The sequence below is a fragment of the Carboxylicivirga agarovorans genome, assembly GCF_050589845.1.
GTDB classification, from domain to species: Bacteria; Bacteroidota; Bacteroidia; order Bacteroidales; family Marinilabiliaceae; genus Carboxylicivirga; species Carboxylicivirga agarovorans.
This window is the reverse complement of the sequence record NZ_JBNGPA010000022.1, coordinates 1-57,671: the sequence shown is the minus strand read 5'-3', so window position 1 is coordinate 57,671 and position 57,671 is coordinate 1. Positions and strand designations below refer to the sequence as shown.

Annotated in this window: 38 protein-coding genes (1 of these 38 running past the window's edge); 23 read left to right on the top strand and 15 right to left on the bottom strand. The window is 41.8% G+C overall.

Translation table 11 applies throughout. The features are described 5' to 3' along the window. A protein-coding gene (locus ACRD69_RS18020; RefSeq protein ID WP_430816523.1) for a sulfatase-like hydrolase/transferase crosses the window boundary here: on the bottom strand, positions 1-1,797 show its 5' end (the start). It extends 1,974 nt beyond the left edge of the window; the window shows 1,797 of its 3,771 coding nt (coding positions 1-1,797); its start codon is at positions 1,795-1,797; its stop codon lies off the left edge, out of view. A 204-nt stretch (positions 1,798-2,001) separates the two neighbouring features. Here ACRD69_RS18020 and ACRD69_RS18015 point away from each other — a divergent pair, with 204 nt between their 5' ends. From ACRD69_RS18015 to ACRD69_RS17950, 14 genes are all read left to right on the top strand, one after another. Further along, the gene (locus ACRD69_RS18015; RefSeq protein WP_430816522.1) at positions 2,002-3,486 is read left to right on the top strand and encodes a T9SS type A sorting domain-containing protein; all 1,485 of its coding nucleotides are present in this window, start codon (positions 2,002-2,004) and stop codon (positions 3,484-3,486) included. Between the two features lie 64 nt (positions 3,487-3,550). Then, a complete protein-coding gene (locus ACRD69_RS18010; protein ID WP_430816521.1) occupies positions 3,551-5,044 on the top strand; it encodes a sulfatase in 1,494 nt (497 codons plus the stop codon). After that, positions 5,044-6,348 (top strand): T9SS type A sorting domain-containing protein, encoded by a 1,305-nt coding sequence (locus ACRD69_RS18005; RefSeq protein ID WP_430816520.1) that lies wholly within the window; start codon positions 5,044-5,046, stop codon positions 6,346-6,348. The genes ACRD69_RS18010 and ACRD69_RS18005 overlap by 1 nt, the downstream gene beginning before the upstream one ends. 4 nt (positions 6,349-6,352) lie before the next feature. Beyond that, positions 6,353-7,393, top strand: a complete 1,041-nt coding sequence (locus ACRD69_RS18000) for a carboxylesterase family protein (RefSeq protein WP_430816519.1) — start codon at positions 6,353-6,355, stop codon at positions 7,391-7,393. A gap of 16 nt (positions 7,394-7,409) precedes the next feature. Then, positions 7,410-8,939: a sulfatase gene (locus tag ACRD69_RS17995; protein ID WP_430816518.1), complete on the top strand. Its 1,530-nt coding sequence runs from the start codon at positions 7,410-7,412 to the stop codon at positions 8,937-8,939. Next, complete coding sequence (locus ACRD69_RS17990; protein WP_430816517.1) at positions 8,936-10,033, top strand: SGNH/GDSL hydrolase family protein; 1,098 nt, start codon at positions 8,936-8,938, stop codon at positions 10,031-10,033. Before ACRD69_RS17995 ends, ACRD69_RS17990 begins: the two co-directional genes overlap by 4 nt. A 141-nt stretch (positions 10,034-10,174) precedes the next feature. Continuing rightward, positions 10,175-11,302 carry an endo-1,4-beta-xylanase gene (locus ACRD69_RS17985; protein WP_430816516.1) on the top strand — a complete coding sequence of 376 codons (1,128 nt, stop codon included), beginning with the start codon at positions 10,175-10,177 and terminating at the stop codon, positions 11,300-11,302. A gap of 25 nt (positions 11,303-11,327) precedes the next feature. After that, on the top strand, positions 11,328-13,130 hold the full coding sequence (locus ACRD69_RS17980; protein ID WP_430816515.1) for an alpha-L-fucosidase: 1,803 nt from the start codon (positions 11,328-11,330) through the stop codon (positions 13,128-13,130). Between the two features lie 2 nt (positions 13,131-13,132). Further along, the gene (locus tag ACRD69_RS17975) at positions 13,133-14,548 is read left to right on the top strand and encodes a sulfatase-like hydrolase/transferase (RefSeq protein WP_430816514.1); all 1,416 of its coding nucleotides are present in this window, start codon (positions 13,133-13,135) and stop codon (positions 14,546-14,548) included. A gap of 23 nt (positions 14,549-14,571) precedes the next feature. After that, the gene (locus ACRD69_RS17970) at positions 14,572-15,654 is read left to right on the top strand and encodes an SGNH/GDSL hydrolase family protein (RefSeq protein WP_430816513.1); all 1,083 of its coding nucleotides are present in this window, start codon (positions 14,572-14,574) and stop codon (positions 15,652-15,654) included. Between the two features lie 37 nt (positions 15,655-15,691). Next, positions 15,692-16,525: a sialate O-acetylesterase gene (locus ACRD69_RS17965; RefSeq protein WP_430816512.1), complete on the top strand. Its 834-nt coding sequence runs from the start codon at positions 15,692-15,694 to the stop codon at positions 16,523-16,525. Positions 16,526-16,541: 16 nt separating this feature from the next. Then, complete coding sequence (locus ACRD69_RS17960; protein ID WP_430816511.1) at positions 16,542-18,584, top strand: hypothetical protein; 2,043 nt, start codon at positions 16,542-16,544, stop codon at positions 18,582-18,584. 8 nt (positions 18,585-18,592) lie between these two features. Beyond that, positions 18,593-20,044, top strand: a complete 1,452-nt coding sequence (locus ACRD69_RS17955; protein ID WP_430816510.1) for a sulfatase — start codon at positions 18,593-18,595, stop codon at positions 20,042-20,044. Between the two features lie 57 nt (positions 20,045-20,101). Then, positions 20,102-21,553, top strand: coding sequence for a sulfatase (locus ACRD69_RS17950; protein ID WP_430816509.1), 1,452 nt, complete (start codon positions 20,102-20,104; stop codon positions 21,551-21,553). Between the two features lie 23 nt (positions 21,554-21,576). Here ACRD69_RS17950 and ACRD69_RS17945 read toward each other — a convergent pair whose 3' ends face one another. Both ACRD69_RS17945 and ACRD69_RS17940 read right to left on the bottom strand, forming a co-directional pair. Then, entirely contained in the window at positions 21,577-22,938 is a 1,362-nt protein-coding gene (locus ACRD69_RS17945; protein WP_430816508.1) for a sensor histidine kinase, read from the bottom strand. Positions 22,939-23,094: 156 nt separating this feature from the next. Further along, positions 23,095-27,045, bottom strand: a complete 3,951-nt coding sequence (locus tag ACRD69_RS17940; RefSeq protein WP_430816507.1) for a hybrid sensor histidine kinase/response regulator transcription factor — start codon at positions 27,043-27,045, stop codon at positions 23,095-23,097. A 438-nt stretch (positions 27,046-27,483) separates the two neighbouring features. Here ACRD69_RS17940 and ACRD69_RS17935 point away from each other — a divergent pair, with 438 nt between their 5' ends. The 9 genes from ACRD69_RS17935 to ACRD69_RS17895 are packed head-to-tail and all read left to right on the top strand — an operon-like array spanning position 27,484 to position 44,595. Continuing rightward, on the top strand, positions 27,484-30,612 hold the full coding sequence (locus ACRD69_RS17935) for a SusC/RagA family TonB-linked outer membrane protein (RefSeq protein WP_430816506.1): 3,129 nt from the start codon (positions 27,484-27,486) through the stop codon (positions 30,610-30,612). A 48-nt stretch (positions 30,613-30,660) separates the two neighbouring features. After that, entirely contained in the window at positions 30,661-32,283 is a 1,623-nt protein-coding gene (locus ACRD69_RS17930) for a RagB/SusD family nutrient uptake outer membrane protein (protein ID WP_430816505.1), read from the top strand. A 29-nt stretch (positions 32,284-32,312) separates the two neighbouring features. Further along, positions 32,313-34,730 carry a glycoside hydrolase family 3 N-terminal domain-containing protein gene (locus ACRD69_RS17925; protein WP_430816504.1) on the top strand — a complete coding sequence of 806 codons (2,418 nt, stop codon included), beginning with the start codon at positions 32,313-32,315 and terminating at the stop codon, positions 34,728-34,730. A gap of 6 nt (positions 34,731-34,736) precedes the next feature. Next, positions 34,737-36,434 (top strand): glycoside hydrolase family 9 protein, encoded by a 1,698-nt coding sequence (locus tag ACRD69_RS17920; RefSeq protein WP_430816503.1) that lies wholly within the window; start codon positions 34,737-34,739, stop codon positions 36,432-36,434. Between the two features lie 4 nt (positions 36,435-36,438). After that, positions 36,439-38,040: a sulfatase family protein gene (locus ACRD69_RS17915; RefSeq protein ID WP_430816502.1), complete on the top strand. Its 1,602-nt coding sequence runs from the start codon at positions 36,439-36,441 to the stop codon at positions 38,038-38,040. A 28-nt stretch (positions 38,041-38,068) separates the two neighbouring features. Further along, positions 38,069-39,547 carry a sulfatase gene (locus ACRD69_RS17910; RefSeq protein WP_430816501.1) on the top strand — a complete coding sequence of 493 codons (1,479 nt, stop codon included), beginning with the start codon at positions 38,069-38,071 and terminating at the stop codon, positions 39,545-39,547. 29 nt (positions 39,548-39,576) lie between these two features. Then, positions 39,577-41,571: a sulfatase gene (locus tag ACRD69_RS17905; RefSeq protein ID WP_430816500.1), complete on the top strand. Its 1,995-nt coding sequence runs from the start codon at positions 39,577-39,579 to the stop codon at positions 41,569-41,571. A 20-nt stretch (positions 41,572-41,591) separates the two neighbouring features. Continuing rightward, on the top strand, positions 41,592-43,100 hold the full coding sequence (locus ACRD69_RS17900; RefSeq protein ID WP_430816499.1) for a sulfatase family protein: 1,509 nt from the start codon (positions 41,592-41,594) through the stop codon (positions 43,098-43,100). A gap of 46 nt (positions 43,101-43,146) precedes the next feature. Further along, entirely contained in the window at positions 43,147-44,595 is a 1,449-nt protein-coding gene (locus tag ACRD69_RS17895; protein WP_430816498.1) for a sulfatase, read from the top strand. A 207-nt stretch (positions 44,596-44,802) separates the two neighbouring features. Here the strand turns inward: ACRD69_RS17895 and ACRD69_RS17890 are convergent, their stop codons facing one another. The 12 genes from ACRD69_RS17890 to ACRD69_RS17835 form a co-directional block, all read right to left on the bottom strand. Further along, complete coding sequence (locus tag ACRD69_RS17890) at positions 44,803-45,576, bottom strand: hypothetical protein (protein WP_430816497.1); 774 nt, start codon at positions 45,574-45,576, stop codon at positions 44,803-44,805. Between the two features lie 61 nt (positions 45,577-45,637). Beyond that, positions 45,638-46,000, bottom strand: a complete 363-nt coding sequence (locus ACRD69_RS17885) for an RDD family protein (protein ID WP_430816496.1) — start codon at positions 45,998-46,000, stop codon at positions 45,638-45,640. A gap of 64 nt (positions 46,001-46,064) precedes the next feature. Beyond that, positions 46,065-47,897: a rhomboid family intramembrane serine protease gene (locus ACRD69_RS17880; RefSeq protein WP_430816495.1), complete on the bottom strand. Its 1,833-nt coding sequence runs from the start codon at positions 47,895-47,897 to the stop codon at positions 46,065-46,067. Positions 47,898-47,953: 56 nt separating this feature from the next. Next, positions 47,954-48,631, bottom strand: coding sequence for a hypothetical protein (locus ACRD69_RS17875; protein WP_430816494.1), 678 nt, complete (start codon positions 48,629-48,631; stop codon positions 47,954-47,956). A gap of 31 nt (positions 48,632-48,662) precedes the next feature. Next, positions 48,663-49,415 (bottom strand): alpha/beta fold hydrolase, encoded by a 753-nt coding sequence (locus ACRD69_RS17870; protein WP_430816493.1) that lies wholly within the window; start codon positions 49,413-49,415, stop codon positions 48,663-48,665. Between the two features lie 36 nt (positions 49,416-49,451). Further along, positions 49,452-50,345: an alpha/beta fold hydrolase gene (locus tag ACRD69_RS17865; RefSeq protein ID WP_430816492.1), complete on the bottom strand. Its 894-nt coding sequence runs from the start codon at positions 50,343-50,345 to the stop codon at positions 49,452-49,454. Positions 50,346-50,357: 12 nt separating this feature from the next. Continuing rightward, positions 50,358-50,969: a MarC family protein gene (locus ACRD69_RS17860; protein ID WP_430816491.1), complete on the bottom strand. Its 612-nt coding sequence runs from the start codon at positions 50,967-50,969 to the stop codon at positions 50,358-50,360. A gap of 180 nt (positions 50,970-51,149) precedes the next feature. Further along, positions 51,150-51,596 carry a hypothetical protein gene (locus ACRD69_RS17855; protein ID WP_430816490.1) on the bottom strand — a complete coding sequence of 149 codons (447 nt, stop codon included), beginning with the start codon at positions 51,594-51,596 and terminating at the stop codon, positions 51,150-51,152. A 520-nt stretch (positions 51,597-52,116) separates the two neighbouring features. Then, complete coding sequence (locus tag ACRD69_RS17850) at positions 52,117-54,519, bottom strand: mechanosensitive ion channel family protein (protein WP_430816489.1); 2,403 nt, start codon at positions 54,517-54,519, stop codon at positions 52,117-52,119. A gap of 212 nt (positions 54,520-54,731) precedes the next feature. Then, a complete protein-coding gene (locus ACRD69_RS17845; protein ID WP_430816488.1) occupies positions 54,732-55,283 on the bottom strand; it encodes a hypothetical protein in 552 nt (183 codons plus the stop codon). A 329-nt stretch (positions 55,284-55,612) separates the two neighbouring features. Then, positions 55,613-56,074: a hypothetical protein gene (locus tag ACRD69_RS17840; protein WP_430816487.1), complete on the bottom strand. Its 462-nt coding sequence runs from the start codon at positions 56,072-56,074 to the stop codon at positions 55,613-55,615. A 197-nt stretch (positions 56,075-56,271) separates the two neighbouring features. Further along, on the bottom strand, positions 56,272-57,671 hold a 1,400-nt coding region (locus tag ACRD69_RS17835), incomplete at its 5' end, for a T9SS type A sorting domain-containing protein (protein ID WP_430816486.1).

Here is a 57,671-nt window from a genome sequence, read left to right as displayed (position 1 = left end):
CGACAAATTACGGATACCGGTGCCATCAGGTGTTAAACCACTCATTATACTGGCGCGTGAAGGACCACAAACAGCCCATTGGCAATAGGCCTTTGTAAAGACCACACCTTGCTGAGCCAGTCTGTCAATATTGGGTGTCTTGATCTGTGTTTGACCATAGCAATTCAATAAGGGTTTTAAATCGTCCACAGCAATCATTAATACATTGTGCTTCGGTTTTATTTCTTTTGCTTTTAAAACGAGAAAATTAACACTGTGTTTCTTCGCTTCAAACACTTTGCCTGAACTATAATTGGCTTTATAAGGATCGATGCTGGCATAATTATCCGGGCCACCACCAGTTGTAGTTCCTGTCTGACCGTTAATATAGAATTTCTTATTGCCCTCATTAAAGTTGTCGGCATAAAACTCATGCCAGTAAATGTCGGCATCATCTGTATTCAGTGAGCTAAGGTCAATGTTTACATTTTTCGCCTCTGCATTACTGTTGATGATGACCAGTCCAACCTCGCCACTGCTAAAGGTGGAGGCATAAACCTGAACAGCAGAATTATCTGATACAGAGGTGATCATCTGATCGCCAAAGTGACTGTTGAAAAACTGATAGGGAATATAACTCTGACGAGGTGTAAAATCCGCCTGATCAGGATCTTCCTTCGCCAGAAAACCTTTACTTTCCTGTGCCGATTCACTCCACTTCCATTCCGATACCCACAGGTCAACCATGCCATAACCATTTTTAATGGCTTCGGCCAGTACGCGTGTTACAAATATGCCATTGACCATGGTGCAGTTAACAGGCCCCCTTGAGTTAAACTCGGTCATTGCCACCGGGAAATGGTCACGTGCTTTACCGGTATATTTCTCAACACAATCGTATAAAGTGGTATGCACGCTTTCTACCTGTGGTACACTGGCCAGTATGTTTTCGGCAGTGGCATCTTTAACAGTGGTAAAGTAATTATGAACCACCAGGAAATCGGCATGATTCTGTACCTGTGGCAACAGGCCGCTATTCCAGTCATCGTCCTCACGGGTTACCACAGCACCCACCTTTATGGTCGGGTCAACGGCTTTCATCGCTTCGGCAAACACACAAAAGTCTTCTCCGTATTCCTGGCCGGTTGTCACATCGCCATTAATATCAAATCCCTCTTCCCACTTGCCGTAGCATTCGTTACCAATTTCCCAGTATTTGATATTGGCATTCAAGTCTATATTCAGCTTGCGCACAAACCCCGCTGCGTAATCCGCCGCCTGTTGCACGCGGGCCTGCCTGGTTCCTTCAGCAGTTATACCGTATCTGGCATAAAAATAATTTACCACCACGGTTGCTTCACTATTGGCATTGTTTTTAAACTCCACAAACAACTCGGGCGTCATGGTAGTGCTTTTGGTTCCGTCTATAGGGGTAAATTCGACCCGTGTATCGCTGGGGGTATTTCCATCGTAAAAATAAATATTGGAACCACTACCTGCCGGGTAACGCATGGAGCCGATGCCGGCATTGGTATATAAATGTGTTCGCTCCAGCTGATCACTGCCGTTTCGAAAGGTGGTATTCACACCAAAATGAGTGGGCAGTACTTTATTAATAACAGAGTTGATATCAAAGGATACTGTGGCATCACTGCTGTTTGAAGTAAGTAGTTCCTTGGGTGTAAATACTGATGGCAGGCTATAGGTTTTTTCCTGCCAGGTTTCTTCAAAAAAATGAGCCTGTTCCTGTGCTTGTAAAGTGTAGGACAAACAACAATACAGAAGGCATCCCAACAAGACTGGTAATGGTTTTTGCATAGCTTGAATTTTCACAGATTGTTTCAGTATGTAAAGCTATAGTGGCTTAATAATAAGTGTGTAGTGAGAATCGTTCAGACAGGGTCAATACATCGTTCAATACCTGCAGTGGAATCATTTTCACACCCTTCCGGAACGATTTTTCAACCCTTCTGTAAGGAGCCTTCGCATACCTTAGATGCAGCAAATTTAAATTCATATGTTATGAGAAAACTTTTTACTCTTTTAATGATTTCAACGACCATGTTGTCATATGGTCAAAACCAATTGAATAATCCCGGGTTTGAAAATGCAACATGGAATAATGAGTGGCAGGCTAATGATGCCACAATAAGCCAGGAGACTGCTCCTGCAAACGTTCGTTCAGGTGCGTCGGCCTGTTATGTTCAACCGAATGCCAATAATAAAGGTATTAAGTCAATACAGTTCAGTGTTGATGCAAGTGCATATATTGGCAGTGCATGGATAAAAGCTGCTCAAGGTGCTCCATTCAGAATTCAGATGGTAGTGAGGGATGCAAGCAATAATGCTGAGTACATTACTAATAGCTTTAATGACGTTGCAACGGGAGACTGGCAGAATATTAGTATGGCCTGTGCAGTGCCAGAAGGAGGTTCGATCCAGATGGCCGTTCAGGCCAGAGGAGCTGATAATTTTTATGTGGACGACTTGGAGATACTAAAGATCTCAAGCATTGAAAATGGTGGTTTTGAAATGGGTATAGATAAGTATTGGTCAGATGTTGTACTGAAGAACGGTGCCGTAGCAAATATTTCAGAAGAATCGTCAACGGTTCAGGAAGGTAGCAAGGCCATGAAAGTTGAGATAACAGGTGTAGGTACTTCTGATTCATGGGGCGATGTGCAAAGTGTTTGTTCTTCATTGATAGCTTTTGATGGAGCACCTAAGGTAATCTCATATTATGCTAAGGTTGATTTAGTCAATCCCGAAGATAATGCTAACGGAGGTTTTGGCTTTGGATACAAAAGTGCTTTTGGTAAACATGAGGCCGGTGAAAATAATTATGGAGGATCATTTAACTTAAGTAGTGAATACCGACAGTATAAATGGGTCCTTGGCGCAACAGATTATGCCAAGTACTTATATGCAGGGCCGAGTTTACGATGTGGCCCGGCTTTAGGGGCATATTACTTCGATAATATCACCATTGAGGCATATCCGGGAGCACCAACCATTACTTCAACAGCAGTCACTGATGTAAAGGTAGGAGAGGCATACAGCTATACAGCAGTAAGTAGTAATCCGGGAATTGGAAAGTGGGTCTTAACAAAGCCTGAGACGGGAGCGGAGTGGCTTTCAATTGATCAATATACCGGAGAACTAATGGGTACACCTGATGCAGCAGGTTCTATAGAGGTAACAGTTACTTTAAATGATGGTTTCGTTGAGGTACCTCAAACATTCACTATAAATGTTTCTGCAGCAACCGCCATTGGTGAGCTTACTTCTGAAGTGAATATCTACCCTAATCCAATGGAATCCAAACTGCAGATCGCAACTGATGCCTATGTTACCAAGGTTGAAATATACAGTTTAACAGGTCAGCGGGTTTTAGGTGATTACACCGGCAGCAAGCAAGTTAATGTTGCAAGCCTGAGCAAAGGTGTTTACATTGTATCGGTAGAGGCCGACGGACAAATTATTCGTAAGAAAATGACAAAACAGTAGATAGCGTTTTGATTTTGTTAAAAGGCCTTTGAATTATCAGAGGTCTTTTATTTTAAATTTAGGAATGATAATTACAATGAGAGGGAAAGCGATCATATTACTTCTGACGGCTTTGGTGCTGGTAACCGGCATACAGGCACAGTCTGATAAAGCTGATAAACAACCGAATATTCTAATTTTTTATGTGGACGACCTGGGCTGGATGGACCTGGGATGTCAGGGTTCACAATTTTATGAAACACCTGCTATTGACCAGCTGGCCAGCGAAGGCATACGTTTTACCAATGCCTACACAGCCCATCCGCGTTGCGTGCCTGCCCGCTATGGGGTAATGACAGGCAAGTACCCCGCCAGGGGACATGTGCCGGGAGGTCAGGGGATGGTACCGGAAGACCTGACAATTGCAGAAGCACTGAAAGAAGGGGGTTACACGACTTTTTTTACCGGTAAATGGCATTTGTTGTTTAAAGATAAAGAGGGCAATATGCCCGAAAAGCAGGGCTTTGATGTGAACGTTGCCGGTGGTGCAGCAGGAGCTCCTCCGACATACTGGTATCCTTATCGTAAGGGAGAATCAACACCATCAGGCAGAAAAGGCTTTAAGAAAACAGAGATCCATGGCCTGGAAGATGGTAAGGAAGGGGAGTATATAACCGATAGAATAACCGATGAAACGGTGGCATTCATGCAAAACCATGTGAAGAAGAAACCGGATGAACCTTTCTTTGTTTTTTTATCGCACTATGGTGTGCACACACCCTTTGAAGCGAAACCTGAATTAGTACAGAAATATCGAAAGAAATTAAAGTCAGAGATGACTTACGACTTGCCGGAGTATGAAAAGACCATCACAGGTGATACCAAGCTGCGTCAGGATTTTCCGGTATATGCCGCTATGATCGAGAGTATTGACCAAAGTATGGCCAAACTGAATGCTACCCTTTCAGAATTGGGCATTGCCGATAATACCATTATTATTTTTACAGCCGATAACGGCGGCTTGTCTACTCGTGGTAATAAGCGCCAGTTAGCGACCTCAAACTACCCGTTACGCTATGGTAAAGGCTGGTTGTATGAAGGAGGTATTCGTGAAGCTTTTATTGTGAAGTGGCCCGGGCAGACAGCTGCGGGACAGGTGTCTGATGCCCTGGTGACCGGTACTGATATTTTTCCGACAGTGCTGAAAATGGCAGGCTTGAAACAACGTCCGCAAGACCATATGGATGGGCTTGATGTAACTTCAGCGATCAAAGGAGAAAGGTTTGATCGTGAAACTCCAATGTTCTGGCACTCTCCTATGGGAAGACCTACCAGTACAGGCGACAGGAACAGTTCTGCTGTGCGTTTGGGAGATTATAAACTCATTGACTGGTATGATGAAGGAACCATTGAACTTTACAACCTGAAAGAAGACATTGGTGAAACAAATAACCTGGCAGATCAAATGCCTGAAAAGGCCGGTGAACTGCATCAGCTGATCATTGAATGGCGAAAATCCATTGAGGCTAAAATACTGGATCCGTCAAAGAATAAATGGATGAAAAAAGCAAAGCACTGATGAAAGCGGATATTCAAAAAAAATATCTGATGGTCATTATTGCTCAGCTGTTTATTGCTTCGCATGCTTTGACGCAGGAGCAGGTGTTTTACAGAAGCGAATATGAGCAGGCAGGTGATCAGATAGGAGATGTCGATTTGCCCGGTGAAGGTACGTATGATTATGTCATTTTGGAAGGCAACGATGCCGGTCACTATTCAATTGATGCATCGGGCAAAATATGGGTCAATGCCATAATAGCCGATGTGCCGAATGAAGTGACTGCTCATGATCTGACGATTCAATGCCATACTGATCAGATTAGTATACGCATTATGGATGCTTATGATCATATGCTTGAGCAATATTCGGGATATACCATTCTTGAAGCCCATAAAGAAAATTATATCCTGCCAGGTAATCCGTACAGTGGTTATAACAATCTATGGGGAAGAGGCACAGCACAGGAAGGTGTTGATTTTCGAATGGCGACGTTGTGTGATCCGGACATGCCGGACGAAACCATTTTTGTATGGGATACGCCTTCATCAGCAAAGGATTATGGCGGTGCTTCAGTATGGTGTTACATAAGTGTTCTCTGGGGCAATCGCAAAGGTTACAGAGATGATTTAACTGGTTTTCCGTTTCAGATCTCATCCATTCATTCCATGTTTATTGATTTTGATTTTGAGAAACTCTATGGAACGGAAGGATATAAAATTGCACTGAATCACTTTTTAACCAATGAAAGTTATTTGGATAACTTCAGCAGTAACGATGGTGACTTTTTCCTTGTCTTTGATCAAAAGGGAACATGGATTCCGCCTTACCCTGTCAGTTTAAGTGATACAGTTATAAATAATAAGGATTTTGCCCGCTTATATAAGGAGGAAGATGGCTATGAGTGGCGTCGCGTGATCATAAAGGATAACCAGCGCCTGCTAAACGGCACTATTGATATGAAGGGTATTTATGATTCGTTTATTACGAGGGGCTACCTGAATGCATCACAATATATTCCAAATATACAGGTGGGACTTGAAGTTACCGATGGTTTTGGTGCACTCAGGTTAAATAGCTGGGCCATTCGCCTGAACGAATCACCCCTTAATGTAGAGGAAAAACAGTTCGCAACGATCAGGGTTGTACCTAATCCCTCTATGGGCTTTTTTCGTTCGAGCTCGGATGCTCCCTGGCAGATATACAGTATGAACGGTCGGCTGTTATGCAAAGGGCATACAACGGATATTGACCTGTCAGACTACCCGGACGGGCTATATATTTTAAAGCAAAGCGATGAAATGATTAAACTTATTAAGCGATAATGCCATGTCAGGATTACAAGGAAAGACAACATTACTAGTGGCTGGAGCATTCATTATAAGTATATTGGGTTTTACTAAAGGAGTTCGGCAAACTATAGTTAACGAACATCCTGTTGGTGTTGATTCAAAGAGTTCGGCTGGAATGACACCTGTTGTACAATCCAGGCAGACTTATGAAGTGCTTCCCGAGGAGGATATTGTATATGCTCAAGGACTGAGTCATGAAGCTGTTAATAGCCCAAACGCAAAAGCTTTGCCTTTGTTATTGGACGTATATGTGCCAGATAATGAGTTGGAAAACAGGCCTGTATTCCTGTTTATTCATGGGGGAGGTTTTTCTGGTGGTACAAAACAGCAAGCCAGGATTGTTGAATGGGCTAACTACTATACTGCCAGAGGCTGGGTGTTTGTTTCGGCTGATTACCGACTAAAAAAGCATAAAGGTACGGTTCCTCAAAAGTGGATCGATGCATCAGCCATGTTGCCCAGGGAAAAAAGTAAACAGTTTATAGCCATGTACCCGGCACATCGCGATGCCAAGGCTGCACTGCGATGGGTGGTAGCCAATGCAGAAAGGTACAGGATCAATACCAACTATATAACTGTCGGTGGAGGTTCTGCCGGTGCTGTCACTGCCATCACCCTTGGTGTTTCTAATCCTGCAGATTACAGGGATGAACTAAGTACAAAGCAAGACCCAACATTGAGCAGTACAAACCTGGGGGAGGAATATCAGATAAGGACTATTATCGACCTGTGGGGTTCAAAGGCTGGTATAGATGTGTTAGGGAAAATGGACAGGCAACAGCGATTTGATCGTAACGACCCGTCTTTATTTATTGCACATGGCACCGAAGACCCAACTGTTCCCTATAGCAAAGCCGAAGAATTAAAAGCATGTTATGAAGAAACCGGTGTACCTTTCGTTTATTATCCTTTGGAGGGTAAAAAACATGGAGCCTGGGGTGCCCGGGTAAATGGAAAGGAACTGGCTGAACTGGCTTTTGATTTTATAGTGGAGCAACAAAACCTAATTGTTGAATGACTTAATGAAAGAAGAAATGATGCTAAGAACAAAAATAATCATACTCTTAACAGTATTACTAATGCCCGTGACGTGGCATTGCAAGGGGCAAACAGGTAAAACCAATATCCTGTTTATCGCGGTTGATGATCTAAAGCCTTTACTGGGGTGTTATGGCGATGAAAGTACGATCACGCCCAATATTGATGCCCTGGCAAAGGAGGGAGTGCTTTTTGAAAACGCCTATTGCCAGCAGGCTGTTTGTGCACCGTCGCGCGTGAGTGTATTTAGTGGTTTGCGCCCCGACCAGACAAAGGTATGGGATCTGAAGACCAATATGCGCGATGTAAATCCTGATGTGGTGACCTTACCGCAATACTTTAAAAAGCATGGTTACCAAACGGCCGGTGTGGGTAAATTAATGCATGGGGCTAAACACAATGACCCTGCATCGTGGTCCATTCCATACAAGGAAGATAAACACCTGGGCTATGCCGAAGGCTATAAATATCCGGCCAATGGTAAATACCAGGCGAAAGACATTCATAAGGCTTACCGTGAAAGTCGCCAACAGAAACTGGGCTGGAAAGAAACCAATCAATACCTGAAAGCTAAAGGTCTTGCACCTTCATGCGAGTGTCTTGATATTCCTGATGCAGCCTATGAAGATGGGGCTGTTGCAGTGAAAGGAATGGAACTGCTGAAAGAGATGAGTGCTTCAGACAAACCTTTCTTTCTGGCACTTGGTTTTCACAAGCCACATTTGCCATTTGCTGCTCCAAAGAAGTATTGGGATATGTATGAACGTTCTGAAATTAAACAGGCTGCCTTTATGCTACCGGCTGAAGGAGCACCCAAATATGCTTATCACAGCTGGGGCGAACTGCGCAACTATTCTGATATACCGCAGGAAGGGCAGGTACCGGCAGACAAGCAAAAGGAGCTGATTCATGGCTATAAGGCTTGTGTAAGCTATGTGGATGCGCAGATTGGAAAGGTAATGAAGCGGCTGGATGAACTGGGCCTGCGTGAAAATACAGTTGTTGTTTTGTGGGGAGATCATGGCTGGCACCTGGGTGATCATGGTATCTGGTGCAAGCATTCCAATTTTGAACAGGCTGTTAAAGCGCCATTGATTATCTCTGCACCTGGCATGAAAAAAGACAAGGTAGCAACAACCATGGCCGAGTTTGTAGATATGTACCCGACCTTATGCGAACTGAGTGACCTGCCGATTGGTGAGCAACTCGATGGACAGAGCCTGGTACCTGCATTAAAGGACCCAAAGAAGGAGGTAAAGGGTTATGCTATCAGTCAGTACCCAAGAGGCAATAATATAATGGGCTACACCATACGTGATAAACAGTACCGATGTACTATCTGGCTAAAAGGGGCTTATAGAAGCGAGCAGGTATATGCAAAGCCGCTTGTGGTGGCTTCAGAGTTATATGACTATGTCAATGATCCGCTTGAAAAAGTGTCATTGGCTGATAATAAGGAATATGATTCCATCAGGCAGGAGATGGAAAAACAATTGTTGGATATTTTAAATAAGCAGAAGAGATGAAGTGGATCATACTAGCAACAATATTAGTGGTCTTGAATACCACGGTGGCCTGTAAAAGTGCCGATGCACAGTCTGCAATGAAGCCTGTCAATGTTACTGACAAGCTGATAGAAGTAAAAGGGGCTAATTATGTGTTCAGGGATGACGGATTACTGGCTTTCTCGAGGTTTTCAGAAGAAACACTCGATGCACCTATGAATGAGGCCATGTTCAATGCCGACAAGGCCAGGACGAATAGTGGTATACGGCTTAAATTTAAAACCGGCAGCTCTTTAGTAAGGCTGACTTTTAAACCTATGCCTGGTCAAAACCGAGGCTGTGAATTTGCGGTTTATCAAAACGAGGAGCAGACAGATGTTTTTAACTTCAAGGGAGATAGGTCAAAAACCAAGATGGTATTGGAGTTTAAGAATGCACAAGCTTCAGAAACGCTTTTTGAAGTGACAATGCCCAGCTTTGCCAACGTGGCGCTGGTAGATATGGAGTTGGAAGAAGATGCACCCTTAATGCCTGTGGATGAAAAAGATCAGCCTGTATACCTGGCTATCGGGAATAGTATCACCCACGGTGTAGGGCAAGGTTCTGCCACTTATCTGACTTATCCTTACCTCTTGTCAAAGGAGATGGGCCTGGATTACTATAACCTGGCAGTGGGAGGTGCAAAAATATCGCCTGCAATAGCACGTATGACGGCAGAAATGCCACAAGCTGATATTATCACCATACTGATTGGTTACAATGACTTGATGTTCAATGATAAATCGGTGGATGAATACTCCAGCGCTTATTTATCTTATTTAAAGTCGATACGACATAATCAGCCAAAAGCTACTATTTATTGCATTACCTTAACACATACACGTGCTGTTGCCAATGAGCGAACCGGCATTAAACCGGATGAATTTCGCACAGCTTTAAAGCATTTGGTCTATCAGCTACAATCTGAGGGAGATAACCGTTTACACTTAATTGAGGGAGATAAAATCACTTCCGAAGACAATTTACGTGCGGATGTTTTAAGCGATCAGGTGCATTTTGGTATTAAAGGAGCCGCTCTTTTTGCTGAAGAACTTGCAAAGATAGTTTCGCCCTGAGTCTTCCTCCGGGCAAACGGTTAATTCGGTTTGTTGAGGATGAGTTTTATTCGCTAAGCGCTAAAATGCACTTAACGACTTTTTTGTAAGGTTTGGAGTTACTCTAAACCATGACTATTATTACCCTTAATATCCATTTTTATGAATAAGTCTACCTTGCGACAAGCAAGCACTTTATGCCTGTTGCTCTTTTGTTGCCTGTCATTTTACGGACAAGAGTCCATCCGGTCAATTGTTGAGACCAAATATCCTGATAATAAGCTCTACGTTGGTGCAACAAGCATGTATGATAAGATTGGCAGCAAAGAAGCCCGTATTCTTGCTCATGAGTTTTCCTATACCACTCCGGCAAACGATTTTAAGCAAGGCTATATTCACCCTGACCTGAAAACATGGCGCTGGGAAAAGGCTGATGCCTGGATTAAGTTTGCCCAAACACATAATCAGCTGATCCGTATTCATGGCCCCATCAGTCCGCAGTGCTCGCGATGGGCTAAGAATGATGATCGCACCCATGTTGAATTACTGACAAATATGAGTGAGTATATGACCGAATTATGTCGCCGCTATAATGATGAAGATGTGGTGGTATGGATGGATGTGGTGAACGAAACAGTAAGCCGTGACGGAACATGGAAAACTGCGCGTCCGGGCAATAATACATGGGAGTTACCATGGGAAGCCATTGGTTATGTAAAAGCTGATGAAAAAAAATACCCGCATCTTGATGGGAAAGTACCTGTTTACATCATTCGGGCATTTGAAATAGCGACCAAAGAAGCCTCCAATAAAAAACTGGTGATCAACCAGCATGGAAGTATGAGTCCGCTCATATGGAATAAGATAAAAGATTTAGTGCAGTACCTCCGTGATCATGAGTACAGGGTTGACGGTATTGGTTGGCAGGCTCACATCAGTTATGGTCGTGATGTCGAATGGGAGTCACCCGAGGTAAGTATACAGGCCTTAAAAGATCTGATCAGCTGGTCACATAACAACAAACTGGAGTTTCATGTAACAGAGTGTAACATCCATGTGCCGGTCAATGATCCGGGAACAGAGCAGGAGCACATAGCTACTTACATGAATATCTTTAATACGGTATTGGAAATGCGTCACAGTGGAGTAGTGACCTTTAACCTCTGGAATATTAAAGATGTACCTCACTACAAGAACAAGAAAAAACTGGTGATTGCCCCATGGGATGCCACTTTAAAGCCTAAGTCAATCTATTATGAAATGAAAAAGGCCTTGTTGGACTCCAAATAATCACATCAAATAAAACATACATTACATGATGAGGGTAAAGTATAGCATACTAATGTTTTTTTGTTTTTTGATCTCTGCGCATATGCTGTCTCAGCATAAATTGCACACAGATGGGATAGAACCGTATTATCATCCCGTTGAGCTGGAGAATTACCTGAAAACGATAGATAAAGGCTACCTGCCATATATGTTTGCATCAGATGAAGATATGCAATGGTGGAAAGAAGCTAAGTTCGGGATCTTTGTGCACTGGGCACCTTCTGTTGTAACAGAAGTAGCCTTAAGTTGGGGCAGACATGGCAGGCGTCCGCACCATCCAAGCGATGGCACTGTCAGCAAGGGCGTAGCAGAACAGGCATACAATGATACCTATAAAACCTTTGACCCGGTGCACTTTGATGCTGAAGAATGGGTAGTAACCTGGAAGAAAGCCGGGGCACGGTATTTTGTTTTTACAGCAAAGCATCACTACGGTTTTTGCATGTGGGATACTAAAACCACTGATTTTAATATTATGAATACGCCCTACGGCAAGGATGTGATGAAAGACATTGCAGAAGCGTGTGAAAAACATGATATGCGCCTGATGTGGTATTATTCACAACCCGACTGGACACATCCGCTGTACAGAGAAGAACTGCCACATACAGAATACAATGAGCAAATTCTATATCCTCAAATGGCGGAGCTCATGTCTTATCCTGGCATTGACGGTATTTGGTTTGACGGACTTGGACTGCCTCCTGCCCGATGGGATTCTCCTAAACTTCTGAAAATGATCCGTGAGGTCAATCCTGAAGCAATCGTCAATCACCGTCATGGAACACCACAGTGGCACATGGGGGATTTTGACGGCCCGGAGAGAGGTGTTGGCCGCTTTCAGGTTAACCGCCCTTGGGAAACCTGTGATGTGATGGCAGGTGCCTGGGCCTATAATGGTGAGTCGGTTCCGGCTCCTTTATCTGAGCTAATAAGAACGATAACGAAGACTGCCGGTAATGGTGGTAACTTGTTATTGGGAACCGGCCCTCGTCCGGATGGGACAATAGTTGATATGCATGCTGAAAGACTTGAAGAAATTGGTGCCTACCTGGATAAATATGGTGAAAGTATATATGCTACCCAGGGAGGTCCCTACATTTCAGGCCCATGGGGCTCAGCTACCTGTCGAAACGATAAGGTATACCTGCACCTGAGTGGCCGAAATAATGGTGGTAAACTCTTGCTGCCTCAGCTACCGGCAAAAGTTATTAAATATCAAAGCCTCACTTCTCATAAGATCATATCCATGGATAATGGAGCTGATGGTTTATCGATCGTTTACGAAAAGTCAGATAAAGACCTGTTTCCGATCATTGAGCTGACACTTAATACAGATGCCCAAAAGATACATCCTCTTACAACAACAGGGATATTGTTATTGAATAAGGCAGCTGTCACAGCCTCATCAGATCGTTCCGATGATTTTAGCTCACAAAACCTGTTACCCGGGGCAGGAGAGGATTTCTCGGAAGGAATCCGTATCAAAAAGTCATGGCGACCACAGCCTGGAGATGAAAAGCCGGAGTTGATCTACTCATGGGATGAGGTGCAGACAATAGCTCAGATATCGATCAAAGAAGGACGTCGCTTAAAGCAGTCCGATGTAGAAGAGTTCCGAGTTCAAGCCTGGTATAAGGGAGGCTGGCAAACGGTTTACAGGGGAAGTTCCATTGGTTCATTCTGCGGAATTGTCTTTAATGAGGCTGTTGCGACGAAGAAGCTTCGAATAGTATTTGAGAAGCAAAAGAACCTTGAAATCAATAAAGTATTAATATATACAAAGTAGATATGTATAGATTGATTTGTGCTTTACTGGTCATGTCATCAGTGCTCAAGGCGCAACAGACTCAACCCAATGTGCTGTTTATCCTGGCCGATGACCTGGGTATTAATGCTTTAAATTGCTATGGGAATCAACTGGTGGAATCACCTAATATCGATCAACTATTCGAATCAGGAATGCATTTTACCAATGGTTATGCCAATGATCCGACCTGTGCGCCTTCACGGGCTGCTATCATGACAGGTCAATTGGCACCAAGAACCTCAATTTACAGGGTGATCGATCGTTATAAGACAGCTAAAAATGCCCGGGAAATGCGTCGTTACATGAAGTATTTGCCACCGGTCAGCGCTCATTTGTATTCGGGTAACAGTGGCTTATGTCCCGACAAGCTGAACATGGCCAGGGTATTTAATACCAATGGCTATGCAACAGCTGCGTTTGGTAAATGGCATTTAGGTACAGGCACCTCGGCCATGCACAATATCGGTTTTGATGAAGCGATCGAAACAAAGAATCATTTTAACTTCAAAAGTATACCCAGTCAGAATGATTATGACAGCCTGGTTTATAATGCTGACTATTGCACTAAAAAGGGCATTGATTTTATGACGCGATCGGTTCAGAATAATCAAGCCTTTTTCCTGTATATGCCTTACTACCTGGTGCACGCGCCTTTTGATCCGAAACCGCAATATGTAAGACACTTTCAAAATAAACTAAGAGGTACTGAATACGAGCAGGAGAGAGTAATCGATGTTCTGGCTATGATACGCTCATTGGATGATAGTGTTGGTGAGCTGATGCAGGCTTTAACAGAGCTGGGCGTTGATGATAATACGATTATCATCTTTACTTCAGATAATGGCCATTACCGTGTAAAGGATAATAACATCTTTGCTTTGCCTTACAAGGGAAACAAAGGAGATGTGTGGGAAGGAGGAATACGCGTACCTTATATTTTTAAATGGCCTGAGCATATTAATGGAAGTACGAGTTCTGACAGCCCGATCGTACATGTTGATTTGTTGCCGACATTGGCTGATATGCTTGATCTGAAAATGGATAAGAGCCATGTGATGGATGGTATCAGCCTTAAAAAGGTGTTGCTGGATAAAGGCACTGTCAGTCGTGATATCCCTTTGGTTTGGTTTTATACCAATTACAGTGGGTTCAACTCAAAAACAAAGCAGTTCCAATCAAAATGGGTTAATGTTATTCAACACCAACATTATAAGCTAATTGAGGATGTTGAGACAGCGGCTTTTGAGTTATATGATCTTCAACGGGATCCGGTGGAGCAATCAAACATCATAAGTGAGAAGCCAGAACTGGCTCAAAAACTGATGGATAAACTGGAGATGGCCAAAAAGAGATGCGGATTGCCGATGCCGCTTAAGAATCCTGAATTTGTCAGATAGTTGGACTTTATAAATATACAGATATGACACGTTTACTAATAGTAACTATCCTGTTTTTTTTATCGATAGAAACAGATGCGCAGAAGCGATCAGTTTCTGTTGAGTTTGATAATAAAGACTTGAAATACTCGGGGCGTATTGATTATTCCTCAGGAAACAGTGCCGATTTACTATGGTCGGGATCATCCATCAGGTTTAATTTCAAGGGTGAATCAGTATCTGCTTTATTACATGATCATAAAGACCAGAACTATTATAACCTGATAGTGGATGAAGACAGTGTAATTGTTTTTAACCCGGGAGCAGAGAAGAAGTTCTACACACTTGTATCGGGCTTAGGTAAAGGACAACATACCCTCGAGATATTCAAAAGGACCGAATGGGGACGGGGCAAGACATCATTCTATCAATTTAACATTGAGGGAGACGGGGAACTGCTTAGGCGGCCAGATGAGAAGAAGCGTAAAATTGAGTTTTATGGTAATTCCATAACGGCAGGATACGGGAATGAAGACCTGGAAGCAGATAGGCCTGACAGCATCTTCACTAATAATTATATGAGCTATGCAGCCATAACGGCCCGTCACTTTGATGCTGAGTATTCCTGCATTGCCAAAGGAGGTATTGGTATCATGCTCAGCTGGTTCGATTTTACGATGCCGCAATTATATGATCGCTTTCACCCCCGTGACAATATTAATGTCTGGAATTTCGATAAATATACACCACAGGTGGTGGTCATCAATCTGTTTCAGAATGATTCGTGGCTGGTACATAAGCCACATAGGAAGGAGTTTAAGAAAGCCTTTGGAGACGCTAAGCCTGATGAGCGTTTCATCATCGAGTCGTATAAAGCATTTGTGTCTGATATCAGGTTGAAATACCCCGGTGCGTCAATTATATGTGCACTGGGAAGCATGGATGCGACCAAAGAAGGCTCCCCATGGCCGGGCTATATTGAGGCTGCTGTTGATGAGTTATCTGATGATAAGATACACACGCTCTTCTTTCCATATAAAAATACACCCGGACACCCCAAGGTAGATGAGCACAAAATAATGGCCAGACAGCTAATTACTTTTATAGAAGAAAACATTAAGTGGTAAGCGCTTGATAATAAATAATAAGACTATGGTTTTAAACATGAAAATAATCCGAATCGCAATACTATTAAAAGTATTGTTTCTATCAACTTACATAAGTGCACAAGATGCTGATTTTCATATTTATCTCTGTTTTGGGCAATCCAATATGGAAGGACAGGGTATGATCCAGGAACAGGATAAACATGTTGACAGCAGGTTTATGGTGATGTCATCGATGGATTGTAAGGATATGGATCGTAATAAAGGGAACTGGTATACAGCAATACCACCGTTGAGCCAGTGTAATGCCGGTCTGTCTCCAGCCGATTATTTTGGCAGAACCATGGTGGCTAATTTGCCGGACAGCATAAGCGTAGGTGTTATCAATGTGGCTGTTGGTGGCTGTGATATACGTTTGTTTGATAAGGATCAATTTCATCTTTATGATTCCAAAGACGGGAAACCATGGTTTGAAAAGAAAGTGGCAAGTTATGGAGGGAACCCCTATCAATGCCTGATAGAACTGGCTAAAAAGGCACAACAAACCGGTGTTATTAAAGGTATATTGCTGCATCAGGGCGAAACCAATACTGGTGATAGTGAATGGCCAGGCTATGTGAAAAAAATATATGAGGATATGCTGGCCGACCTGTGTTTACAAGCCGAGGATGTGCCCTTACTGGCAGGTGAGATGGTATCTGAACCAGATAACTGTTGTTCGGCGATGAATCCTGTTATTCATACTTTACCAGAGGTGATACCTACTGCACATATTATTTCATCGAAAGATTGTCCTGCAAAAGATCGGGCTCACTTTAACGCGGAAGGGTATCGAATGATTGGTAAACGCTATGCAGAGATGATGTTATCCTTATTAGCTGATATCAGGTAACAGAAAGCGCACAGCCATGAAACAAATTATTGCTTTGGGTTTATTGCTAAGCATTTCACTTATCGCTGATGCTACAATTGCAGATATATCGTTCATAACGCAAAGCTGGACCTATAGTTCGGGTGTCAGTCAATCAGGTAATCAGATAGAGATAAACGGCTCTGCATCATCCTATGAAAAAGCCAGCTTAACGCTTAATATACCTGCTGATACAAAAACATTTTACCTGGTAGCCGATGTCTTTTTCAATGCGATTGTATGCGGAGATGTAAGCTATAAATCCCCCAAGTTTAAACTATACAAAAGTGATGGAAGTAAGTTACAGGTACTTAATTTCTTCAATCCCCTGCAAGACATGTGGGTAACCAGCGGTATAAAAGTGGAGAAGAATTCGGAAACACAAATTACCATCGAATTTGGTATACAAAGTGCTACCGGAAACATGCTGGTAAAGAACCCCCGGCTGTTGAGCACAGCCCCGACAACACCGGCTCTCGAGTTTCCCTTCGCTATTCCAGCCGATAAGACTTGTTACCTGGACATCAACAGTGCCGAAAAACGTCCCTTTAATAATGATAAGCTAAGTTCCAATACCCATTTTACATGGTCAGATTACGGATGGGCCGATGATGAAGTACACCAGGTAATCCGCACCCATTTTCCAATGACCAATATGCGTTTCCCGGGTGGGACAGTGGGTAATTTTTATGATTGGCGACGTGATGGGTACTACGAAAACCAATACTCATATGATAAGGGATACAGTATGGATCATCGGTTTGGTTACCAGGCATATGAAGATTTTTCACTAGAGCAGGGAGCCAGTTCAACCTTAATGTTCAATGTTATTTCAGAAACGGTGGATGTGGCTAAACAGCGTTTGCTTGACAGGATAAACGGTGGTCTCAATATAGCGTGGATTGAAATGGGCAATGAGAATTACTTCATCGGTACCCAGGGGATTGGTCAGGTCGATTCGGAAGAAAATTACATTTCGCATACCCGGGCTTTGGCAAGCGGGCTGAAAGAGGTGAAGAGTGATGTTAATGTTGCTGTTAATATACGCCATGACGGTTGGGAGGCAGGTGACTGGAATTACAATTTAGCGAATCAGGATTATTATGATGCAACAGTTATGCACGGCTATATTCAAACCAATACCTTTTTACTGAACCCTTCATCAGCCTTCACCATGTTGAGTGCCTATAAAACGACCATGGAAAGACTGACAGCCTATAAAGAGCTGTTTGGCAATAAACCGCTTTTGATGAGTGAATGGAATGTGTTATCCGATGGTACTCCGGTTAATTTTATCCAGACTTTGTCAGTGACCGATATGTTTCTGGCTATTGAACAGGAAGAACTTGTCAGACAGGCAGGTATTCATATGTTATTCAAGAACGATGCTTATCATGAATCGACACTGACCTATAACATTAACACAGAAATGGTACTCACAGCCAACGGTGTGGTTTACGCCAAACTATTTGATGTATTCCTTAACAGAGATGTATACACTGCCTTGAGCACAAGTGCCGAACTTATACCGGGGCTGCCTGCTGTAAACGCGCGTGCCATTGATCATGGTGATGAGGTAAAGGTTTTCGCAGTGAATAAACTGCCTGAATCGGCGACAGTAGACCTTCGCTTTGACGGGCAAGCCTATTCAGGCGATTATACACTGGAATATTTTCATGAGGATGTGGATAAGGTATTGAACACGCCCTATAACTCTCCCGGGCAAGCTTTTGTAACTCAAAACAACACAGGTACAATAAGCCTGCCTGCTTATTCTGTTTCAGTGATAAGTATTTCAAAAGATATGCTGCCAACAGCCTTGTTACCGGGTGTGAAGGAAGCGTTTAATATCCGATACAATGCTGCGGGCAAGAGCATTGAAATAGAAGCAACAGTTCCGGTGCTTAACTGGCGGTTGTATTCAATAAACGGCCTTGAAATAGAACGTGGAAATGAACATGTAATTCCGGTAGCTCACTTGAGTGCCGGGATGTATATTATTCAAACAGAGAATAAGGTAAGGAAAGTAGTAATTTATTAAGTAATGATATGAAACAGATAACAGTTTATTTACTTTTCAGTCTGATCCTGTTGGCAGGAAAGCCTGCCAGGGCTCAACATAATAAAGCAATGGAGCCCAATGTGCTCTTTTTCCTGGTAGATGATCTTGGCTGGATGGATGTTTCTTATAATGGTTCTGAGGTCTATGAAACACCCAATATGGATCAGCTGGCAGGAGAAGCCATGCAGTTTACGAACGCTTATGTCACCCATCCGCGTTGTGTACCATCACGTTATTCTATAATGACTGGGCGTTATCCGGCGCGAATAAGAAGACCGGGTCCGGGTAAAATGCAATTGTCAGAGTTTACCATTGCTGAAGCTTTTAAACAAGCTGGTTATGCAACCTTTTTTGCCGGCAAATGGCATTTGGCCATGAAGGGAGAAAGTTATCCACAGGTACAGGGATTTGATGTAAATATCGGAGGCGGTGATGCCGGTGCTCCTATTTCTTATTTCTACCCCTATAATGAACCTCCCCACCATCAGTTTAAGGAGCCAATCCCTCATCTGGAAGATGGACAGGAAGGGGAATACCTGACCGACCGTTTAACCGATGAGACCATTGCTTACATTAATCAGCACCTTAAAAGTAAATCTGATCAGCCGTTTTTCGCCTTTTTATCGCATTATGCGGTGCATGAGCCTATTGAAGCTAAGGCAAAAGATGTCAGTCGTTATCAGGAAAAGATAAATGCGATTGAGTTTGATTTACCGGAGATGATGGATGAAAGCAATGGTCAAACCAAAATGCGTCAGGACAATGCAACATATGCCGCCATGGTACATAGTGTCGACAATAGTTTGGGAAAAGTTTTAAAGGCACTGGACAAACTTAAGGTTGCGGACAATACCATTGTTGTTGTTTTTTCCGATAATGGAGGTCTCTCAAACACCGGTACTGAAGACCGTTTACTGGCTACTTCCAATTATCCCTTAAGGGCTGGTAAAGGTCATTTATACGAAGGCGGTGTCAGGGTACCACTGATTATTAAAGGTGTTAAAACTATGGATCGTAGTGGTTTGTCAGATGCCGTTGTAACAGGTGCTGATCTGTATCCGACATTATTGGATATGGCTGGCATCCGCCAAGAGCCTCAACAGCATGTAGACGGTGTAAGTTTTGCGGGTATTATGAAGGGACAAGCTGCTAAGGACTTATCGCAGCGCCCGGTCTTTTGGCACAATTCAGTGGCGCGGCCAACCCGCACCGGTGATTATTACAGCACAGCAGTACGCAAAGGCCCTTATAAGCTGATTGACTTTTATGAGCAAAACCGGGTTGAATTGTATAACTTACAGGATGATATGGGTGAGCAAAACAACATTGCCCGGAAAGAACCACAGATCGCTCAGGAACTAAAACAATTGATCGTCGAATGGCGCGAGGAGGTAAACGCTTATTTCAAATCCAAGAAAAACAAGAGTAAGTGGGAATAGTATAAGGCGCATGTTTGTCTCCACAATAATATACAGTTAAAGCTTAAATCATATAGTATGAAGAATCTATTTTTACGGGGTGTTACAATTCTCCTGTTTGTTGTGATATATCAACTGTCACAGGGGCAGGTGAAGAATGTTCTCTTAATTGCTGTCGATGATCTAAAGCCTGTTGGTGCCTGTTACGACATGCCGGAGATCAGTACCCCACATCTTGATAAATTAGCCGCCAGCGGTTTTGTATTTAAAAACAACCATTGTCAGCAGGCTGTCTGTGCACCTACACGTGCCAGTCTTTTAACAGGCCGCCGACCTGATTATACCCGTGTGTGGGATCTGAAAACGATGATTCGGCATATGAATCCTGACATTATTAGTATGCCGCAGTATTTTAAGCAAAATGGCTATCAGACAGCTGCTGTAGGTAAGGTGTTTGACGCCCGTTCAGTTGATGAAGGGCATGATGCGGTGTCATGGAGTATTCCATACGAGGGAACCAAAGGCTCAAGTGTAGTTGGTGGTGGATATATGCTGGAGCAAAGGCGGGTATCAACAGAATGTGCCGATGTACACGACAGCACCACCATGGATGGACGGGTTTTAGAGCGAGGAAAGCACTTACTTGATGCAATGGCCGGTAATAATGAACCGTTTTTCCTGGCCGTGGGTTTTTACAAGCCTCACCTGCCTTTCGCGGCGCCAAAGAAATATTGGGATCTGTATCAGCGGGAAGATATTGTATTACCAGCTTTTCAACAGATGCCGGAAGGAGCGCCTGCATATGCCGGTCAGCCGGGGTGGGAGGTACGTTCACAATATGAAGATGTACCAGGCGATTTTAATACGCCTATACCTGCGGAAAAGCAAAAGGAACTTATCCATGGGTATTATGCCTGTGTTTCGTTTATCGATCAGCAAATCGGTGATTTATTGTCTTATCTAGATGAAAAGGGCCTCAGGGAAAATACAATTGTAGTATTATGGGGTGATCACGGATGGCACCTGGGCGATCATGATATCTGGTGTAAACATACGAATTATGAACAGGCAACCCGTTCACCGTTAATACTATCATTGGGTGATAAGTATGTGGGACAGACACATTCACCCACTGAATTTATTGATGTCTTCCCTACGGTATGTGATTTGGCAGGTTTGTCTCAACCAGGTGAGCTGGAAGGTCAAAGTTTGCTGCCTCTTCTTAAGAAAAAGGAGACAAAGGTGAAGGATTTTGCAGTTAGTCAGTTTCATCGCCGGGGCACTTTAAACGGCTATGCGTTTCGTAATGAACGATTCCGATACGTTGTTTGGCTAAAGGATAAATATCGTTCTGACAAGCCATTTACCGTTGAATTGATCGAGGATGAAGAATTATATGATTACGTCAATGATAGGGAAGAAACAGTTAGCCTGATTCATAAAGAGGAGTATCAAAACGAAATCAGACAATGGCGCGATAAAGCCGCTGCGTTTCTCAATGACAGGTACAAGACTTATATAAGCGAATAGCTATGAGTGATATGCTATTGCTGTCAGGGCTGTTTTGATACCTTTGATAAGGGTAACAGGAAGCTAAAAGTCGAGCCCTTCCCGGGCTCACTTTCTGCCCATATACTTCCGCTGTGCTTATGGATAAATTCCTTACATAATATCAATCCAATGCCGGTGCCCCGTTCGTTGTTAGTTCCCAGGCTTGTTTGGTTATTGTCAACATTGAATAATGACGCCATTGATTCCTGCGAAATTCCCATTCCTGAGTCCCGGATGTCAAGCCGTAGTTTATCTGCTTCATTTGTACAATGAACCTCAATCGTTCCTTTGGGATAAGTGAACTTAATGGCATTTGATAAAAGGTTTCTGATAACTGTGCCCAGCATGTTTCTGTCAGCAATGATAGTGCCGGAATAGTGAGCATTAACCGATATGGTAATTTGTTTATCTGCAGCTTGCTTATTAAGTAACATCACATTATCGTTAATCAACTCTTTAATATTTATATCCTCAGGATGATGATGTAATTGCCCCGTATTAGAGAGTGCCCAGTTTAACAGGTTCTCAAGCAGGTAGAAACTCCTGATGGATGAGGTGTTCAGGTCCCTGATAAAATGAATCAGCTTTTTTTTACCGATCTTATCAAAACTGTCTTCGAGCAGTTCAGAGAACTGTACCATCTGACAGATTGGAGCTCGCAGATCATGACCAATGATCTTAAAGATCTTGTCTTTGGTCATGTTCAGTTCATGAAGCTTCTGCATGTTTCTTTCCTGGAGGATCAATAAAAAAAGCAAGGGAAAAGTAAATGATACAATAACAAATGCCAGAAGGAAAAGTGTTTGTGGCAGTTCCTGGGCAAATAGCTCCAGCTTTTGACTGGAGAAGGCTGAAGAAAGACCTCTTGCGATATTTATTAAGAAGATAAGCAAGGCAATACAACCAACAAGTCTCTGAATATTAGTATTCCCCCTAGGTAATACCGATTTAATGAAAATGAAGAAGAAAATAAACGAATAATAGACAGAGCTCACAATTACCCTAAGCATTACATTGTCTGAAACAGGCATGTAAATAATAAGGGCCAGGGCACTCGCTGATAATAACAGGATAAGCTTATTTGTGGCTTTTTTCTGCTTGAAATATACAAGACAATAGGCTTCTATGGCAATTCCAGGATAAAAGAAAATAACGGTAAGCGCCATTATTAAGGGGTTAAGATCATCAGCAAAGAGCAATGATAATAACGGTCCGAAGGCCTGCAGGCCTTTTCCAATGGTATAAATTTTAATTTGTGAGTCAACATTCCGGTAGCTGATCAGATAGTATGAGAAGATGATTATTGAGAGCGTTTGCCCTATAAACATCATCGAGATAACCGCTTTACTATCGAGTGCTTCCATAATTTATTGAATGGTGGGATCAAGTGCATAGCGTCACTCAAGCAATTTTATTCAATTTACGCACATTTTTTTTATTAATCTAACTTGTAGCGTGTTATAGAAGTGTTTTGGATATCCGGTTTCCAATAACCACTACGCTGTAAAATTAATACCTCATCAATTCTTCAAATACTGACTTGGTGTAACACCAAAGTATTTTTTAAAAGTCTGGCTAAAGTACTTAGGGTCGGTAAAACCGATCATATAAGCTGTTTCGCTAATGTTTTTCTCCTCTTCTTTCATTATGCGGGCCGCTTCTTTGAGTTTAATGGTCATTAAAAACTGCTGAGGCGATACATCGGTCAGCGATTTTATTTTACGATAGAGAACCGGCCTGCTCATGCCAAGTTCTTTAGCTGTATTTTCAACACTTAACTTTTCACTGTCAATATTTTTAAGCACATAGCTTTCGATTTGCTCTAAGAACGCTTTGTCGGTGTTGTTGGTTGATACTTCCTCAACCCTGGTTGATGGCTCCAGAAACCGCTGTTGAAGCAGTCTGCGGTTCTTAATTAAATTACTAATCTGGGCTCTGAGAAGCTTTATGTCAAATGGCTTTTCAAGATAAGCGTCAGCTCCGTGCTCAAGGCCTTCTCGTTTATAATCAGGTGAATCAAGGGCTGTTAGCAGTATTATCGGAATATGACAGGTGGTTATATCACTTTTGAGTTTAACACACAGCTGGTGTCCGTTCATATTGGGCATCATTACATCAGAGATGATAATATCCGGTATCACATCCAGAGCTTTTTCTACTCCTTCTTGCCCGTCACTGGCTTTAATGACCTGGTAAGAGCTGCTTAATTCAATGGCCAGGTTATCAAGTAGCTCAGGATTGTCTTCAACCAGCAACAGTTTTGGACCATCGGTCACTTGCACAGGACCGGCTTCGCTTGTATTAACGATCGGCAGCAACGGTTCATCCGTCATTTCATTTTGTTTAATCTCTTCATTGGTAAAATGGCTTTCACCCATTGGTAGTTTCACACTAAAGACTGAACCTTTTCCATATTCGCTCTTAAAGCTGATCTTACCTTTGTGCAATTCAACCAGTTGCTTACTTAACATTAAACCAACGCCGCTGCCTACTTCCTTTGAGTTAATGGCATTGGTGGCACGGTAATAGCGTTGAAAGATGTTTTTTTGTTGATTACCCGGTATTCCTTCACCCGTATCTTTAACATGTATAATGGCGTACTTTCCACTTTGCTCGATCTCAACTGCAATATTACCCCCGTTTGGTGTGTATTTAAAGGCATTGGAAAGCAGGTTAAACATTACTTTTTCTAATTTACTGCGGTCAAACCAAAGCACCAGATCTTCGGGTAATGAGAATTTAACATCAATCTGCTTTTCAGTGGCCAATGGAGTAAACGATTCGATCCGCTCTTTAATAAAATGCCCCAGGTTGGTGTCTTCTACCTGCAGGTGCATTTTTTGCAGATCTGCTTTCTGAAAGTCGAGTAATTGGTTAACCAGGTTGGTCAGTCGGTCGACATTACGTTTCACAAGGCTTAAGTTACGCTTCTCATCTTCGCTCTTGGCACCATCTTCCACCATTTTTTCCACCGGAAGTTTAATTAAGGATAAAGGCGTTCTCAGATCATGAGCGATGGAAATGAAAAACTGCTGCTTTTCGCTGGAATGCCGCTCCTGGATGATGATGTGGTAGTAATGTAAATTAAGGAGTATCAGACCCAATAGAATAAACGCATATAGCACAAAGGCCCATGGTGTTTTCCAAAAAGGGGGTGCAACATCAATTGACAGGCTTTTAACACTTGGTTGCCATATACCATCATCGTTTGTGACCATCAATAGCAAGGTATAGCTGCCGTGTGGCAGTTTTGAGTATATGGCCTCACGTACAGAAGTAGGACCATTCCATTGCTCTTCAAACCCATCCAGTTTCCACTTGTATTTTATCTTATTGGGATTGGTGTAACAAATGGCACCAAATTCAAAGCTAAGCGAGTTTTGGTCATGTTTTAAGGAAATGTTTTTCTGTGAATTAATGTTCTCAGTCAATGGGCCGTCTTCAGTAATTGACAGTTCTTGTCCAAATAATTTGACAGCACTTAATATTGGTGTTGTAACCTGAACTGATTTAGTGATTTTATCAGGATGAAACCATGAAATACCTTTGGGTCCACCAAAAATTGCCTGTCCGGATGAGTGCAGGCATGCCGCATTTTCATTAAACTCAGTATTGGCCAGACCATCACTGATATTGTAGCTGTCAAAGGTCTGAGTTGAATCATTAAGAACAGATAATCCACCGGTCGAACTGACCCACATGCGATCCTGTTTGTCCCAGATAATACTGCGTATGTAATTGGAAGGAAGCAGGCTTTTGTCAAAAGCCCGTATGGAGTCAGTGGTCATATCCCACTCAAGCAGGCCATTGACATCGGTTCCTAACATGATGATGTCTTTTGACGGATGTATGCTCATAGCGATAATACGGCTCTTAATCAGCAAGCGGTCTTCAGGACGTGTTACTTCCATTGTGTTTTTATCAACGATAAATAAGCCAAATAGAGTGCCAATGAGTACTTTGTCTTTGTATTCGCAAAGTGAACGAACATTTGTGATATTGACATCATGAGTAATGGAGTTTGCTTCATCAATAACACTGACGCCACCCCAGATACCACCGGTCCAGATGCGTCCTTTTTTATCGGCTATGACCTGGTACAAATGATTCGTTTGTGTATAATGCCTGTCTGTTGATGATTTATTGAACCACTTCTTTCGCAATGTTTTGGGATTGATCTTTATAAGTCCGCGACCATAGGTTGCTACCCATAAGGCTCCATCTTTACCCTGGCACATGGACATCACATGAAATGGTTTCTCCTGGTTTTTCTTTAAAGCAGGAACATGCCTCCATCTGTCTGTTTCAGGCTTATATATGCTGATACCGGTTTTGGTGCCAAACCACATATCTCCATCATGCTCTATGATGGTATTCACCATATTATTTCGAAGACTGTTATAAATGTGTGGAATACGACGCGACACATTGAACTTTTTCTTATTGGGATCGCCGATGCAAATACCACCGCCATAAGTAGCTACCCATAATATATTATCATGGCTGTAATATAATTCATAAACACCGTTGGAAGACAGAGAATTAGGGTTGTTGTCATCGGCGATGTATGATTCCTCTTCATTCAATTGTAAATCAGTGATAAAAACTCCAATGCCATCAACACCAATGGCATAGTGTTGATGATCAGGGGTGTGTAATATATCAGTTACCGGAAACCGTTTCTCATTGCGGCTGAAAATATTACTGCTAAGTAATTTAAGCTGACTGCCACTCGCTTTGAACATAAGTACCTCCGAAGCACGGGTACCCAGTAAAAGGGTGTCATTGGTCTGGTATAATGTTAATATATCAATGTTTCTCAAGTGTTGGCTAAGGCTGTTATCGACCTGGAGGGGCTCAGCAGTTTTGCTTTTCTTATTGAGTAAATACAGACCCTTTTTAGTTCCCACCCATATAAAGTCATTATTGTATGGAATAATGGCATTAATACCATCGGTAATGGACTCAACCGCATTTATTTTTTGTGTTAGCATATCAAAATGATAGAGGCCACCTGTTGTGCCAATCCATATGTTTTGTTCGTCTTCTGCTAAAATTTCATAGATGTTGAACAATGCATCGCTGTGTTCGACCGGCAGCACAGTATAAAAGGCATCCTTCTTACGGTCGTAGGCATACAAATTACCACTTTTAGTGCCACACAGAATGTCGAATTTATCAGATAAAACAAGACAATTGATGATATCATCATTGGTTGAAAAACCTCCGGGTGAGGACAAGGAATAATGCTTTATATCGGCACCATTGAATTTATCCAGTCCGTTATGGGTTGCCATCCACATAAAACCTTCTTTATCCTGCACAACCGATACTACCCGGCTGTTCTTTAATCCGTCATCAACCGACAAGCGCTGAAATTGATAGTCGAACCGGGCATCGGACAGATGTGGATTTATACAAAAGAAACATACTAGCACAAAGTGATATATGTATTTTCTGGCAGCTGACATTTAAATGGTATTATGGATTCAGAATCAAATATAATCAATAAAAGCATGCATTGGTATGGTATTTACACGGCTATCGAATAAAGTTTTAAAAGGGGGTATAAATGATTCGCATGGGGTACAATAAGCGTTCAGGTTTTGTTGGACAGCATTTTTTTTAGAGGGTGACCGGTAGAAAGGATAGTATGTTGGTTATTCGTCGCGCATAAACTTACCTATCCCTTGATAGTTAGAGTTTTTTAGCTTCTGTAAGCAGACCTTTGAGTCCACGCTGTTATCTTATTCGAATCAAAATGCCACCCTTTGAGAACGATTTCTGTATCTTGCGTGCAGGCTAAGTCAATTAATATTGCTGTGTAATATTGATTTAAATCCAGGTCATGAAACAGGTATTTAATACATATGTACCAGTTTCAATCGACCGTAGAAAAATCTAAGCAGATGAAAAAATTACTTTTAGGCTTATTGGTCTTATTAATTTCTGTTGTTAGTTCGGCACAGGATGGTCGAACTGTAACGGGTAAAGTTACGGATGAATCTGGTGCCAGTTTACCGGGTGTATCTATAGCAATAAAAGGAACAACCATTGGTACCATTACTAATCTGGAGGGTGATTTCTCACTTAAAACGCAGTCGGATAGTGATGTATTGGTGTTTTCGTTTATTGGCTTCACAAGCCAGGAAGTCAGTACCAAGGGAAAAACTACACTTAAGGTAATATTAAGAGAGGATGTTACCGATTTGGACGAGGTTGTTGTTGTTGGGTATGGTGAAATGAGAAAGAGTGACCTGACGGGAAGTGTGGCCTCTGTATCATTTAAAAATGCCGGTGAAACCGGGATGCCTTCAGTCGATCAGTTGATCCAGGGTAGAGCAGCCGGTGTTTATGTAAAGAATTCTTCTGGTGTTCCGGGAGGAGCTGTTGACATTCAGGTACGTGGTAATGGCTCAATGTCAGGTAGTACACAGCCTCTATATGTAGTGGATGGAATGATCCTCGATACAGAGGGTGATGTGGCAGGAGCATCAAGTACAATTGGTATGACAGCCAGTAATCCATTCGCTTTCTTATCACCAGAGGATATTGAAAATATGGAAATCTTAAAGGATGCATCGGCCACAGCAATTTATGGAGCGCGTGGAGCGAATGGTGTTATTCTTATTACAACCAAAAAAGGTAAGAAGGGCAAGAAAGGAACGATTACCTATAGTAATAGTTTCAGCTATTCAGAAGTGAACAGGACATTGCCAATGATGGATGGTTACCAATATGCAGACTACATGAATGAAATGGATTCATTGGAGTGGGTTGCTGATGGTATGGCTGATGAGCTAAAATATACTTATCCTGATTCAGTGGAGATCAGACCCCGCGACTGGCAAGATGAGTATTTTGAGCCTGCATTCACTCAAAATCACCGTTTGTCTTTTTCCAAGGCTGATGAAAAATCAAATACCTTCTTCTCAATGGGATATTTGACTTCTGATGGTGTAATTAAAAGTACAGGCTTTACCAAGTATGATATGCGTTTGAATAATAACCGCATGATCACAGACAAGTTAAAGTTAACAACCAACTTTAATGCGGCACGCATTGAAAATGATATGACGGTTGGTACGGAGATATTAGGAGGTAACCGCTCGATGGTTGGTTCTATTGTATTTTCGCAGCCTCTGGAGAATGTTGCTTTAGATGATGAAGGTAATTTTGATCCGGATGAAATGTACAATTCACCAGATAACTGGTTGAATGATCACTCTGATAAAAGTGTTGAAAACCTGTTTGTTAGTAAGGTTGCTTTAAACTATGACCTGCATAAGAATATCAAGCTGGAAGGCCGTTTTGGTTCAGACTACAAAAACAAGACACGTACACGTTATTTCGGACGCGGTATTCGCAGAGGTGAAGAAGTAAATGGATTAGGGGAGAAGTATGGAACAGAGAGTTTTCACTGGGTAGCCGATCTGTTGATTAAGTTTAACTACAATTTCGATAAGCACCGTTTTAATGGTACGATCGGAGGAACGGCTGATCAAAAGATCTTAGATCGTTATAAGCTAACGTCTTCCTTCTTTATTGATGATTATTTAGAAGCTGGTGCCATGAATGGCGGTGCTGTGCAGGTTATCGACTATACAAGCAAACAAAACATAAAGTATCATTCTATGCTTTTTAGAATGAACTATAGCTACAAAGGTAAATTGAATTTGACAGCAACGGGTCGTCAGGATTATTCCAACAAGTTGGGTGAGGGCATGGAAGGTGCATTCTTCCCATCGTTCTCATCGGCTTACCGAATGAGTGAGGAGGGCTTTATCAAAAACCTGAATATATTCTCAAACCTGAAGATTCGAGCAGGATGGGGACAGGTAGGTAGTAGTAACGTACCGGCCTATGCGACCCGCAGTACATTTAATTTTGCTACCCAGCCTGATGAAAATGGTAATGCACAAAAAATATTAGTGCCGGGACGTCTGGGTAATCCGAACCTGACCTGGGAAACATCAGAACAGATTAACGTAGGTCTGGACTTAGGTTTCTTTGATCAGAAGTTAAACCTGACGGTTGATGCATACGATAAATACAGTAAAAATCAGTTACAACGAGTAACATTACCTGCATCGGCAGGTTATGCTTACCAATGGATTAACCTTGGTTCTGTTCAAAACAGAGGTGTTGAACTTAGCTTAAACGCAACGTTGGTACAAAACAGTAACTGGAACGTAAGTTTGGGTGGTAATTTCTCTCTTAACCGCAATGAAATCAAGGATATGGGAGGTGCAACCTACTTTGGAGAGCAGATCGGTAATAACGAAGAGATCAAAAATCCGGTTAACATCTTTAGAGAAGGAGAGGCTGTTGGTGTATTCTATGGATACCAGACAGATGGTATTATTCAGCAGGAGGATGTTGACAGCGGAGAGATGCCAACATACTATGGTGAAGAATTAGCCGCCGGTAACATTAAGTTTGTTGACCAGCTTACAGAAGATACAGACGGTGACGGTATTCCTGATGCAGCAGATGGAAACATAGACGACAAAGACCAGACCATTATAGGTGATCCTAATCCTGATTTTGTATACGGATTTAATGGTGCCGTTGATTACAAGGGTTTTAGCTTTAATTTCCTGTTCACAGGTGTTAAGGGAAGAGATGTATTTAATGCCAACTATGGACGTTCAAATAATTTCCATAACCCAAGTACAAACAAATTGGCAGATGCTTACCTGAATGCATGGAGAACTGATGCACCAAGTAATACACATCCTCGTCTCGATTATCAGAGCAATACCTTCTCAGCAGTTTACACTGACCGATGGGTGGAAGATGCTTCATTTTTGAAATTAAGTAACGTAACGGTTTCTTATACATGGACACCTGAAGTTAACTTTATTCAGAGCATAAAAGTATTCGCTACAGGAACCAATTTACTGACATTTACTGATTATTCTGGTTTTGATCCGGAAGTAGATGCCTTTAGAGGTAATCCACGCAAAGTAGGAATAGATATGAACTCATTCCCTGCTGTAAGGTCTTATGTTGGAGGTGTAAATATCATTTTTTAATGAGCTATTATGCAGTTGATTAATAATGAGAATTTAAAAAGTAAGCAAATGAAAAATTTTATATATATAATAATCGCTTTATTAACTTTTTCTTCTTGTGAGAATATGCTTGAAGAAGAGGTTTATGATACCAGAACTGTAGAAGATATTTATGCCACGCCCGAGTCAGCCAATGCAGTTGTGCTGGGTGTACTTAAATCGCTTGGATCATATAATTATTATAGTGCACAGATGCATCAGGTGCTTGGTTTTCACTCAGGATTAACGGGTAGAAGAACCGGTGCTAACTCAGCAAAGCCCCTGGCGCAAATGAAGGTGACACCAAGTACAGCATGGATTGATAAGACCTATGACGGAATGTTTGAATCTGTTGCTTCAGCTAATTTTGTAATTTCAACAACTGATTCTGTACCAGATAATGATATCGCCAAAAATGCCAGGGGAGTAGCTTTGTTCGCAAGAGCTGTCAGCTATTTTAACCTCGTGCGTATGTACGGCGGCGTTCCTATGATTCTGGAGCCTATATTGAGTGAAGAAGAGTCTCATGTTCCAAGAGCAAGCAAAGAGGTTGTTTATGATCAAATAGAGAAGGACTTAAACGAAGCCTGGGGCTTCTTATATGAAGATCAGCCTTTAAGTGTTATGCCTTCAAAGTGGGCCGCAAAAGCTTTTCTGGCTAAACTGTACCTGCGTAAAGCAAGTGAAAGCAATGCCAGTGCAGACTGGACAAAAGCTCGTGATTATGCTGTAGAAGTCATTACTTCCAACAAATATAGTTTGGTGCCAAACTATAAAGATCTGTTTGATTTAAGTAAAGAATTCTCAACCGAGTCAATATTTGAGCTGGCCTATGCTACCGTTCCTGATGGAGGATGTGCGTTCCCCAATATTAAAGGACCTCATTTGACAACCGAAGGAGCAGCTTTTGGCTCATGGGGACGTGTTATTGTGCTGAGAGCAGCCTATGATCGTATGTTGGCCGCGGTAGGTGGCGTTGAAGATGAGCGTATGAAACTGGGCGCTTTAACTAACTGGAACCGCACTAACGGTACCATCGCCATTTCATATCCTGTTAAAAAGGGTACCAAGATTGATGAAAAAGCAACCAGTTATTTGTTTTACCCTGGCATTAATAAATGGAATGATCCAGGTTCACTGAACCGTAATACGGCAGGTAATAACTTTATTATTTCGCGATTCGCGGAAATGTACCTGATAGCCGCAGAAGCTGAAAATGAACTAAATCCATTATCTCAAACTGCTATCGATTATTTAAATGAAGTTCGCGAGCGAAGCAGAAATAGTGGCAATACCGGCTTACCAATAGATTATACAACTGCTGATTTTACATCTCAGGATGAATTGCGTGATGCTATAATGGATGAACGCCTAGTGGAATTGGTAGGAGAGTTGCATACATGGTTTGATGTCAGAAGACGTGGCGTTGATTACCTGGCAAAGGTGTTCAATGAGCATAATGCCAACCTTGATTTTATTAAATCAGCTGAAGGACAGGATATTTATGGTAAAGGTATTTTTAAATCAGCCAATGATTTTTACTTTCCAACAGATGCGGCAAGTGTAGAGAGAAATCTTTTATTACCGATTCCATCAACTGTCATTCAGTCAAATAATGCCATTGGTGTCGAGGATCAAAATCCTGGTTATTAAGTAAGAGTTATCGCATTTTAATTGACATGTTGAGTGAACGCGAAGTGACAGTTGTTATTACTGTCACTTCAGCTCGCTCACACCTGTATGCCAAAGAACCCTTAACCTTAATACACAACAGTAAACGAACAACCATGTTAAAATCGTACCATATAATAGCCTGCTTATTAGTGTTATGGATAAGTGGCTGCCAGAATCAGATCAGTGAAAATACGGTTTATCTTGATGCGTCAGCACCTGTTCAGCAGCGGGTTTATGATCTGCTCTCACGCATGACCCTTGAAGAGAAAGTGGCACAGATGTGTCAGTATGTTGGTCTGGAACATATGCGCAAGGCTGAGCAGGACCTGAGTAAAGAAGAAATGGAGAAGAGTGACGCCCAGGGATTTTATCCTGATCTGCACTCTAGCGATGTTGAGGAATTGGTAACAAAGGGCTTAATTGGCTCTTTTCTTCATGTGGTAGATGTGAAAGAAGCCAATTATCTGCAAGCACTGGCACAAAAGAGTCGCCTGAAAATTCCTTTGCTTATTGGTATTGATGCCATTCATGGAACAGCTTTAGTGGATGGAGCAACTGTTTATCCCACACCCATTGGCTTAGCCAGTACCTGGGATACAGCATTGGTTAAAAAGATGTCGGTGGAAACCGCCAGAGAAATGCGTGCAACAGGTGCGGCATGGACCTTTACACCAAACGTTGATGTGGCTCGCGAAGCCCGATGGGGACGCGTTGGTGAAACATTTGGCGAGGATCCGTTTTTAGTGGCGGAAATGGGGGTTGCCATGATTGAAGGACTGCAAAATACAACACATCCGGATAGTTTTAATGTGATAGCCTGCGCCAAGCACCTGATAGCCGGAAGCGAATCGGTGAATGGCCTTAACGGTGCACCGACAGATTTGTCAGAAAGAACTATCCGTGAGGTGTTTTTACCACCTTATAAGGCTGCTGTGGATGCCGGTGTGTTTTCTGTTATGACCGCACATAATGAGTTAAATGGTATTGCATGCCACGCCGATGAGTGGATGATGACAGATGTGTTAAGAGGAGAATTGGGCTTTGAAGGTTTTATTGTGAGCGACTGGATGGATATTGAACGACTGGCTACCCGTCATTTTGTGGCGGAAAACCAAACTGAGGCTTGTTACCAAACGGTTAAAGCAGGAATGGATATGCACATGCATGGTCCTGACTTTCTGGAAGCAATAGTGCAGTTGGTTAAGGATGGTCGTTTATCAGAAAAGCGGATCGATGAAAGTGTGGAACGTCTGCTGGAAGCTAAATTCCGATTAGGCCTGTTTGAGAATCCCTTTGTAAATGAGCAGGAAACACCAGACATACTTTTCAATAAGGAGCATCAGAATACAGCCCTTGAAGCAGCGCAAAAATCAGTTGTGTTATTGAAGAATGAGCAATTATTGCCCCTTGAAAAAGGAAAGTATAAAAACATATTTGTTACCGGTCCCAATGCCAATAATGAAACTTTGTTGGGCGATTGGTCGGCCAAACAAACAGGTGAAAATATCATTACGGTATTAGAAGGCCTGAAAAATATTGACCAGGCAGCATCCTTCGATTTCTTCCCTGTAGGTAATAATCCTAAAGATGTGACCGTTGACCATGTTAAGCAAGCTAAGATACGTGCTTCAAAATCAGATTTAGCCATTGTCGTTGTGGGTGAAAATTCATTCCGCTGGGACTGGAGTAATAAAAACTGCGGTGAGAATTCAGGACGCTCAGATATTTCTTTGGCCGGATTACAGCAGGAACTGGTAGAAGCTGTTTATGCATCGGGAACACCTACCATCGTTATTTTGGTGAATGGCCGACCTTTAGCTACCGGTTGGATCGATGAACATATTCCCGCTGTTCTTGAGGCATGGGAGCCAGGCAGCTTTGGCGGTCAGGCAATAGCACAGATCTTATATGGGGAAGTGAACCCATCGGGTAAACTACCCATTTCAATACCTCGCAGTGTTGGCCATCAGTTGTGTATTTACAATCACAAACCAACACATTACTTCCACAAGTATGTTGATGACCTGTCAACACCATTGTATCCTTTTGGACATGGCCTGAGCTATTCAACCTTCGTATACCAGAACCTTGAACTGTCCAGAGAAAAAATAAGCGCCGATGAAGAATTAAAAGTGCGTGTAGAAGTAACCAATACTTCAATGACAGATGGCGAAGAGATCGTTCAGTTGTACCTGAATGATACCTATTGCCCTGTGACAAGACCGGTTAAAGAGTTAAAGGCATTTCGCCGTATCCATCTCAATGCCGGGGAAACACAACAGATCACCTTTACCGTGACACCTGAGATGCTCCAATACCTGGACAAAGATTTTAAACCTACGGTTGATCCCGGTGAGTTTATGGTGATGGTTGGAGGTTCATCTGAAACTAATCAATTACTAAGTATTCCATTTGTTGTAAAGTAGATCGTTATGCGAACAATTAACCATATAATTATCGTTTTAATGGCTTTGGTAATAATACCATCAGCCTGGGCTCAACAGCAGAATCAATTTGGCTATATGCCCAAGTCTGTGAAACGTGTATTCCTGACTCCTGATCATGCCGGTCAATCCTTTCAATTGCAAAATAATAAGGGAGACGAGGTGTTATCAGGAACAACAACAGTTGCCAAAGACTGGCCCCATTCGGGCACCACGGTTTGCTATGCTGAGTTTTCTGAATTAACAGCTCCCGGAGAGTACGAATTGATACTGGAAGGCAGCAAGGAAACTGTTTCGGTCAGTATCAATGCTGACAACTATAGTGAACTGGGCAATGCGCTTGTGAAATCATATTATATGGCACGTGTATCTGAACCGGTCAAAGAGCAATATGCAGGGATCTATGCCCGTCCTTTGGGTCATGCTGATGACAAGGTGATCATTCATGCTTCAGCGGCTAGCAAAGAGCGACCTGAAGGTACGATCATTTCATCGCCTGGAGGCTGGTACGATGCCGGGGACTATGGTAAATATATTGTTAATTCGGCCATTTCAACATACACCTTATTGCATTTGTGTGAGTCATTTCCAAAATATACGCAAGCGATCAACCTGAATATTCCTGAAAGTGGGAACGGAGCATCTGATGTGTTGAATGAAGCTATCATCAACCTTAAATGGATGCTGACTATGCAGGACCCCAACGATGGGGGAGTGTACCATAAACTAAGCAGTAAACGATTCTGTGGGATGGTTATGCCGCATAAAGATCCATTGGAGCGATATGTGGTTATGAAATCAACCGCGGCAACGCTTGACTTCGCTGCTACTATGGCCAAATCTTACAGGGTAATTAAACCGTTTGAAAGTGTTTATCCCGGTTTGGCTGATAAATGTTTGTCAGCTGCTGAATCAGCGTGGCAATGGAGCTTAAAGAACCCTGCAGTTTTGTATAAGCAACCTGGTGATATTCAGACAGGGCAGTACGATGATAAAAAGATAGATGATGAATGGTTTTGGGCAGCTACAGAGTTGTTTTTATCCACTGGACAAAAAGAGTACCGTCAGGCAGTCAGCTTCGAGGAACAAAGGTTTTCAGTTCCGCAATGGGCACGTGTCAATACGCTGGGTTTATACAGTTTGTTAAACGACACCGAAAAAGCCAAGGAATTAACTAAAAAGAGTGGGAAAGCTTTGTTAAAAATAGCAGATAAGCTTTACCGGGACTATGAAACATCGGCTTACCGAATCTCTATTACAAAGTTTCCTTGGGGAAGCAACAGTGAACTGGCCAATGAGGGCATGGTGTTTATTCATGCTTATCAGTTGACTGGAAATGAAAAATACCTGCATGCCGCAGATGCATGTATTGGATATATGCTGGGGGCTAATCCGCTTGGATATTCATTCGTAACAGGATTTGGAACAAAAACACCGATGCATGTGCACGACCGGCGTTGCAAGGCCGATGGTATTGAAGCACCTATACCTGGTTTATTAGCTGGTGGTCCATCTTTACAGGCACAGCAGGATTGTGGTAAAGACAACTATCCGTCAAGTTACCCTGCAATGAGTTACCTGGATGAAACATGCAGCTATTCGACAAATGAAATAGCTATTAACTGGAATGCATCGGCCAGCTTCCTGGTTTTAGGGCTGGATGCGATTTACCGATCAGAGAAATAGAACTATGAAGTTGATTAAATATACAAGCTTGATCTTATTGGCATGGCTGGCTGTTTTGTCAGTTAATGCGCAAAAGCAACAACCTAATATCATCTTTTTTATTGCTGATGATATGACGCGTGATATGTTTAATTTTTTACCTGAAGGGAAGGGGAAAAACCTGACACCCAATTTAGACATGCTGGCCAATGAAGGGGTCATCATGATGGGACAGCACGTGAGTGCTACCGTTTGTACGCCCAGCCGTTTCAATGTGTTAACAGGTAAATATGCCAGTCGCGCCACAAATCCTGACTTTCTCAAACAGGTAAAGAAAAACGATAATCAGCGTGTGGTTGAATGGAATACGCATATTATGCCCGGTGAAACCAATATGGCCGGTATACTGCAAAAGGAAGGTTATTTTACCGGTGCTGTTGGCAAGAACCATGTTTACGAAGTGGAAGGATGGAAAAAAGTACCCTTAACAGCAGATACTGCCGACAGCAAGGTGTTGAAACAGCAAAGGCTGAATTACAGGCTGACACAACAAGCATATTTGAAAAATGGCTATGACTATGCGGAAGGTTTGTATTATGAGAATCCGGATTTTAACGGGCCTATGAGCCTGGCTGTGCATAACCTGGATTGGTCTGCAGAAGCTGCCATTAACTTTATTGAGAAGACTGATGAGAAGCCTTTTTTCTTGTATTTCGCGACAACATTGCCACACGGACCAACAGCAGCCAATCGTTCATGGAAGGCAGATCGCCATATAATTCCAACGGGTACTCTGGATGAAGCACCTGATGTATTGCCACATCATTCGACCATTCCAAAACGTTTGAAAGCAGCCGGAATACCGATTAACAACAAAACAGCCAATATCCTGTGGATGGACGATGCTCTTGGTGCCCTTATCCAATCATTGAAAGAAAAGGGGAAATTTGATAATACCGTTATTTTCTTCTTTAACGATCATGGACAGTATGCCAAAGGTTCTGTATACCAGGGAGCAACTGCTAATCCTAGCGTGATATGGAAAAGCGGTGGCTTTAAAGTGGGGCACATTAGTGAGAAGCTGGTATCCAATGTTGACTTCTTACCAACAATTATTGATATGGTAAAAGCCAAAGCCGATAAGAAAGAGATGGACGGTCAAAGTTTTTTTAAGGAACTGGAAGGGAAAGATAGTAAAAAGCACGCCTCCATGTACTATGAGATTGGTTATGCGCGTGGCGTGAGGAAAGGAAAATACAAGTACATCGCATTAAGATACCCGCGATGGGTGAAAGATATTACCAATGAAGAACGGGCAGAAATATTAGACGCCTACAATAAAAGACTAGCCATCAGGGGTAAGGAGCCTAATAATACGGATCCAATGAAGCCTTTTGGCCACGTACAGATCATTCCGGGTGGCGGAGATGCGGAATTTCCTGCAACAAAACGCTATCCGGCTTATGCTGTTGCCGATCAGTTATATGATCTGGAAGCTGATCCGGGAGAGCAAAACAACCTGGCGGACGCCGACGAATACAAGGCTGTTCTGTTGGATATGCAGAACGAATTGAAGAAGCATATCAGGAATATTCCCGGAAGTTTTGGTGAGTTTAAGGATAACTAATTTTCATATAAGCATTTAAAAAAGCATAATGAGTTTTTCAGTATATAGAGTGGTTTTTTTGAGCATTTTGATCACCTTGCTAATAGCATGTAGCAAGGTGGTTGAAAAGCCCAATGTATTACTGTTGTACATGGATGATCTGCGTCCGGAACTCAATTGCTATGGGCAGTCGCATATTCACTCTCCAAATATTGATGCACTGGCATCGAGGGGAATTCTGTTCACTAATGCCTATTGTAATGTTGCTGTGTGCGGGGCTTCAAGAGCCAGTATGTTAACAGGCTTGCGTCCAACACAGCAGCGATTCAGAGATTATAAAACTTTTGTACAGGACGATGCCCCGGACGCACTGACTTTACCACAGCTTTTTAAGCAAAATGGATATACGACCATCTCCAATGGTAAGATCTATCATCACCTGGATGATCGTATGAGGGACTGGGATGAAGTATGGCGCCCCTATGCTTTTGAGACGAATCCTAAAGGTTTGAAACCAACCGACTGGTGGGAATCACTCTGGCGGGATTATCAGCTATACGAAAATGCTGAAGTATACAAAGCAACGAATCGCGGCCCTGCATATGAAAAGGCCAACGTGCCTGATTCTGCCTATATTGACGGTTTAATGACCCGGAAAGTAATGCGTGATTTGGAGCAATTGAAAAATGATGATCGGCCCTTCTTTCTTACGGCTGGTTTTATCAGTCCGCATTTGCCCTTTAATGCACCCGAAAGACATTGGGAAAACTATCAGCTTCAGTCGATAAAGGAACCAGCTAATAGCCATGCTTCAGATAGTGAGCCTGCAGCTTTGCAATTCCCGTCATACGAGCTGAGACAATATACCGGTATACCGCCTATTGGTGAACGTGTGGATGATGAAACAGCCCTTTCTCTTATCCATGGTTATTATGCTACTGTAAGCTACGTCGATGCTCTGGTCGGAAAGATCATAACAAAACTGAAGGATTTGGAACTGGATAGAAATACAATCGTGATCCTGGTTTCAGATCATGGTTATAACCTGCAGGAACACGGACAGTGGGGCAAGTGGACGTATCATCAGACATCAGCACAAGTGCCTTTGATTATTTCGTGCCCTGCCATCAAACGATCAGGTCGTACCGGTGCCCTGGTGGAGCTTGTCGATCTATATCCGACTCTAGTTGAACTTTGTGACTTAAGAGGTGGGCATGGAACCATCGACGGAGAAAGTATAGTTCCTTTAATGGAACAGTTAAGCAGGGCGGGAAAAGAACATGTTCTGATCAACAATAGAAATGCTTATACCATAAAGACATCAAGGTATAGTTATACCGAACTCCTTGATTCGAGGAATAATAAAGTTATTACACGTGCTCTGTATGACCATGCAGTCGATGGCAGGGAAGAGATGAATATTGCTGAGCAAGCCGCTTATGCCGGTATTGTCGATAGCCTGCATACAATTTTGCATAATGAGTACCAGGCTAATATAGCCCCGGTTAAGAACGGGGAGTTTAAGTAAGTTTAGGAATTATAGAAAACATTTGAGATATGAAAAAGTGGATGTCCATAATTATGCTAATGGTTGCTTTTTGCGTCAAAGCGCAGGAACGACCCAATATACTGTTTATTGCCATTGATGATATGAAGCCCTTAACAGGTAGCTATGGGGCTGATTTTATGGTGACACCACACATGGATGCCCTGGCCAATTCGGGCGTTATCTTTACCAATGCGCATTGTCAGCAAGCCGTTTGCGGCCCTTCACGCGCTAGTATTATGACAGGAATGCGCCCTGATTACACGGGTGTTTGGGATCTGAAAACACGAATGCGCGATGTTAATCCTGATATATTGGCCCTGCCGGAGTATTTTAAGAACAATGGGTACGAAACGGTAGCCGTTGGCAAAATTTATGACCCACGCTGTGTTGATAAGCAATATGATAAACCATCGTGGAGCATTCCTTACAGTAAAAGTTCAAAATATAACTACCCGGCCGAATATGGAGAGCCCGGCTTGTCGTACTACGCATTGGAGGATCGTAAGAAGATCGTTCATGAGCTGGAAGAAGAGGCCCGTCGTAAAAAAGTTAATGTGCATAAGTATGTGAGTGAGCGTTTTAAGCCTTCTGTGGAGATGGCTGATGTACCTGATGACGCCTATATCGATGGACAAATAGCCAATAATGCCGTGTCATACATTGAGCAGTTTGCTGACAAAAAAAACAAACCTTTCTTTTTGGCTGTTGGTTTTAAACGTCCGCACTTACCATTTGCCGCACCAACCACTTATTGGGATTTGTACGATCGTGATGAAATACAACTGGCCAAATACCCTCATCCGGTAAGAGATGGTGTGAAGCTGGCATACCATAATTCAGGTGAATTGCAAAGCTATACTGATATTCCTCCCTTAAGTTCGTTTACCGATATCAATACAATGCAGTTACCGGAATCAAAGCAGAAAGAATTAATACATGGCTATTATGCAGCCATCTCGTTCATTGATGCACAGGTTGGTAAGGTTATGGCAAAACTAAAGGAAACAGGGTTGGATAAGAACACTGTTGTTGTTGTCTGGGGCGACCATGGCTGGCATTTAGGTGATCACTCGATGTGGTGTAAACACTCTAATTTTGAACAGGCTACACGTGTGCCATTAATAATAACAGCACCGGGTTTTGATGCCGGTACTTACGCTCACCCTGCAGAGTTTGTTGATGTATTTCCAACCTTGTGTGAACTGTCAGGACTTGAGACTCCAGCGCATTTGCAAGGCATTAGCCTGGTATCTGCCATAGAAAATAACGATGAAATGGTCAAACCGGTGGCGGTCAGCCAGTTTAACAGAGGCAAGAAAAAGGGCTATTCGATCAGAAGTGATCGTTTCAGGTTAACATTATGGATGAATGATGGATGGAATACGACTATGCCATTGGGAACGAATACAATTGTGGCGGGTGAATTATACGATTATAAAAATGATCCGTACGAAACAAGTAACCTGTATGAGAAATCGAAGTATTTGACTGTTAAGAAGCAGATGTTGCAGATCTTCATTGATTTTGTTGTTCAGCAAAATGAGCAATGCAAAACATCCGGCAGTATCAATCAGCAATTGAACGCTAATTCTGTCAACAATCAATCCGTTATTGTTCTGGGTGAATCAATTGATGACAAATGGAAGCGCATCAGCCGTAATGGCGCAGATGCTGCTTTTAATATTTCAGGCAATACGCTGGAGGCAAAAGTTAGTGCCCTTGGCCAAAAGCCATGGGATTTGCAATTGGAGTATAAAGAAAAACTAAAGCTTCATAATGGTCAGTCCCTGAATATTACCATGGAATATAAAGGTCCTGAAATGAAAATAAACCTGAACACCTCAGACAATAAAAGGGCTACCCGAATTGTAAAAGCAAGTAAAAACCGTAAAACGCAAACAATAACCATTCCCATAGCAGATAATGGCGATTGGGCCCTTAAGTTAAATTTCATTAATAAAGGGGATTACGCTATATCGGACCTCAAGGTGCTTGTAAAATAAATGACATATATATTGGAATTATGAAATTGATAATTAATCTACTTTTACTGTTCGTGCTTTTGGCAAGCTGCAGCGACTCTGCCCGCCAGGCCAAAGAATCGGATTCTGATTTGACCATTACACAAATAGAAGGGGCTAAGAAACGGAATGTTATATTTATTCTTACCGATGATCACAGGTATGACTATATGGGCTTTACCGGTAAGGTGCCCTGGTTAGAAACACCTGAAATGGACAAGCTGGCCAGCGAAGGAGCCTATATGAAAAATGCCTTTGTTACAACTTCACTGTGTTCTCCAAGCCGAGCCAGTATATTAACCGGTCAGTATTCGCATGTTCACACTATCGTTGATAATGTGGCTCCCGATCCAGGTAACCTGGTTTACTTTCCTCAATACCTTCAGAAAGCAGGATACCAAACTGGTTTCTTTGGTAAATGGCACATGGGCGACGAACATGACGATCCCCGACCTGGATTTGACCATTGGGAGAGCTTTAAGGGACAAGGTGATTATTATGCGCCTAACCTGAATATTAACGGAGAACGTGTACAGTATGATGAAGATACATATATAACAGATCTGTTGACCGAGCATGCATTGGAATGGCTGGATAAGCGTGATCAGGATAAACCATTCTTCATGTACCTGTCGCACAAAGCCGTTCATGCCTTGTTTAAACCGGCCAAGCGTCATGACGGGGTCTATGATGGAAAAACAATTGATAAACCTGCTACCTATACACAAACAATTGGTGAAGACTATAAAGACCTGAAGTGGCCGGAGTGGGTGAAACAGCAACGCCACAGCTGGCATGGTGTTGATTATATGTACCATGATAAAAACGGTACTTTCGATGAGAATCTTCAGAAATACTGTGAAACTTTACTGGGCGTTGATGAAAGCATCGGTTCGGTGATGGAATGGTTGCGGGCCAATGGTTTGGATGAGTCAACCATGGTAATATATATGGGTGACAATGGTTTTAGCTGGGGAGAACACGGGCTGATCGATAAACGCCATTTTTATGAGGAATCGGTTAAGGTACCAATGTTAATTCGTTGCCCTGAGATATTCGAAGGGGGTAAAAATATAGAACGCATGGTACAGAATGTGGATGTGGCACCTACCATATTTGAGTGTGCCGGATTAAAAAAGCCGGACTATATGCCTGGTAAGTCGATGATACAATTATTAGAGGGTAATGAAGAAGGCTGGCGTAAACGCGTCTATTACGAGTACTTCTGGGAATATGATTTTCCAATGACTCCAACTGTGTTCGGCGTTCGTACCGATCAGTACAAATACATGCGTTATCAGGGTGTATGGGACCAGAACGAGCTATATGATATTATCAATGATCCTGATGAGAAATATAACCTGATGGGTAATCCTGAATATGCTGATGTGGCGAAGCAACTGGCCTCGGATTTATATGATTGGCTCGAAGAAACACATGGTATGAATATACCTTTAAAGCGAACAGTGAAAAATCCTTATGGCGATTACCGTCATCCAAAACAATATTAATTTGAAAGACGGGCTTTTATAGCTCGTTTTTTAATAACAAGCTGTTATGAAATATATTCAGATTCTATTCGCATTAGTTCTTGTTACTCTTCTGCAGGGGTGTGGACAAGAAAGCAAAGAAAAGGCGCCAAACATTATTTTCTTTTTGGCTGATGATCTGGGGTGGGCCGATGTGGGCTATAATGGTTCAGAGTTCTATGAAACTCCTAATATCGATAAGCTGGCCGGCAATGGTATGATCTTTAACAACGCTTATGCCACTCATCCACGATGTGTTCCTTCGCGTTATTCCATTATAACAGGTAAATACCCTGCCCGTGCTCAGATGCCGGGGCCTGGTGAAGGAAAGTTAAATGTTCGTCCGGGTGATGAAGGAAAGTTAAAGGCCGATGAACAAACCATTGCATCGGCATTGAAAGAAGCTGGTTATGCAACACTTTTTGCCGGTAAGTGGCATTTGGCAACATCAGGAACCATGCCACAGGATGTGGGTTTTGATGTTAATATTGCCGGTGGACATGCGGGTTCGCCAATTTCTTACTTTTATCCTTATAATGAAGGGAAGCAGAAAGGTAAAAAAGCACCAATCGAAGGATTGGATGATGGAGTAGAGGGGCAATACCTGACTGACCATTTAACGGATAAGACCATTGAATGGTTAAAGCAACAGCATCAAAGTCAGCCTGATCAGCCATTTTTTGCATTTGTTTCGCATTACGCTGTTCATGAACCATTGCATGGGAAACCAGAGCATGTGAAAAAGTTCAAAGACAAGTTGTCAACCATGAGCTATGATGGCGAACCTTTTATTGAAGAAGGTACCGGAACCACCAAGATGCATCAGGATGACCCGGAATATGCAGCGTTGATATACAGTATGGATGAAAACCTGGGACGCCTTTTGAATACCGTAGAACAAATGGGAGAAACGGATAATACAATTGTTATCTTCTTTTCAGATAATGGAGGTTTGTCAAACAAGGGATTTAATCCGAGACGGGTAGCTACGTCTAACCATCCTCTGCGCGCGGGGAAAGGACACTTGTATGAAGGAGGAGTTCGTGAGCCCATGATTGTCAGCTGGCCTGGCATTACCAAAGCCGGTACATATAATAACACTGTTGTTACCGGAACAGATTTCTTTCCAACCATTCTGGATATGGCCGGAGCAGCTTTACTTCCTGAAGCGCATTTGGACGGTGTTAGCCTGAGTCCTTTTATTAAGGGAGACAAGCAACCAGATAGCGAGCGAGCTATCTATTGGCACTCACCAGTCAGCAGACCACATGCAACGGGCGATATCGACTGTTCAGCCATTCTTATGGGACAATACAAGTTGATCGATTACTATAACAATGATAGAGTTGAATTGTATGATCTGTCAACAGATATTGGTGAACAACATGATCTGTCAGAAGAACAGCCCGAAATAAGCCAAAAACTATCCGGAAAACTGGAGAAGTGGCGCCAGGAAGTGAATGCATTTATGAAGTAATGGTATTGTGAATTATGATTGACGAATTAAAAACCCGGGTCTCACATTAGAGAACCGGGTTTTTAATTCGTTTATCAATTCGACAATTAGTTCGCAAGATCACTAAATAATTCAACTACTCAACTCTTCAACTACTCAACTACTCAACTACTCAACTAATCAACTTCTCAACTAATCAACAGTTTAACAATTGAATACTATAACAATCTACGATTTCTTAAAATAGCGGTCGTTACTGGATTGTTTAAAATAGCGACTGTCAGCCTCGCCACTAACGGAAGTGGTTTCGGGCTTTTGCTGATCTTGGGGCTTTTTTATCGTCTCCTTAGTCGTGTCAGGGTCATCGCTCAGATAGATGGGTTCATCTGCTGTGGCACTTATTTCCAATACCCGACCATAAGCTTCCGGTAAATGAAGTGATTCGGCACTTTTCCAAATGCCTTTGCCGTAGACAGCAACTTCTTCGCCTTCTTCTAATACACCTTCTTTATAGCGCAGTGTTTTGTTAAAACCTAACATGTTTTCGCTTTCATGACCTTTTTGGTTCAGGTATCGCTCAAGGTTTTGACTGGCATCGTTTAAAAAGCCTGACCTATACTTGCGGTCTTGCACGATGTAGCTTTTAACATTGGTGCCATTTATAAAAGCCCGGTTTTCACCATCGCGTATAACAAAATCCCCGGTAACCTCTTCCTCTACAAGCGTATGCCAGCTGGAGCTTTTACCCGACGAACGTTCCTGTTCAACTTTGATGTAGTAATGAGCACAATGTCGTCCTGATAAGGGTGCAGTTAATGGAGTACCAGTGCACTCAATGGTACCAACCACCCTGGCTGTTTCTTCATCTTTGAAATCATTCAGGTCTTTGCGTTCAGCTTTCTTAAGTTTGCGTTTAACAACCGCTTTATTGGAATAGAATGCGGCAATTACTATGAATATGGCAACTACTGCGAAAATAATAATGAAAATGGTGCTTTCCATATTAAGGTGTCTTTATAATAATTACTGTTTATTGGAGAAGGTATATCCCGGTTGTTTGGATTTATTTATTTGATTTAACCACCATTGTGCGTGATATTTTATCATGGGCGCCTACCTCCGTTCCCAAAAGGTAGGACATAACATCGAAGGGATTGAATCTTAATACTGTTCTTAATAATATTCTTAAGAAACCTGGTTTTGTGTGTTTCGAATCCACAACTTTCGTATCTGTAATGATCTTACCAATTGTTCGCCCGTTTATTGATTCGAAAATCAAATAGTAAAAGAACATGCAAACATACATGATGATATTAGGATTTATGGAGACAATGATCAAATTACTAATTACACTGTAAGCAACAGCTATCGCTAAAAGATCAATGGTGAAATTGATAATTCTTATGCCTTTATCCGGAATATTCATAGGTGTCAGTTATTAGAGGTTTAAGACTGTGTTTTTATCAAATACATACTGCATGGAGCGTCCGTTAATCTTCAATTGCCAGCGTATTTCCATATTCATCCCATTTACGGTTATACCTTATAAAACTATTATTCCGGTAGAGCATTTCATCCTTTTTTTGTCCATTGGAATAATAATCAGTTGTTATCCCTTCCCGTTTGCCATTAATGTATTTTATTTCAGATTTTAACTGGCCGTTTTTATACCATTCTTTATAGGTTCCATGCAATCTTCCATTAACATAATAGGTTTCACTTTCTATTTGTCCGTTTTTATGATAGGCTCTTAATACTTTTGTTGAGTCGTTAATATAGGTGTTTCCCGAAGCCGTATGTCTTGGATATTTTACCTTTTTCGTGGTGATCAATACCACTCCGTTCTTTCCGCGATCTCCGTATAAAGCTGTGGCTGCCTCATCTTTGAGAACGTTAAGCTGATCGATTGATAGCGGGTCAATATGGTTAACGGACTCGACCGGCACACCATCTACCACATACAACGGACCTTTGGAATTGATAATACTTTCACTTAGTTGAAGTTCTTCTTCAGGTATATTTACAACCAGTGCACTGTCGGGCACATCGGCACCATGTATCCTTTCCACAAGCAGGTTAATTTTATCAGTGTATTCTGCAATGGACAGGTCGTAAGCGGATGTTTGCTGACGAATGGAGCGTTCAAGAAGTTTAAAACTGGCTATTCGATAATCACAATAGAGCTTTAATAACCTGTTCTGCTCATAATACTCCTCTGGTAAGTTGCTTATGGTATCCAGCTGGTTCACTATAGCAAGGCATTTTTTCCAATTGGGAATTCCGTCTATGGTAACGGCCTTAAGAACCATCTCATCAGAAGCATTCTCAGGCAGATTGTTGATGCTCAGTGCTGTTTCTTCCAATATGGTGAATTCATTCATCATTTTATTGTATGTTCCCATCTGATTGGGAACAATGGCAGGCAGTGAAATGGTAAGTAAAGTAATGGCCAGTGCCACTAAGAAATTAGTAATACGAGTCAGGCGCAGATTATTTCGGGTGACAAAAAAGATGCTTCCTATGATAAGCCCACTTACCAATCCTCCAATGTGGGCAGCATTATCAATACCTTCCTCTGTAAAACCACTAAACAAGTTATAACCAACAAATATGAATACACTGGTAATAAAGTTACCACGTATTTTCTTGGGTATTTCTATGCCTTTCAATAACAACAAAGCAATAAGTACCCCATACATGCCAAATATGGCTCCTGAGGCACCAGCTGAAACAATGTTTTCATTACTAACAATACTTGCAATGCTGGCCAGTACGGCTGTCATCAGGTAGGCAAACAGAAATTTGGAACTGCCTGTTTGTGTCTCAATTTCTTTACCGATAAACAGCAAGGCATACATGTTAAAGAGCAGATGCATGACTCCTATATGTAAAAAGGCGCTGCTTAGTAAACGCCATGCTTCACCCATAAGGGTTACAGACCTAAGGTTACCTCCCCAGTTTATCAGATCTTCAACGCCTGGCTCAAGAGGGTGAACACCAGAAAGAACCATAACAAAGAATACCAGAATATTGATATAAATAATAATGGGGGTGATGATGTAACCACTTCCCGGCAACAGCCCGCTCATTATTTCAGAGAATGAGCGATGCAGGTTATAGTCCTCCTCTGCTTCCTGATCCTTATTCTTTTCATCAATATCATTCTCAAGGGTTGATTCATATACTCTGGCTTTGCGTCGTTTTTCTACTTCATACAAAGCAGCTGAGAAAGCTTCATCCTGATAGTCTCCCCTGTTCTCAATTATTTCTTTTAACTCAGCATCTGATTTATCTTCCATTTTCCTGGCGAAGAGATTGTTCATTTTTATTGAGTTTTAATTTCTTGGGCGATTTATTTTATAACTGTCTCAGCAATGAATTACTCCTTCAATTCAACACCATGATACGGGCAATATTCCCAGTTTCCTTTCATTTCGGCTCCATCTACAGGACACTTTTTAGAGGGTAACAAGCAAACTAATGGTAGCTTATATTCAAATTCTTTGTTTGAATGCTTAATCTTAAACTGACCTTTTTGATATTCGTTAAAAACATTGGCCCCTTGTTGATCTTTAACTTCAAAGAAGTAAAAATGCATGCCTTGCCCCATTTGTCCCAGCATTTGAGCAAACATAGGGCGAATTGCTTCAGAGAAAGCTAAAGCCTCGGGTGATAGTTCTTCATTCGTAAGTGGAAAATAATTGTTGTTATCACTGTCTATTACCGCAATGGTCTTACTAAGTTCGGTTTTATTGGTAAATGTCATCATTCCGTTTACTTGAATTTCACCATCGAGAGCACAAACCAATACATAATCCTCAAAGGCTCTTTCAATTTCTGACAAAACCTGCTCGTTAACCATAGGACTGTCGGCAAGAGCCAGCCTCCAATAGCTTTTAGGAATCCAGAATGCCAAAGACATGTTGTTTTGCTCCTTGTGCCAGATCTGTATTTCTCTGATATATTCGGTAAGTTCAACTTTTGTGTTTGTTTGCGCTATAGAGGTAGCGCTAATTAGGATTAAAAGTGCTAAAATAAGTAATCGCATATGTTTCATATAATTTGTATGTAAGGTGTAAAAAATATCTTCAGGTATTAATAATCGCCTTTTTAAGTAACTCAAAAAATGCTATGTCATTAGAAAGCATTGCAGGGTGATTGCCTTTTTTAAATAAGTTTATTCTTAATAATGGATTTTTCTTTTGTAAGTCACTGTATATGTCTTCAAGGTATGGACAATATTCGTCTTCTTTACTTCCTGTCAGCAATGTTGGAACTTTTAACTCAGAAATTGACCGATGAAAAAAGGACTTACCATGCCGGGTAAATTCAAGTAGCATTTTTGTGTCTGCATCAACGATGTCTTCCCAGTCTGAACCGTGGTTATGTTTCCAGAATAATTGTGTAGAAGCATCTTTTTTACCAACTTCCCGCTCAGCTTCCAAAGAATCCATATACGATGTTAAAGGAAATTCACCTTCAAAGCTGTCAGCAACAATATAATGGAAACATTCAGGATGCTCAAGTGCCAGATTAATGGCTACCAGGGCACCTCCACTTGTTCCAATAAGAGAGAGTTTATCGAGTTTAAGAAGCTTGATTAATTTATAACAGGCTTTAGAATTATAGTACCAGAAATCGATTTCAAACTTCTTCATTCGTTCTGATTGCCCATGGCCGGGGAAGTCAATGGTTATGACCTGAAAGTATTCTGCATATGACTCAATCAGGCCATTAAACATGCATGAAGAGGCAGTATTTCCATGTAATAAAAGGAGAGGAGTACCTTTCCCACATACCTTGTAATACACTTTTCTGTTATCAAACTCAAAGTATGCCATTGTCTTATACTATTTTTAATGCTGCATACCGATTTGTTATTCATTCAATCCAATCATCTCCATCAAAACATCTTTACTTGTTGGTCGTGCAAATGGCGTAGAAAGAAAACGATTTGACATTGAGTTATATAGTTCATGTTCATCACGAATCATAAAATGTGTTGCGCCGGGCATTACAAATAAATGAGCATTAGGTATGTTTTCGAATATGGAGAGTATATGACGGGTTTTTATAATATCGTTGTCGCTTGTCATTACCAGTACAGGGCATTTAATTTTTGATAGATCTGAAAGGGTAATGTTAGGGTAATCGCGCATCAGATTCATGTGAAGTTGTTCATTGGCCCAATTACGACTTTGATCTCCACTCCTGATCATTGAGTCGATAAGTGCCCTGTATTGTTTGCTTAACTCCAGTTCCCATGATTCAATTGCTGCTTCACCAGGAACAATATTAGGTACTGCTGCCACCAGTTTACTTATTTTGTCGGGGTAATTGATGGCCATCAGCAAACCAATAATTCCACCATCACTATGACCAAGTACATGGGCCGATTTGATGGCTAAACTATTGATAACAGCCATGTAGTCACCAGCCATCATTTTATAGTTCAGGGAGTCAGCCCCTCCAGATCGTCCATGTGTTCTGTTATCGGCAACAATGACAAAATACTCTTCTTTAAAGTAATCGATCTGATGGGACATTGAAGCAATAGAACCACCATTACCATGTATCAGCACAAGAGCTTGATGTTCTTTGTTACCATAGGTTTCAAAATATATCTGACTGCCGTTAAGCTCTATAAACCTGCCGTTTGTATCATTTTTACCATAGGCATCCTGGTTTACCTTTTTATCTCCTCCGCATGAAAGAAGAACCAAAGCCAGTAATAGGATGCTGATGAATGTTTTACCTGTATGATTGATCATGGCGTAAGTGTTTTACAAGTTAAACGATAGTTTAATGCCTTCGGTAATCATGTCAATGCCAATAATAGCGAGAATCAGTCCCATTAGCTTGCCAACAACCGATATGAGGTTAGGACCGACCATATCAACTATTTTTTCGCTGAATACAAAAGCCAGATAGGTTAAAAATATCAATGCCGCAAAAATGCCGATAACAATGCCTATGTGAATGAAGTTGGCATTGGTAACGCTATTCATCGCGGTGACAATAGTGCCGGGACCAGCCAGAATAGGGATAGCCAATGGTGAAATAGCCAGGTTGTTATTTCCTTCGGTATTGTTATGATGAATTTTTGACTTTTGAGACATCAGCATTTCAAAACCTACATAAAAGATCAGTATACCACCAGTGATTTTAAAAGCAGGAATAGTTATACCAAATAATTCAAAGATGTATTTACCGGCAATAACAAAGGTGATAACAATAATAAAGGCAGTAAGGGTTCCTGTGCGGGCTACCTTGCGCTTGTTTTCTTTTGATTCACCTTCTACAAGCCCCAGGAAAATTGGAGTATTGGCGATGGGGTTCATGATAGCGAAAAAGCTCATAAACACAGTTAGGGAATAGGTTAGCAGGTTTTCCATAGGTATTTACTTATTGTTTTACCGTTAGCCAGATCAGAGCCATTAAGTATTATTTATCGAATTGCTTTTAATTCTTCTTTCATTTTCAGCTGACGTTTCAATAAAGCACTTTAAACCTGTATTAAACCTTGTACAACAGTCTATGTCTTTTAAGGCCTGATACAGGTCTAAAGCATTATTTTACGATTCTTTTTCTTCTAACTCAATGGTGTCAGCAAACTTGTTCTGTGCTATCTTTTTTAATTTCTTGTCACTGATGCTTTCACCTTTAACGCCTGTCATGCTTCCTGCAGCAAGGCTTATATGGTATTCTTTGCCTTTCTCAAATTCAAAGGTTTCAACATAAGGAGCACCAATACCGCTTCCGGAAAACTCGGCAACACATTTCACTTTTATGGTACCGGCAGAATGAAGTTTGTATACTAATTTTGTATTGGTTAAGAGTTGGCATACCTCTTCGTCGTTAAATAGTATCTTTATGGTTAAGCCGGTACCACCACTCATCATACTTTCCTTAAGACGATATACATTAATTAGAGCATAATCATCTTCGCTGGATTGACCATAAGATGCCAATGAAATGCTTAACATTAAAATGGCAATTAAAATTCCCGGGATTTTTCTCATAATACTTTAAGTTATAATAAAGCCTACTCTTTTGTTTTTCGGCAAACACATTTATTATCAACGATATATTAATGGTCGGACCATTTTTGTTTTACATTAAATTCCTGTTGAATAACCTTTTATACAGTAGTGTTTATCTAATTTTACTTCCCCGTTTATCGATTCTCACTTACACCAGGCACGGCGGGGAAGTTAATTTCCGATTAGTCTTTACTAAAATAGCTTTTCTCAATGATTAATAAGCATTATGTTGACAGAATATGCTTTTTTTTTGGTAAGCTAACTTAATTGTATGATGGGATATGTTTAATTTTAGATTACAAATGTTTGCTATACCCGGGGGCATATTTATGAGATGAAACTCTCATTATTTCCCGTGAATAGACCTTTAGTTAAAGGCCAGACAGAGCTGCTTAATCCTGTTCAATATGAAAGTGGCATTTACATTGAAAAATCCAATTTTTCAACACAGAAGCCATATGACCAAGTCGGATAATCTCAATCATAATATCCTACTTTATCACCCTTTATCTTTAATAATATGAATATCGCGCTGTGGGAAAGGAATGGAGATACCTTCCTTGTTAAGCGCATCATAAACCATTTGGGTAATATCACTTTGGATATTGATGCCCTGTCGTACTTTAGACACCCAGTATAGCATGCGGAAATCCAGTGAGCTATCACCCATGTTAATAAAGAGTACGTCAGGTTCAGGAAAGTCAAGGATGTCCTTGTGTTTCTTAATCTGCTCTTCCAATATGCCTCTTACCTTTTCAACGTCAGAGCCATAAGCAACACCAACAAATACCTCATAACGTCTTATCTGGTCGGAGTGGGTCCAGTTTATAACTTCGTTAGAGATGAGCTGTCCATTGGGAACTATTACCTCAGCCCCGTCAAAGGTGCGTACAACACTTGAACGAATGCCGATTGATCTCACGCGGCCACGTAACTGTCCAACTTCAATGACATCATCTATTTTAATGGGTCGTTCAAATAAGAGGATAAAACCAGAAACCAGGTTGTTAAATATATTTTGAAGACCAAAACCAATACCTACACCAAAGGCCCCGATTAAAATGGCGAAGTTCTCCATACGAAAACCCGCCACTGAGAATGCGAAGGTTACGCCAATGGTAATAATAGCGTATTTGGCCATCAGAGATATGGTATGAGGTAATCCTTTGCCGAGCTTAGTGCGGCTTAGAACATCTTCTTCCAGGATGACTTTAACCACATTGGATAAGAATATGGATAAGGATAAGGTGAGGACCAGGAAGATTATATCTTCAATAGAAAAGCTTATTTCACCAAATTTAAATTGGTAAGTGATACTTGATTTTATTGCGTTAATTACGGGTTCATCAAAACCAACGCTCGCAAGAATTATGTATAAAACCAAGGCAGGAGTGGCGATGGACACAAACTGAATTAGCCTGTTTTTAACACCTTCCCCATAATGTTGTACTACCTTCAGGTGTTTGACCCTTTCCATACTGAAAAGCAGTTCAAGAAGACCATTTACAATAAGCATGGATACGAATAACAATGATATACTGAATGCATTGGCCAATACTACATTAACAACCAGCTCGGTTAAAACAATATAACCGAACAGACCGAGAATAATAACCATTACAATAATACCAATGGCTAAAATAAGAAACTTGTTAACGAGGGTGCTCAGAAGTTTACTATTAAAAGTATTGGTTTTGACCACCATTTTAATGCGTATCATTACAAATAACTCCAATAGAATAGCAATCAACAGATAAAGACGATATGCCATGTGGTTAGGAGGGAAGAGATTGATAATCGACTGGACAAATATCAGGAAAAACAAGATGACGATAACTGAAAACAATTTTTTATTTATCAGGCGATATAATAAAATAGTTAATGGAATACATATAATAATGCGAATGCCATCTTTGAAAAGTAAAGGCTGGTTGGGGAATAACAAAGCCGATAACCAAATGAAAAGAACGAAAGCGGTACTGTAGTGAGCGGTTAGTAATAGCTTGAATTGCTGGGCGTAATAACTATCGATATCTAAAATTCCTTTACGGATTATTGCTTTTCGGGTCTGCCGGAACAATATCATCCCACTTACCAGGATAACAATGAATAATAGGGCCTCGCTATGTTTGTCTTTCATGTAATCTTCCAATAGCCTGCTTTCGATCATCAGGCTCTTTTGCAATACTTTTTGAGCCGATATGTATTGGTTTTTATTCAGCAGGTTTGAAAAATCTACCTTGGTTCGGGCAAAGATATTATGGCGTTCCTGGTCAAGCTTATTTTCTATGCGCTCAAGAATGGATGTTATCTGTTCCGATTTAGAAATGGTCTTATCCTGGATCTCTAACAATATGCTGCGTTGTTGATGCAATTGGTTCAGCAGGGTGTCATTTTTTGTCACTACCTCAATGATATTGGCCTTGACCACACTATCCGTTTCCTCGGCAGATATTGAACGGCCTATCTTAGACCATGTATCGCCGATGGCTTCAGCTTTCATAGCCAGATCTTCATTTTGCTTTAAATGCAATGATATACGCTCCTGAATTGTTTCGAGCTGTTGCAGACGCTGATTCCATACAGAGCGCTTATTAATTAAATGGCGCTTATTGAAAAGTGTTAGCTCAATATTTTTTTCCTGTACAATTAAGCTGTCTATGAGATTGAGCGTTGATGAATTGCCGGTTTTAATTTTTTCTAATTGTTCGGGTTTGAGCAGACTGCGTTTAATCTGATTGATATCTCGGGTGGCATCTGCACTTTTGCTGGGTATCTCTATTACATCAACTGGTTTGAAGGCAGCTGTGGTATCTGCCTTTTCACTACTTACCATCTGGGCACTCGCCAGAATAACGCTTAGGTAACATATCAGACTGAGGCTTATTTTTTTAACACCCATTTAGTTTGGTTTAAAAGTTATTTACTATAAAAATAAGAGAAGATTTGCAATTATGGTACTAAAACCACCATAGAAAGTAAAAAGACCCATGCCAGATAAAGGGAGTCACAGGCTTTCTCTCGTTTCCAGCCAAACTGACCGGTGAGAAGAAAAAAAACGCCCCGCCTTCCATTATAGGAAGCGGGGCGTTTTTAAGAAGAACCCTATTAATTTCAATATTCCAGACCTTGTATCAATTCAAATTGCAGGTTGTAGCCCTTAGGAATAGTGATATTGCCATCGCCACCCAAAAGCGAAGCAGCTCCCATTGTAGCAGCACCTCTTCCTGCACCTTTACCGCCATTGTATACAGCACCAACACCTGCTCCAACGGCTACGTTTCGTGCTGTTCTGCGTCCCTGCCCTTCTGATGCGGATACAACCAGTGCAGAACTGGCAATATCAACATATTCATCACCTCTTTGAATTTTAGTAAGTCTGACTGTTATATCAGCTCTTCCGGCTAAGCGACCTGCTGTTGTTGTAGAAGTAACCTGGCCCATCACCCTGGTTCCGGCCGGAATGATGATTTTATTGTCGGCCAGTACATCAAAATCAACTGTACCGCCAAACTGTGTGCCTGCCTGAGTGCCATGGGAACTTAATGCACGATCGAGTTGAATACTTACAGCTGTCCCCGGTGGAATAGTGTTAGTAGCAATAGTAAGCTGCTGTACCATTGTAAAAAGAATTAAAACGCCTGTGATTTTTGCTAATCTGTTCATGACTCTAATAGTTGTGTTAGTATTAAATTTCTATGACACAAAAATGCAGGTATATTGCTGAGGATAGTACCCTTTATAGCCCAATGATTGTTCCTGATAGCTCAAATGAAAAATAAAGAGGGTGTCCAAATTATAGTTCACATATGGTGCAGAACCAGAATGACATATGCTTGTGTTATTAACGAGATTCGCGAAACACATATGGTGGCTTAAACCTCATTATATGCACTTTGCTTAATAAAGAAAAGCTGCCAAAGGGTGACAGCTTTTCATCGGGGCTGATTTAATTTAGTATATAGAATTGGGTACTAAATTCATATTTCCTATTACTATTCAGCAGTTTCGCAAGGTGTTTGGCGCTGACATTGGTCAGGACCATAGTTGCTATTCGTTGCAAGACAACAATTGATCATTTGCTTTTCTTTCAGCCATTTTAAGCCGGCATCAGGTGTGCTGAACGCTTCGTTGATAAACAATGGACTGTCTTTTAAATACTCTTTGTACATCATTGCCAGTACTGTTTGCTGAGGGCCACCTACAATATGCGCCATACAGACCTTGTTAAAGCACGATAAATGTTCCAGCACCTGGGCAATGATCCGGTGTAGATCGCGGGTATGGTTAATTAGTATTTCTGAGCGGGTGTCGTCCTGAAGGATATATAAACAATTATAGCTGGTGCGTAATTGGGCCAGCCGGTCAATATACTCATAGATTTCATCAATCTGTACCTGCCCCGTCCAGCTTGAACAAATGACTTGTTTTTCATGGTTAAATTCAAAGTATATCATATCCCTTATTGTGGTTAACTAATAGGTGGTGATTGCCGAAATAACAGCAAATCAGAATGGGGGTATACTGAAGAAGTCTAAACTTACAGTGATGTGCTTAACTTCTCTATTGCTATGAATTCTACCTTAATCACTTAATCGTAATAATATCCGGACCCTGTACAGGGTCCGGATAAAATCAAAAACTTAACAAACTATTATTGCTTGACAAACTTAATAGTCCGGTTATAGACACCACCATTCACATTGATAAAGTAAATGCCATTGGATAGAGCATTCAGATCAATGTTATTAATTGATTGAGTGGTCTCGAATTGATTAACTACAGTTCCATTGCTGTTAATCACTGAAATAATCACTAGTCCTTCCACAATACCCAACTCGACATTAATTTCAGATGACGCTGGATTAGGATAAATTAGTAGTTTGGCAGCACTTGTATTATCTATAGAAGTGGCTATCGGATCAAGTGTTACCGTTGGTCCTCCAACAGTAATACCTGTTTCACTGGTCACTTCAAAGGTCCCGGTTACAGTAACGTATCCCGACATACTCACTGTATAATCGTATGTTCCGAACTTCACATCGGCGAAATCGGCAAAACCACCCATGGCTGATGTAGCTGTATATGTATTGCTTCCGTCGGTCAGTTCCACAGTTGCGCCGTCCAGCTCATTACCGCCCATAGGTCCGGCAGGGACAGAAGAGTCGTAGATCACGAAAGCAAACGAGCGAACCGGATCAAGCGTAATCATCGGACCACCGACAGTAATGCCTGTTTCAGCAGTCACTTCAAAGGTACCTGTTACCGTGCCGTATCCCGCCATGCTCACTGTATAATCATACGTTCCGAACTTCACATCCGCGAAATCGGCAAAACCACCCATGGCTGATGTAGCTGTATATGTATTGCTTCCGTCAGTCAGTTCCACAGTTGCGCCGTCCAGTTCATTACCGCCCATCGGTCCGGCAGGGACAGAAGAGTCGTAGATCACGAAAGCAAACGAGCGAACCGGATCAAGCGTAATCATCGGACCACCGACAGTAATGCCTGTTTCAGCAGTCACTTCAAAGGTACCTGTTACTGTACCGTATCCCGCCATGCTCACTGTATAATCATACGTTCCGAACTTAACATCGGCGAAATCGGCAAAACCACCCATGGCTGATGTTGCAGTATATGTACTAACTCCGTCGGTCAGTTCCACAGTTGCGCCGTCCAGTTCATTACCGCCCATCGGTCCGGCAGGGACAGAAGAGTCGTAGATCACGAAAGCAAACGAACGAACCGGATCAAGCGTAATCATCGGACCACCGACAGTAACACCTGTTTCAGCAGTTACTTCAAAGGAACCGGTTACCGTGCCATATCCCGCCATGCTCACTGTATAATCATACGTTCCGAACTTAACATCCGCGAAATCGGCAAAACCACCCATGGCTGATGTTGCAGTATATGTACTAACTCCGTCGGTCAGTTCCACAGTTGCGCCGTCCAGTTCATTACCGCCCATCGGTCCGGCAGGGACAGAAGAGTCGTAGATCACGAAAGCAAACGAACGAACCGGATCAAGCGTAATCATCGGACCACCGACAG

What these genes read in the sequence shown, in the direction of transcription:
- ACRD69_RS17845 (WP_430816488.1), bottom strand. Translation starts at nt 55,283, where the DNA reads ATGAACAGATTAGCAAAAATCACAGGCGTTTTAATTCTTTTTACAATG.
- ACRD69_RS17930 (WP_430816505.1), top strand. Translation starts at nt 30,661, where the DNA reads ATGAAAAATTTTATATATATAATAATCGCTTTATTAACTTTTTCTTCT.
- ACRD69_RS17895 (WP_430816498.1), top strand. Translation starts at nt 43,147, where the DNA reads ATGAAATATATTCAGATTCTATTCGCATTAGTTCTTGTTACTCTTCTG.
- ACRD69_RS17905 (WP_430816500.1), top strand. Translation starts at nt 39,577, where the DNA reads ATGAAAAAGTGGATGTCCATAATTATGCTAATGGTTGCTTTTTGCGTC.
- ACRD69_RS17995 (WP_430816518.1), top strand. Translation starts at nt 7,410, where the DNA reads ATGATGCTAAGAACAAAAATAATCATACTCTTAACAGTATTACTAATG.
- ACRD69_RS17875 (WP_430816494.1), bottom strand. Translation starts at nt 48,631, where the DNA reads ATGAAACATATGCGATTACTTATTTTAGCACTTTTAATCCTAATTAGC.
- ACRD69_RS17985 (WP_430816516.1), top strand. Translation starts at nt 10,175, where the DNA reads ATGAATAAGTCTACCTTGCGACAAGCAAGCACTTTATGCCTGTTGCTC.
- ACRD69_RS18015 (WP_430816522.1), top strand. Translation starts at nt 2,002, where the DNA reads ATGAGAAAACTTTTTACTCTTTTAATGATTTCAACGACCATGTTGTCA.
- ACRD69_RS17935 (WP_430816506.1), top strand. Translation starts at nt 27,484, where the DNA reads ATGAAAAAATTACTTTTAGGCTTATTGGTCTTATTAATTTCTGTTGTT.
- ACRD69_RS17960 (WP_430816511.1), top strand. Translation starts at nt 16,542, where the DNA reads ATGAAACAAATTATTGCTTTGGGTTTATTGCTAAGCATTTCACTTATC.
- ACRD69_RS17920 (WP_430816503.1), top strand. Translation starts at nt 34,737, where the DNA reads ATGCGAACAATTAACCATATAATTATCGTTTTAATGGCTTTGGTAATA.
- ACRD69_RS17990 (WP_430816517.1), top strand. Translation starts at nt 8,936, where the DNA reads ATGAAGTGGATCATACTAGCAACAATATTAGTGGTCTTGAATACCACG.
- ACRD69_RS17840 (WP_430816487.1), bottom strand. Translation starts at nt 56,074, where the DNA reads ATGATATACTTTGAATTTAACCATGAAAAACAAGTCATTTGTTCAAGC.
- ACRD69_RS17850 (WP_430816489.1), bottom strand. Translation starts at nt 54,519, where the DNA reads ATGGGTGTTAAAAAAATAAGCCTCAGTCTGATATGTTACCTAAGCGTT.
- ACRD69_RS17965 (WP_430816512.1), top strand. Translation starts at nt 15,692, where the DNA reads ATGAAAATAATCCGAATCGCAATACTATTAAAAGTATTGTTTCTATCA.
- ACRD69_RS17880 (WP_430816495.1), bottom strand. Translation starts at nt 47,897, where the DNA reads ATGAACAATCTCTTCGCCAGGAAAATGGAAGATAAATCAGATGCTGAG.
- ACRD69_RS17885 (WP_430816496.1), bottom strand. Translation starts at nt 46,000, where the DNA reads ATGAATATTCCGGATAAAGGCATAAGAATTATCAATTTCACCATTGAT.
- ACRD69_RS17975 (WP_430816514.1), top strand. Translation starts at nt 13,133, where the DNA reads ATGTATAGATTGATTTGTGCTTTACTGGTCATGTCATCAGTGCTCAAG.
- ACRD69_RS17865 (WP_430816492.1), bottom strand. Translation starts at nt 50,345, where the DNA reads ATGATCAATCATACAGGTAAAACATTCATCAGCATCCTATTACTGGCT.
- ACRD69_RS17900 (WP_430816499.1), top strand. Translation starts at nt 41,592, where the DNA reads ATGAAATTGATAATTAATCTACTTTTACTGTTCGTGCTTTTGGCAAGC.
- ACRD69_RS17950 (WP_430816509.1), top strand. Translation starts at nt 20,102, where the DNA reads ATGAAGAATCTATTTTTACGGGGTGTTACAATTCTCCTGTTTGTTGTG.
- ACRD69_RS18005 (WP_430816520.1), top strand. Translation starts at nt 5,044, where the DNA reads ATGAAAGCGGATATTCAAAAAAAATATCTGATGGTCATTATTGCTCAG.
- ACRD69_RS18000 (WP_430816519.1), top strand. Translation starts at nt 6,353, where the DNA reads ATGTCAGGATTACAAGGAAAGACAACATTACTAGTGGCTGGAGCATTC.
- ACRD69_RS17940 (WP_430816507.1), bottom strand. Translation starts at nt 27,045, where the DNA reads ATGTCAGCTGCCAGAAAATACATATATCACTTTGTGCTAGTATGTTTC.
- ACRD69_RS17915 (WP_430816502.1), top strand. Translation starts at nt 36,439, where the DNA reads ATGAAGTTGATTAAATATACAAGCTTGATCTTATTGGCATGGCTGGCT.
- ACRD69_RS17855 (WP_430816490.1), bottom strand. Translation starts at nt 51,596, where the DNA reads ATGAGAAAAATCCCGGGAATTTTAATTGCCATTTTAATGTTAAGCATT.
- ACRD69_RS17870 (WP_430816493.1), bottom strand. Translation starts at nt 49,415, where the DNA reads ATGGCATACTTTGAGTTTGATAACAGAAAAGTGTATTACAAGGTATGT.
- ACRD69_RS17955 (WP_430816510.1), top strand. Translation starts at nt 18,593, where the DNA reads ATGAAACAGATAACAGTTTATTTACTTTTCAGTCTGATCCTGTTGGCA.
- ACRD69_RS17860 (WP_430816491.1), bottom strand. Translation starts at nt 50,969, where the DNA reads ATGGAAAACCTGCTAACCTATTCCCTAACTGTGTTTATGAGCTTTTTC.
- ACRD69_RS17945 (WP_430816508.1), bottom strand. Translation starts at nt 22,938, where the DNA reads ATGGAAGCACTCGATAGTAAAGCGGTTATCTCGATGATGTTTATAGGG.
- ACRD69_RS17910 (WP_430816501.1), top strand. Translation starts at nt 38,069, where the DNA reads ATGAGTTTTTCAGTATATAGAGTGGTTTTTTTGAGCATTTTGATCACC.
- ACRD69_RS18010 (WP_430816521.1), top strand. Translation starts at nt 3,551, where the DNA reads ATGATAATTACAATGAGAGGGAAAGCGATCATATTACTTCTGACGGCT.
- ACRD69_RS17970 (WP_430816513.1), top strand. Translation starts at nt 14,572, where the DNA reads ATGACACGTTTACTAATAGTAACTATCCTGTTTTTTTTATCGATAGAA.
- ACRD69_RS17890 (WP_430816497.1), bottom strand. Translation starts at nt 45,576, where the DNA reads ATGGAAAGCACCATTTTCATTATTATTTTCGCAGTAGTTGCCATATTC.
- ACRD69_RS17980 (WP_430816515.1), top strand. Translation starts at nt 11,328, where the DNA reads ATGATGAGGGTAAAGTATAGCATACTAATGTTTTTTTGTTTTTTGATC.